Annotated in this window: 41 protein-coding genes (1 of these 41 only partly in view); 9 read left to right on the top strand and 32 right to left on the bottom strand. The window is 68.6% G+C overall.

Annotated elements, in window-relative coordinates:
* From ON41_RS05955 to ON41_RS42890, 7 genes are all read right to left on the bottom strand, one after another.
* Positions 1-989 (bottom strand): hypothetical protein (locus tag ON41_RS05955; protein WP_040745769.1); only part of this gene is annotated, 989 nt, incomplete at its 3' end.
* Entirely contained in the window at positions 986-1,303 is a 318-nt protein-coding gene (locus ON41_RS05950) for a type VII secretion target (RefSeq protein ID WP_040745767.1), read from the bottom strand. The genes ON41_RS05950 and ON41_RS05955, both read right to left, overlap by 4 nt.
* A gap of 118 nt (positions 1,304-1,421) precedes the next feature.
* On the bottom strand, positions 1,422-1,724 hold the full coding sequence (locus tag ON41_RS05945; protein WP_306307773.1) for a YbaB/EbfC family nucleoid-associated protein: 303 nt from the start codon (positions 1,722-1,724) through the stop codon (positions 1,422-1,424).
* A 23-nt stretch (positions 1,725-1,747) separates the two neighbouring features.
* Positions 1,748-2,089: a hypothetical protein gene (locus ON41_RS05940; RefSeq protein ID WP_040745763.1), complete on the bottom strand. Its 342-nt coding sequence runs from the start codon at positions 2,087-2,089 to the stop codon at positions 1,748-1,750.
* Positions 2,090-2,111: 22 nt separating this feature from the next.
* The gene (locus ON41_RS05935) at positions 2,112-2,900 is read right to left on the bottom strand and encodes an ESX secretion-associated protein EspG (protein ID WP_040745762.1); all 789 of its coding nucleotides are present in this window, start codon (positions 2,898-2,900) and stop codon (positions 2,112-2,114) included.
* Complete coding sequence (locus ON41_RS05930) at positions 2,897-4,957, bottom strand: hypothetical protein (protein ID WP_040745761.1); 2,061 nt, start codon at positions 4,955-4,957, stop codon at positions 2,897-2,899. The genes ON41_RS05935 and ON41_RS05930 overlap by 4 nt, the downstream gene beginning before the upstream one ends.
* 315 nt (positions 4,958-5,272) lie before the next feature.
* Complete coding sequence (locus ON41_RS42890; RefSeq protein ID WP_246460907.1) at positions 5,273-5,995, bottom strand: hypothetical protein; 723 nt, start codon at positions 5,993-5,995, stop codon at positions 5,273-5,275.
* A 150-nt stretch (positions 5,996-6,145) separates the two neighbouring features.
* Between ON41_RS42890 and ON41_RS05920 the strand changes: the two genes are divergently transcribed.
* A complete protein-coding gene (locus tag ON41_RS05920; protein ID WP_157185374.1) occupies positions 6,146-6,964 on the top strand; it encodes a hypothetical protein in 819 nt (272 codons plus the stop codon).
* Positions 6,965-7,029: 65 nt separating this feature from the next.
* Here the strand turns inward: ON41_RS05920 and ON41_RS05915 are convergent, their stop codons facing one another.
* From ON41_RS05915 to ON41_RS05875, 9 genes are all read right to left on the bottom strand, one after another.
* Positions 7,030-13,497, bottom strand: coding sequence for a DUF8616 domain-containing protein (locus ON41_RS05915; RefSeq protein ID WP_051161014.1), 6,468 nt, complete (start codon positions 13,495-13,497; stop codon positions 7,030-7,032).
* Positions 13,498-13,535: 38 nt separating this feature from the next.
* The gene (locus ON41_RS05910; protein ID WP_040745756.1) at positions 13,536-14,048 is read right to left on the bottom strand and encodes a YbaB/EbfC family nucleoid-associated protein; all 513 of its coding nucleotides are present in this window, start codon (positions 14,046-14,048) and stop codon (positions 13,536-13,538) included.
* Positions 14,049-14,099: 51 nt separating this feature from the next.
* Positions 14,100-14,423, bottom strand: a complete 324-nt coding sequence (locus ON41_RS05905; protein ID WP_157185373.1) for a hypothetical protein — start codon at positions 14,421-14,423, stop codon at positions 14,100-14,102.
* A gap of 111 nt (positions 14,424-14,534) precedes the next feature.
* Positions 14,535-16,088 (bottom strand): hypothetical protein, encoded by a 1,554-nt coding sequence (locus ON41_RS05900; RefSeq protein ID WP_246829455.1) that lies wholly within the window; start codon positions 16,086-16,088, stop codon positions 14,535-14,537.
* A gap of 99 nt (positions 16,089-16,187) precedes the next feature.
* Positions 16,188-35,192 (bottom strand): WXG100-like domain-containing protein, encoded by a 19,005-nt coding sequence (locus ON41_RS05895; protein ID WP_040745752.1) that lies wholly within the window; start codon positions 35,190-35,192, stop codon positions 16,188-16,190.
* 17 nt (positions 35,193-35,209) lie between these two features.
* On the bottom strand, positions 35,210-35,713 hold the full coding sequence (locus tag ON41_RS05890) for a YbaB/EbfC family nucleoid-associated protein (protein ID WP_040745751.1): 504 nt from the start codon (positions 35,711-35,713) through the stop codon (positions 35,210-35,212).
* A 19-nt stretch (positions 35,714-35,732) separates the two neighbouring features.
* Positions 35,733-36,056: a hypothetical protein gene (locus ON41_RS05885; RefSeq protein WP_040745750.1), complete on the bottom strand. Its 324-nt coding sequence runs from the start codon at positions 36,054-36,056 to the stop codon at positions 35,733-35,735.
* A 160-nt stretch (positions 36,057-36,216) separates the two neighbouring features.
* Positions 36,217-36,702 (bottom strand): hypothetical protein, encoded by a 486-nt coding sequence (locus ON41_RS05880; RefSeq protein WP_157185372.1) that lies wholly within the window; start codon positions 36,700-36,702, stop codon positions 36,217-36,219.
* 211 nt (positions 36,703-36,913) lie between these two features.
* On the bottom strand, positions 36,914-38,479 hold the full coding sequence (locus ON41_RS05875; RefSeq protein ID WP_051161013.1) for an amino acid permease: 1,566 nt from the start codon (positions 38,477-38,479) through the stop codon (positions 36,914-36,916).
* Between the two features lie 217 nt (positions 38,480-38,696).
* Here ON41_RS05875 and ON41_RS05870 point away from each other — a divergent pair, with 217 nt between their 5' ends.
* The 3 genes from ON41_RS05870 (at position 38,697) to ON41_RS05860 (ending at position 40,290) form a co-directional block, all read left to right on the top strand.
* A complete protein-coding gene (locus ON41_RS05870; RefSeq protein WP_040745748.1) occupies positions 38,697-39,458 on the top strand; it encodes a MerR family transcriptional regulator in 762 nt (253 codons plus the stop codon).
* 25 nt (positions 39,459-39,483) lie between these two features.
* On the top strand, positions 39,484-39,927 hold the full coding sequence (gene dtd / locus ON41_RS05865; RefSeq protein WP_040745747.1) for a D-aminoacyl-tRNA deacylase: 444 nt from the start codon (positions 39,484-39,486) through the stop codon (positions 39,925-39,927).
* 147 nt (positions 39,928-40,074) lie between these two features.
* Complete coding sequence (locus ON41_RS05860) at positions 40,075-40,290, top strand: hypothetical protein (RefSeq protein WP_040745746.1); 216 nt, start codon at positions 40,075-40,077, stop codon at positions 40,288-40,290.
* Positions 40,291-40,406: 116 nt separating this feature from the next.
* Here the strand turns inward: ON41_RS05860 and map are convergent, their stop codons facing one another.
* The 10 genes from map to ON41_RS05810 all read right to left on the bottom strand — a co-directional run bounded on the left by map (position 40,407) and on the right by ON41_RS05810 (position 46,542).
* Entirely contained in the window at positions 40,407-41,207 is an 801-nt protein-coding gene (map, locus tag ON41_RS05855) for a type I methionyl aminopeptidase (RefSeq protein ID WP_040745745.1), read from the bottom strand.
* A gap of 5 nt (positions 41,208-41,212) precedes the next feature.
* Entirely contained in the window at positions 41,213-41,758 is a 546-nt protein-coding gene (locus tag ON41_RS05850) for an adenylate kinase (protein ID WP_040745743.1), read from the bottom strand.
* Positions 41,755-43,074: a preprotein translocase subunit SecY gene (gene secY, locus ON41_RS05845; protein WP_040745741.1), complete on the bottom strand. Its 1,320-nt coding sequence runs from the start codon at positions 43,072-43,074 to the stop codon at positions 41,755-41,757. The genes ON41_RS05850 and secY overlap by 4 nt, the downstream gene beginning before the upstream one ends.
* A 109-nt stretch (positions 43,075-43,183) precedes the next feature.
* Positions 43,184-43,627, bottom strand: coding sequence for a 50S ribosomal protein L15 (rplO, locus tag ON41_RS05840; RefSeq protein ID WP_040745740.1), 444 nt, complete (start codon positions 43,625-43,627; stop codon positions 43,184-43,186).
* Positions 43,624-43,809 (bottom strand): 50S ribosomal protein L30, encoded by a 186-nt coding sequence (gene rpmD, locus ON41_RS05835; RefSeq protein ID WP_040745846.1) that lies wholly within the window; start codon positions 43,807-43,809, stop codon positions 43,624-43,626. Before rpmD ends, rplO begins: the two co-directional genes overlap by 4 nt.
* A gap of 1 nt (position 43,810) precedes the next feature.
* Positions 43,811-44,449 carry a 30S ribosomal protein S5 gene (rpsE, locus tag ON41_RS05830; protein WP_040745738.1) on the bottom strand — a complete coding sequence of 213 codons (639 nt, stop codon included), beginning with the start codon at positions 44,447-44,449 and terminating at the stop codon, positions 43,811-43,813.
* 49 nt (positions 44,450-44,498) lie between these two features.
* The gene (gene rplR / locus ON41_RS05825; RefSeq protein WP_040745736.1) at positions 44,499-44,906 is read right to left on the bottom strand and encodes a 50S ribosomal protein L18; all 408 of its coding nucleotides are present in this window, start codon (positions 44,904-44,906) and stop codon (positions 44,499-44,501) included.
* Positions 44,907-44,909: 3 nt separating this feature from the next.
* Positions 44,910-45,449 (bottom strand): 50S ribosomal protein L6, encoded by a 540-nt coding sequence (rplF, locus tag ON41_RS05820; protein ID WP_040745734.1) that lies wholly within the window; start codon positions 45,447-45,449, stop codon positions 44,910-44,912.
* A gap of 15 nt (positions 45,450-45,464) precedes the next feature.
* Positions 45,465-45,863: a 30S ribosomal protein S8 gene (rpsH, locus tag ON41_RS05815; protein WP_040745733.1), complete on the bottom strand. Its 399-nt coding sequence runs from the start codon at positions 45,861-45,863 to the stop codon at positions 45,465-45,467.
* 340 nt (positions 45,864-46,203) lie between these two features.
* Positions 46,204-46,542 (bottom strand): hypothetical protein, encoded by a 339-nt coding sequence (locus ON41_RS05810; protein WP_040745732.1) that lies wholly within the window; start codon positions 46,540-46,542, stop codon positions 46,204-46,206.
* A gap of 361 nt (positions 46,543-46,903) precedes the next feature.
* On the opposite strand from ON41_RS05810, the gene ON41_RS05805 reads away from it, so the two are divergent.
* Complete coding sequence (locus ON41_RS05805) at positions 46,904-47,332, top strand: hypothetical protein (protein ID WP_040745731.1); 429 nt, start codon at positions 46,904-46,906, stop codon at positions 47,330-47,332.
* Positions 47,333-47,361: 29 nt separating this feature from the next.
* Here the strand turns inward: ON41_RS05805 and ON41_RS05800 are convergent, their stop codons facing one another.
* A complete protein-coding gene (locus ON41_RS05800; RefSeq protein ID WP_040745730.1) occupies positions 47,362-47,940 on the bottom strand; it encodes a TIGR03086 family metal-binding protein in 579 nt (192 codons plus the stop codon).
* 353 nt (positions 47,941-48,293) lie between these two features.
* Positions 48,294-48,806, bottom strand: a complete 513-nt coding sequence (locus ON41_RS41385) for a hypothetical protein (RefSeq protein WP_157185371.1) — start codon at positions 48,804-48,806, stop codon at positions 48,294-48,296.
* A gap of 75 nt (positions 48,807-48,881) precedes the next feature.
* Between ON41_RS41385 and ON41_RS05795 the strand changes: the two genes are divergently transcribed.
* From ON41_RS05795 to ON41_RS05785, 3 genes are read left to right on the top strand one after another with little or no spacing between them, the layout of a single operon-like run.
* Positions 48,882-49,214, top strand: coding sequence for a hypothetical protein (locus tag ON41_RS05795; RefSeq protein WP_157185370.1), 333 nt, complete (start codon positions 48,882-48,884; stop codon positions 49,212-49,214).
* A 45-nt stretch (positions 49,215-49,259) separates the two neighbouring features.
* Complete coding sequence (locus tag ON41_RS05790) at positions 49,260-49,514, top strand: type II toxin-antitoxin system Phd/YefM family antitoxin (protein WP_040745727.1); 255 nt, start codon at positions 49,260-49,262, stop codon at positions 49,512-49,514.
* Complete coding sequence (locus ON41_RS05785; protein WP_051161012.1) at positions 49,507-49,935, top strand: type II toxin-antitoxin system VapC family toxin; 429 nt, start codon at positions 49,507-49,509, stop codon at positions 49,933-49,935. The genes ON41_RS05790 and ON41_RS05785 overlap by 8 nt, the downstream gene beginning before the upstream one ends.
* Before the next feature lie 72 nt (positions 49,936-50,007).
* Here ON41_RS05785 and ON41_RS05780 read toward each other — a convergent pair whose 3' ends face one another.
* The 4 genes from ON41_RS05780 to rplN are packed head-to-tail and all read right to left on the bottom strand — an operon-like array spanning position 50,008 to position 51,445.
* Positions 50,008-50,193: a type Z 30S ribosomal protein S14 gene (locus ON41_RS05780; protein WP_029923637.1), complete on the bottom strand. Its 186-nt coding sequence runs from the start codon at positions 50,191-50,193 to the stop codon at positions 50,008-50,010.
* A gap of 4 nt (positions 50,194-50,197) precedes the next feature.
* Positions 50,198-50,761 carry a 50S ribosomal protein L5 gene (rplE, locus tag ON41_RS05775; protein WP_040745726.1) on the bottom strand — a complete coding sequence of 188 codons (564 nt, stop codon included), beginning with the start codon at positions 50,759-50,761 and terminating at the stop codon, positions 50,198-50,200.
* Positions 50,761-51,075 (bottom strand): 50S ribosomal protein L24, encoded by a 315-nt coding sequence (gene rplX, locus ON41_RS05770; RefSeq protein WP_040745725.1) that lies wholly within the window; start codon positions 51,073-51,075, stop codon positions 50,761-50,763. Before rplX ends, rplE begins: the two co-directional genes overlap by 1 nt.
* Position 51,076: 1 nt before the next feature.
* Entirely contained in the window at positions 51,077-51,445 is a 369-nt protein-coding gene (rplN, locus tag ON41_RS05765; RefSeq protein ID WP_040745724.1) for a 50S ribosomal protein L14, read from the bottom strand.
* Between the two features lie 472 nt (positions 51,446-51,917).
* Between rplN and ON41_RS05760 the strand changes: the two genes are divergently transcribed.
* Positions 51,918-52,054 carry the start of a M13 family metallopeptidase gene (locus ON41_RS05760; protein WP_040745723.1) on the top strand. It continues 1,909 nt past the right edge of the window, so only the first 137 of its 2,046 coding nucleotides appear in the window; it begins with the start codon at positions 51,918-51,920; the stop codon falls past the right edge of the window.

Below are 52,054 nucleotides of genomic sequence, written 5' to 3'. Positions count from 1 at the left end.
GGGCCGATCGGTGCGCCACCGGCGCCGCCGCCGACACCGCCGGCCGGGCCACCCGCGTCGCCGCCGGCGCCCTCGGCCGCCGCGCGGTCCTGCTCTTCCCTGTCCTTGGCTGCGATATCGGACGCCGACTTGGCCGCCGACATCTGCGCATTCGCCTGGGTCATCTGCGTGCCGACCTGAGTGGCGGTCTGAACTCCGGTCTGCGCCATCGACATCAGCGGGGTGAGCATCTGCAACATCTGCTGCATCTGCTGCGGGTCCATACTCTTCGCGCCACCGCCCGTAGGCTTCGGCGGATTCGTGACCTTGTGCTTCTTCCCCGCCTTGGTCATCCGCACCGAGTGCCCGAACATCTCGACCTTGGTCTCGGTTACCTGGGCCAGCGCCTCGGTGAGGCTCTCGACGGTCGCGGCCACCAGGAAGACCTGGCCGCCCGGCGTCGCCAGCAGCGGCGCACCGGCGGTCATGGTGGCCGTGTACTTGGCGATGATCGCGGCCATGTTCGCCGAGCCGATCCCCATCGAGGTAGCGGCGCCGCCGAGCACGCCCTTCTGTTCGCCGCTCTGCGCCATCAGGACCGAACCGTCGGCGCTCGCCTCACCGGCCTTCGCGGCAGCCGACTGCGCACCTTGCCCCTGCCACAACGTCATCGCCAGTTGCAGGGCCGAAGTACCCAGCGACATCGCCGTTGTCAAGGCCGTGCTGACGCCCTGCATCACCTGCGTCGGATCCGGTCCCGGGCCGCTGCCGATCTGGCCGTTGCCGAAGCCGCCGGCGAGATCCGTCAGCGGCTTGGCGATGGCGTGCAGGTCGAGTACCGGCATGGGCGGCATCTCGGGCAGCGGCGGGAGCTGCGGCAGGTGGTTCGGGTCGGGCAGCTGCGGCAGGCCCATATCGCGCAGGACGTCGTTCACCGGCCGATCGATCATCGGCGCGATGGCACTGCCCCGCAACATATCCAGGATCGAGGCGTCCAGCGGCGCGTTCATACCGAGCGCTTGGCGGCGTCGAACGTGGATACCGAGTCGTGCTCGGTCGATTCGTACGCGGCGGCGGCGTCGTGGGCGGTCAGGGCGGTGGCGGCGTGGACGCCCGCCAGCTCCGCCACCGAAGCGGCGTGATTGGCCTGCGCGTACGCGAACGACATCAGGAATTCCTGACCCAGCAGGCCGAAAACCGGTACGACAGCGGCGATCGTGGCGGTCTGGTCGAAGGCGCCCGCGGTGCCGACGCCGGTGGCCATCGTGGCCGCCGCGTTCCCGTAGTCACGGATCGCATCGGGTGTTGCTACGAATTCGCCCATGGTAATCCCTCAATCCCACAAGACAATTGACCGTTGATTTCGAACGTACCCACCGATGTACAAGCGTCGGAAGGCTGTGTGTGAAAAGTTTGCACAATCTTCGTGAACAGCCGGGTGGCTATCCGGAGACCTCCTCGTTGAATGCTGTAATAAGTCCCGCGCGCTCGGCGAATGCCCGGTGCGCGGCCGCTGCGGCGGTATCCACCAGGCGGCGCTCGAACTCGGCGGGCGACAACGTCGAAATCGCCTCGGTGAACGAAAGATCAAGCAGCGCACCGTTACCGTCGACCGTCACGGTCACCGAACCGTCCGGGGACGTCTCCGTGGCCTGGACCGATCGCATACCGTCGGCCAGATCCTGCAATCGATACAACCGCTGTCGGACGCTGGATTCCAACTCGTCGAAAGTCTCGTACAACACGCTCGTGCACCCCTCCTCGATCGCTACACAGAGCGCAGCCAGGTATCCGGCTCTGTCTCGTATTCTTCCTCGTCTGCAACTTCTTGACGAGCCACAGCTTCTGGGGTCGGCAGGCCCATGAGGTCGATCATCTCGGGCGCCATCCCCGCCTCCTCGAGTTGCGCCCGCCGCTGCAACCCGGCCCGGTTCGCCGCCTGCCGGCACAGCCGAACGACCTCGGTCGCCAGCGCCCGCGGATCCTTCCGCAACTCCCCCGGCTCCACCGAAATCCCCACCGGCAAACCCTGTTCGGTGGTGCGCACGGTTATGGAGCCGGTCCGAGAGGTCGCGCTCCACTCCTCCGGAGCGAATTGTTCCCCGGTCATGGTGTCTCCTCCGCGACAGCCGTCATTGCCATATCCGTTCGTCCTTGATCGCGCGAATGACCTCGGCGACTTTGGTATTGATCGCGTTTATCAGATGAGCGCGGTCGACGGCGCGCGCCACCGGCGGGATTCGATCATCGATCACATAGCGGCCGTCGTCGACCAGATCGCGCCATTCGAGCCGATAGCGGACCCGGCCGCGCGGCCCGAACCGGGAGGCCCCCTGGTGCACATCAATGGTGCCCGAATAGGGCGTCGGCGTGTCGAGGAAGCGTTGGGCGCGGTCGCCGATCGAATCATCGAACGAATCGCGCACGGTCGACCGGCCGTAGTCGAAGTCCAAGCCCGCGGCGCTCTCGCCGGGGAGCGTGATATCCGGCAGCCGTCCGGCCTCGTTCTCCGGCATCGCCCCCACCACGGCGTCGGCGAGCGCGACGGCATGGCATTCGGCGACGGTGAAACCACCGGCGTGCCAATAGGTCCGGCCGGGCAGCTGGGTGATCAGATAGCCGCGGTCACCGCGCCGGACACCGACCAACCGGACCACATGCTCCGGATTGTCCCAGTCGCTCGGATCCCATCCGGTCACCGCGATCCAGAGATCGGGCTCGGTGATGGCACGCAGCGCGTCGTCGAACTCGCCGTTCAGCCTGCCCCGCACCTCGTCCAGGGTGCGCCGGAGCTCCCTGCGGAACTCGTCGTCGGTCGGGATATCGGTGGCGAACATGAGCGGGAACGGCAGGAAATCCTCTACCACCGAGCGCCATAGGGCGTAGTACTCGAGATCGCTCAACTTCCAGGTGCGGTTCATTGTTCGAGGACCGGCCGGACGACGACGGGGGCCTCACCGAGCGCCTCGTCGAGATTGTCGACCGACTCGAGGTTGACCGACCGCTTGTGTTCCTTCTGCTGCTGGCCACCCGCGCCGTGCCCTGGCGACCCGGCGGCGCCGGGCGAACCGGGCTGGCCTTGTCCGGTGGCGGCGAGTCCCGCCCGGCCCATCGCCGCGGCCTCCTGGTTCGCGGCCGCCCGTGGAAACAGCTTGGACGCCATGGCCGCCTCTTTGGCCATCGCATCCTTGGCCAGTTGCGATGCCGCTCCGCCCCCTGCGCCGCCCCCGGCACCGCCGCCGCCCTTGCCCGTGCTGAGCCCGGCCGCCTTGGACATCGCGGACTCCAGGCCGCCCAGACCGCCCGGCAGTCCCGCGAGCCCGGCCTGGGCCTGCTGCAAGCCCTGCTCCGCTGCCTGCTGAGCGGCCTGCATGCCCTGCTGGACGGCCTGCTGCGCGGCCGACATGCCTTGCTGCATCGCCTGCTGCGCGGCCTGCTGCTGGCCCTGCTTCTCCATGTCGGCCTTCTGCTTTGCGATGGCCGCGTTGGCTTCCCGGGTACGTCGCTCCAGTTCGGCGTTGTTCTTCTTGTTCTGCGCCTCGAGTTCCTTGCGCTGCTTCTCGATCTCCGCCTCGCGCCGCTTGGCGTCCGCGGCCAACTGCCGCTGCTGTTGTTGCTGCTGCGCGGCGCTCGGGCCGCCGCCGGTGGGGGAACCCGGGCTGTTCGGACTGCCGGGGTTACCAGGATTGCCGGGGTTACCGGGGTTGCGGGGATCGCCGGGTTTCTGGCCCGTGATGCCCTTCGACGTGGGCAGGACGGGAAGTACCGAGCACGCATTCGCGCCGGGCACGTAGTAGGCCGCGAAGGTTTGTTGCGCGAACTTCTGCCAGGCGTCGTAGTTATCCGGGCTGGGATTCGCCATGCCCTCTTTCCATGTCGGCATGCCGAGTTCGGTGGACCTGACCCAGCCCGCCCCCTCCTGCAGGAGAGACCCGACCTTCTGCATCGCCGCCACCAGTTGCATACCGGCGGCGGCGTAGTGACCGACGGCGCTGGTCGCCATATCCGCGCTGTGTCCCTCCCACCGGCCGGGACCGACGATGTCCTGCATCCCGGTCTGCAAATCGTTGAAGGCGACCTGGAATCGCGACGCCATCCGGTTCCAGTCGGCGGACAGGGTGAGCAGCTGGGAATACTTGCCCGCGAGCGAATTTCCCAGCGAACAAGCCACCGGAAAGACGATCTGCTCCGGCGCCTCCACCCCGACGTTGACCGATTTGTAGTGCGGATCGGCGGCGTTCGCGGGTGCCGAGCCCTCGTATTTGCCCTTTCCGTCGGATTTGGGTGCGAGGTTCTCCGGCTTCGGGTCGGAGCTACTGGGCGGTGGCTGGGGCGCCTTCTGGGACGGCGCGGGAGTCGGTGTGGTCTTGACGGCCGGGTATTCGGACGAGGAAGGCGTCTGGGTCGTAGTGACCTCGGGCGACTTTTGCGGCGACGGACTGGGCGTCGGTCCCGGGTCGTCCTTCTTTTCCTTTTCCTTCGCAACCCATTTGGGCAGTTCGGCCGGGGTGATAATGGTGCTGTGATCGGTGCGCTGCATTCCGATCAGGTCGATATGCTTCCGCTGAATGACGTCGCTTTTGTCCAGCTGATGCTCGAACGCGATCCGGGACGCCTCCTCGGTCCGGTCGGCCATCTTTCCGCCCATGAGAAATGCCTGACCGATGTCCTCCAGAGCGGTTTTGAACGACTTCAGCTTGTCGTCCAGCAGGTCCTTGCCGAGATCGGCGAAATGCTGGTTGATGCGGATTCCGGAGGGGAGATTGCCGAAGTAGTTGGTGCCCTTCGCGTCGAAGGCCATGTTGTACGCGCCCTCGGAGGAGGAGTTCTTCGACTGGCCCCCGGCGTAGTCGATGATGGCGTAGGCATCACGCACGAGATTCACTGCCGCGGCGGGCGCGCCGTCCTCGATGACGAAGACACCGCTCTTCGCCTGGCTCTTCAGATCCGACGGGGTGACGTAACCCTCTCCGCCCATCGCTCAACTCCTGCCCTGCCGTGCCGTGCGGTCCGCCGCCTCCGGCCACCCTCCACCCCGGTACCCCCGGGCCTATGCCATGGCACTCGATCTTCCCACAGACGGGATGAACTGTGAATGGACTTCCCGTGACCATCGTGCTACAGCGGCGGATCACCTTGCACGCCAAGCGTGCCCGGGCCGCCTTAACAGGCGGTAAAGAAAACCTTCCCGCGAACCGCCCTGCGACCAGGGTCACAGCGGCCGCAGCGCCGTTGCGCCGCAATGTACTTCGGGGCAGGGGTTCGCTGGTTCGAGGACGGAGCCGGGTGCGTATCAGAAGTACTTCAGGATCTGGGCTTCGAACTCGTCGTAGTCGACGTCGGCCGGTGGCCGGTAGTCGCGGGCGCGTACGTGCCGCAGGAAGCTGTCGGGTATGTCCAGCTCATAGTGGCTGAGGTAGTGGATCGAGTCGACCCGCCAGATCCACACTCCGTCCGATCGCAACGACGACGCGCTCATGATCCGGTCCGTGCCGTTCACCACGTCGACGAGAACGTCCAGGACGTCGAATACCGCCGGCGCCGTCCGCAGGTACTCCAGGATCCGATCACGATCCTCGATCACCCGGCTGGTGTAGGACTCGAACAGGGACGGCAGCTCGGGATGGCTCCCGTTATACATTTCGCGGTACAACCCGACGGGCCGCAGAGGCGCGGTCTCGGCAGCGCGTCCCGGAAACGAGCGCCGCTCGAGAAGAGCCATGCCCGCGTCCGCCGCTGCGGCCTCCGCGGCGGATTGCCAGCGCGCGATATCGTCGTCCGCGAGCGGCGCCGAGGGATCCGCGTCGATGCTTATCGACCAATGGTCACCGTCGTCGCGCCACAGGTTCATCTGGGCCGGTGCGCCGGCCAGGTCCGCGGAGCCGAAGTGCGCGTCCTCGAGATCGGTCAGGCGGCCGTGCGGGCGCAGGCCGAGCGCCTGTCGCAGGTGGTCGAGCCGCGTCGTGTCCGGACTCCCACGGAAGATCAGCAGCAGTCGAGGTTCGGTACCACTCATCCGCCCTCTCCCCTCGCGCGCACTGTGGAGTGTGACCGCCCACCATCCTGACACGGATCAGGTGGCATTTCTGCCCTGAAAACATCGGTGTGGCACCGACTCTCACCCCCGTGTTGGATAGCCTGAGGCCAAGGCCACACGGGAGGACTGATGTTGGAGGCACTCTACTATGAGCTTTCGACCGCGGCGGCACGGCAGCTGGGCTTGATCACCCGGGCCCAGGCGGCCCGGCTGGGCGCCGACGCGGCGACGATCGACCGCCTCAGGCAAGACAAGTTGCTGCGAGAACTCGACGACGACGTATTCCAGCTCTCCAGCAGTCTCACCGCCCTCGGATACGCCTACCCCTATGCGGCGTGGCTGGCGCTGGACCCCGAGCGATTCCGCTGGGAACGTCCCCGGGAGCCCGCGGAGGACGCGGTGCTGTCACACCATTCCGCCGCCCGCCTCCACAAGCTCGGCAACATCGCACTGCCACTGACGGCTTTCACGGCGCCGCAGGCCGGACACACCCCGCGCGCCGTCGTCGTGCACGCCGGTCGGCTTGCGCCGGAAGACATCACAGCCGTCGGGGGCGTCCCGGTGACGACCGTGCACCGGACCATTCTCGACCTCGTCCGCTATCCGTACGACCGGGACGAGATCGGCCGGGTGCTCAACGATGCTCTCCGGCTGGACGTGGTGGACCTGCGGGCGATCCACGAAGCGCTGGTTCCGCTCGCCGCGGAGCGCGGTTTTCCCGCCGACGGCGCCGCGTTCCTCCGCTACTTCCTCCCCGATCTCGTCCCGACCGCGCTGGCGCCGCGCAACCTGCGTGCGTACGCCGAACTCGCCGCCCCCGAGGAGGTTGCGAGGATCGAGCCCCGGATAGCCGAAATACTGAGCGATATCCGCCCGGCGGACGAGGCCGACCACGCGTTGAGCCGAGAGGTCGCCGCGGAGATCGTCGGGCGCCTCCGCCGGCGCTGAGACAGCCGCCCGGACCGCATCTACGACATCACCTACTACCACGCACCGCCGAGGCCGCCACCGGCTCACCCGGCGTCGCCGGGTCCGGGATCGGCGGATCCTCGGCTCGCGTCGAGCACCCCGGCCGCCGACCGCCGCAACGCCGCCAGCTCGGCCTCGTCGAGCTGAGAGAGCAGTTCGTCGCGCACCGCCCGGCTCCGCAGGCCCGGATCGCTCAGCAGGGTCCGGAGAGCGGCCGCGACCGCCGCCGGCCGCTCGGCGATCGGGGCGCCGTAGGCATGGGCCAGACGGTCGTGCTCCGCGGCCGGAACCGGATGATCCGTTTGCAGTACGTAGTAGGGATGGACCAGCGTCCTGTTCGGGATCTCCGGATCGGCCTCGAAGCCGGGGTCCACGACGCCGCGCAGCGCCAACCGGATCGCGTCCCACTTGCGGGTCGCGGTATCCGGCGTCGCCTCGGTGTGCAACCAGCTGTGCAGCTGATCCGCGTAGTACCGGCTGCGTGCCCACTGTTCGGTGGTCCACGCGACCCGCTCCCCGGCCCCGTCCGGCGCGGTGTACCCGAGCCGGTGCGCCCAGCGATCCAGCTCACCGGTCTCGACCAAGCGGTATACCCGGTCGGCGGTGAGGGCGACCCGCTGGTGCGGGAAATCGCTCGGCATCGCCTGGCGATCCTTCGGCACCGCCAGATCGGGCCCGAACTGTACCCGCGCGACCGTGCGGAGCGGGGGCGGCAGCGTTTCGCCGACCTGATGGAACTCGCGGACAGGGTGCCCGGACTCGTCCAGCTCGACCGTGCCGTCGGGATAACACACGGTCTCGAAGTGGCCGTAGCGCCATTCCTGCGAGATAAGAGTCCAGCGGTTGCCCTTGTTCAGGTGGAAGACCTGGTTCTCGAGGTAAACCGTGGGCACACCCAGGAGGAACGGTATCTCCAGAGCCCCACTCTCGGTGCCGATCTGGATGATGTCCCGATCGGCGAGCAACTGGTGGAAGACCAGCCCCTGCTCGCCCGGCCCCAGCGGTGTGCCGCCGTTTCGAGCCTTGTCCCAGAACTTCACCATCGTCGTGGTGTCGACGCCGTCGAGCACGCCGTCCGCCGCCCACGCCTCCCGCAGCCCGGTCCGGTTGTGGAAGATGTCGTCGCCGACCAGGACGACGTGCCGCTCCGGATCCGCCGCTCTGGTCTCCTCGATGAGCTGGCGGAGCACTCCGGGCTGCGTGTCGAGGCCGTTGCGATTCGCGGTCGGATTGGCGCGCTGGTCGCGGACCCACAGCAGGGCGATCTTCTCGGCCGGCACGCCGAGTTCGCGGGCAGCGGCGTCCAGCCGGTCGACCACGCCTCGCGCGCGTTCCCACCGCGCTTCGGGGTCCGCGCCGGACATTCCCCGCACCATGGCCGCCCTGGCGGCTTCGGGGTCGTCGCGGAGCGCTCCGAGAGCCCGGATGTGGGCGCGCATGTGCTGGTGCTCCGCCGTCTGCGTCAGGCGCATGTCGTCGCCGTAGGCGAGCCGAACCCGCTCCGGCGCGATGCCGTACTCGTGAATGATGTTGCGCCGCATCGCCAGTGCGTCGACGAGCGGCTGGGCGTGCATGTCCAGCAGATCGCGGACGAGTTCGGCGGGGGCGACGTCGACGACGGGCCGGCCCTTCAGCATGCGCCACAGCGCGACGGCATCGGCCTGTTTCCGCGTCATGCCGTCCGGCAGCTCGCCGGTATAGGAGACATGGGTCGCCTCGGCCTCCCGCGCATAGGCGTCGACCACCCGATCGGGGAGGTAGCCGACCTCGATCGTGATCGCCGGATCGGTCATCGCCGCGGCGCTGTGGATGAACAACTCGCCGGCCTGGAAGGAATAGAAGCGGAGGTTCTTGCTGTCCCAGTTCTGCACCGGGGAGGGTGCGCCCGCAGACTCCGGAAGCAGGCCGTCCCGGATCGCCGCGAGCTTGTCCGCGAGTTCCGGAACGGATGGATCGTTCATCACACCGTCGACGATCGACGGCACGCTACCCACGCTGTCCGCACTGCCGGACAGCCTGTCCCACTGCGGGATACGCTCCGGCTCGGCGAATGCGGTCGAGGGCGGATTGTCTCCCGGGGTGGGGATCAGCTTCACCTCCGCCGGGTGGATCGCACCGGGCTCGGCAGGTATCCCCTCGGTCAGCGGCGCGACGACGATGCCCGGGGGATCCCGCGGTTCGGGCGGCGTCCCGACCGTCGGCCCGGCCCCGTCCCGGGGCACCCAGTTCAACGTCCGGTGGTCCCAATCGGCTTGCGGGGGATCGGGTTTCAGCAACGGGTCCAGGAACTTCCCGAGCAACGGCAAGGCCTCGCCGAGCGTCGTGAAGGGAAGGCCGGGGGTGACCCGGGCGTAGTCCGCGTACTTCGGGCCCCACTCCGGGTTGGGGTTGGCGAACCTGTCCGGCGGGTACAACTGCTCGCCCTGGGACCAGCGCAGTTCGAACTCCTCGCGCAGCATCGCGTGGGCCCGCGGCCCGTCCCACGACGTTTTCAGCGCGACCAGCGTCAGATCGACCAGGTCGTTGCACCGCTGGGGAGGCTGGCCGCCATCCCTGTCGTGGGTGTACATGGCCGCGACCTTCTGCCGCACGAAACCCTCCAGGCTGAGGATCCGGATGTGGCTCGGGTCCCCGACTCCCTCGAATCGGAACAGCTGCCGCGCCGGAAAGGCGTGTGTCTCACCGACCCAGTGCGTCGTATCGCTCGGGTAACCGTCGATCTCGCGGTTGGGCACGAGATCGATACCGAGCTCCATCGGCTCCCGGCTACCGAGATACACCTGGTGGAAGACCCGGATTCCGCGTCCGCCCGCGATCGATTCGTTCCGCAGCCACTCGAACCGCAGGTGGTCGCCGTGATCGCGGGACAACGCCGCGTTGTAGTCCGCTTCCATCCGTGCCGTATCACCCTCGGTGATCCGGATCAGGTCGAGGTCGGTGGTCGCCCGCCCGTCCGGGAAACGGGCCAGGAAGGATTCGCCGCCCTTGAGGATCCAGGCATCCGGATGCTCGGCGAAGACGCGGACGACCGCGCGCTGCAGGACGAACTGCATGATCTCGGCTTCCGGAGTGGTCCCGTTCTCACGAGCCACCTCGAGGGCGCGCTCGGTCAGCGCGGTGTCGAACTCCGCGAGGGTGTATTCCTCCGCGCCCATCCAGTCGTAGAGAGTCGGGTCCGGTGCGGGCGGAGTCTCGTCGGGCTGGGGCGAGCCGTCGTGGTCGGGGCTGGGCGGCGTCGCGTCCCCCGGCGGACGATGAACAATCCAGTCGGACTCGCTGAACACCAAGGAGTCCTTGAAGACGCCGAGATGCCGCACATCCACCGGGCCGTGGGCATCGAAGATGGCGAGCGACATCTCCCGGCCCGTCCGAGCGCCCCAGTCGGCCGCCCACCGGTGCAGGTGCGGGAACTCCGAATGGGCGAGCCGCTTGTTGAGGTAACCGTGGTCCTTCGTCAATGAGCCTCCGAATTTTTCCGGATCCCATTTCCCGGCGGCCCGCTCGAACATCGGTCCGGAGGAGATATTCAGGTCGAAGTCGCTGCGTAGGTCCAGACCGAGCCGGTACATCGAGTCGAACGGCCGCCCGGTCGGCCGCTCCGGATCGTCACCGAGCCATTCGCGCATCCGCTCGAGCGCCTCGGGATGTCCCGCGAGCTCCTCCTCGGTCAGCAATTTCTTGCCTCCGCTGGAGAAGAAGTTCACCCCCGAGCCGTGTACTCGAATGTCCACCTGATCGAGGGGGACCCCGTCCTTCGCCAGGGCCTCCAGAAGCTCGAACCGCCACACCCGGTAGGTCCGCGGATCCATGCCCAGCACCGCTTCCCCGGACATCCACCACTCGACCTGTTCTCGGTTCAAGCCGAGGAAATCGAGATCACGATCCCGGATCACATAGCCGGACGCGGGGTCGACCGGCCACGGACGGGGTCGTAGCGGCGGCGGCTCCTCGTACTTGAGAGCCTGCTCGAACGGAGACCGTCGCCCCTCGCCGGACTCCGGACGCGACGGTTCGTCCATGAAGTCCCAGCCGGGCGGGTCGTCGAACGCCGAACGCCGTTGCCCCGCAGGGGAGTCCGCCCGAGGGGCGGGAGCGTTCTCGGGACGATCCGCCGGCAGCGCCTCCTCGGCGCGCCGCGGTTCGAAGGTCTCCCATCTGCCGTTGTCGCGAATGATCGCGGGCGAGTCCGTTTTCCGGGGCGTTCCCACGGAATCCGTGGGTGCCCGGACCGGCACCCCCAGCCGGTCGGCGATGTACTGGGCCCAGCCGACCTCGTTACCGCTGTGACACGCCAGCAGCCTGATCGGGGTGCCCTCGCGATAGTGCGGATTGTTGCGGATCGCCTCGACGATCTGCTCCGGATGGACCTCGTGGCCACGGCCTGGTATGGGGGCGCCGTCACGACTGCCGTGGACGACGACATCGTGCTCGCCCTCGTTGCGCACGTTGTCACGCACGCGATGGGTCTCGCCGTCCTCACCGATGGAGGTGGAATTCTCGCGATAGACGATGCCCTGGCCATTGGCCAGTTCACTGTCGTAGCGGACGGCCGCGTGATCCGGCTCGGACCGGCCGGCGCCGTCGTGGTCGCCCTTCTCCGCCATGACATCACCACGCGGCTGACCGGCATCCCCCGCGGAATCCCGCTGCGGCACACTCCTTTCCGGCCCGGCGATACCCGCCCGCTGCTCCGGCGCAACACCCGCCGCCCGCTGCTCCGGCGCAACACCGGCCGCCCGCTGCTCCGGCGCGAGGCCGCCAGGTCGCTGCTCCGGGACCACGCCCCCCGGCCGCTCCTCCGGCGCGACACCACCGCGCCGTTCGGGCACGGCATGCGTTTCCGACTCCGCGCCGGCCGGCTCGGCCACCCGGGCCACCGGCTCGTTCCGCGCCTCGGCGGCCAGATTCGACCCATGTCCGGGACGCTCCGAAACCGCTGCGCCCGCGCGTGTCTCGCCCCTGGCTGCTCCCGTGCGCGGCTCACCCGCCGGCGCGGCTCGCTGCTCACCGACGGGGGCTGCCCGCTGTTCACCCGCCGGGGCCGGGCGGGCGTTCGCAGGGTGAGCCCCCTCGCCCGTGGCCGCTCCGGGCGACGCCGTCGTGGACGCGGGCGCACCGTTCAGGCGCTGCTCCAGGCCCCGCATCTCGGCCAGGCGTTCGGTTTGGGTCATCGGGATCCGCTGACCCTCCGGCGTGCGGACGTGATTGCCCGCCCCATCCTGCCGATACGCCACCGGCGCATCCTTGAGTTCCTGCGCGCGCTGGAAGATTTCGGTGTTACGGGCCTTCGCTCCCGGATCCATCACACGGTCGGGGTGGCTGTCGATGATGAGCCGCCGACCCACCTGATCGACCTGGACCTTCGCCGCAGCCTCCTGGGCAGCGGAGGGCATGGGCCGGGGAATCGAACCGTCCCCGGCCGCCGCCCCCGGCGACAGCTGGAGGTCGGTGGAATATTTCGGCCGGTTGGCGCCGCCGAGCGCGCCCATGGCAGCACCCGCCCCGACCATGTGCCAGTCGGGACGGTAGTTCACCTTGCCCAGGTCGATCGACTGGCCGTAGCGGACATTGCGATACACCTGCGTCGCCACCTGGTCGGTGATCCCACCGGCATACATACCGGCCGCGCCGCCGATGGCGTGGACACCCATATTCGCCACCGTCGCGAAGCGGGACGGCAGGTTCCGCACCAGATTCTCACCGGCCATGCCGATCGGCGCGCCGACCAAACCCCCGACGCCCCACATGATTCCGGTGTGCGCGGTCTGCCGCCAGTCGTACTCCTCGCGGTGCCCGAGTGCCATCTGAACGCCCTGGATACCCGCGTCGAGGGCCGCGCCCTTGACCGCCATGTCCACACCCGCCACCCCGGCCCGGACGGCGGCCTGCTTGGCGGCCGATTCTCCCGCCCACCGCAGCAGCGGCGTGGCGGCATTCTCGATGGTGACCTTCTTGACGTAGTTCTCCAGGAACTTCTTCAGCGCCCCCTCGGCGGCCTCCAGCCCGGCCCTTTCCACGCCCTTCGCGAAGGCCTGCCCGATGGCCACCCGCCCGGTGGCCAGCACCAGCGGGACACTCGCTGTGCCCCAGGGCCATTCGGGCAGCAAGGCGAAAACCATGCGGGCGGTGATACCGGCGAATACGGCGTCGAGCATCTTCGTGCCCTCGATCGTGGTGCCGCCCGTACCGGCGTATTTCCCCATCCCTTTCATGTTCTCGACGAGCGCCGGGAACGACGTCTTCGAATCGGCCGCGAACAGGGCGTCGAACTGCTCCTTGATCTTGTCCGCGCCCTCGCCGTCCTCGTACCACTTGAACGTCTCGTCCGTGACGGACCTCAGGTCCTGCTCGAGCCTGTCGAGCTCATCGGCATGCCGGCGCCAGCCGTCTCTCAGATCGAAGCCGTCCATATGCCGGCCGTCCGGATACTTCGACCCGAAGTTGAGCGCGGTCAGAATCCAGTCCGGGATCCACTCCCACAAAACCGTGATATCGATATCGTCGAGGCCCATTCATCGGCCCTCCGCGACACCGGACAACGCGGCGCCACTCACCAGCTCGACTCGGAGATATTCGACCGCTCGCCGGCCGGGTCCAGCGTGACAGCGCCCGTGAATACCGCCGGCTCTTCGGCACTGTCCTCGACCTGCTCGGGCCGCTGCCCCGGCGGTGCGGTGGAAACCTCGGGCGGCTCCGGCAGCATGGCTTCGACGTCGGGCATACCCGGAAGGAAATCCGAGAAGTTGGGGAGCCGGGACTGTTCCTGCCGCAGTCCCTCGACCAGCTCCCGGGTCCGTTGGAACACCTGCCCCGCGGCGTCCTGGGCGGCGCTGGTGACCGCCGCCGCGATCTCGGCGTAGGTCAGGTCCTCGATATCCGGGCCGAACCTGGTCTGGATCACCACCCCTTTGGCGTTGACCATCACGGTGACCCGCTTACCGGCGGCCGAGGCGGTCGCGGTGAGCTGCGCCTGCTGCCGCTGGACCCGGGCGATCGCTTCGACACCTTCGCGCAGCGACTCCATCAGATCGGCGAACTGCGCCGTCGTCACGTCGTCCACCATCGCGCCCTCCTCACTGAGCCCCGACCCTGCTCATGCGATACCGGCATCCGGCTATGTCCTGACGTCGACGTCCTGCCGGTTGTCGTCTTCCATCTTTTCGAGGTGTTCGGCGCCCTGGATCAGACCGTCGCGATAGGTCTGCAGCAGCTCGATTTTCGCGGAAAGGTTCTCCCTGGTGTTCTTCGCCGAGATGTCGTACCCCTTGGCCGGATCGTTCAGGGCGTGCCCGATGCTGTCGGTCCCCATCCACCCGGCCGCGGCGGCGTCCATCTTGTCCACACCGTCGTGGATCCGCCGCAGCTTGCCGATGACGCCGTCCAAATGCCCAGCGGTGCTACGCAACCCGTGCGCCGTCACTTTCAGATTCCCGGCCATGCCAAACCTCCCCTTGCACAACGGCCTTCAAGCATTGTGACATGTGAACGGGAGGCGAAGCATCCGTTACTTTCGGGGGCTCCCCGGGCAAATATCCTGCATACGACGGGATTACGCGGTCGTGGCGTCCACCGAGCCGTGCCGATCGTGGAAGCGCCGCGCGAACTCCTCGATGTAGCGCGAGGGCGCCACCGAGGACGAGGACTGTTCCAGCACACCGTCGTCGGCGACGTAGAAGATGGCCCGGCCCAGCGAGATCTCGCCCGGAGCGGTCGGCACGTAGACCATCCATCCGACGCTGATCCGGTCGGCGCGCAATTCCTCCAGCGGGTAGCCGCTCGTCTCCATCCCGCCGTCCCGGACGAACTGCCGGACCCGGTCGATCGCGTCGTCCTGCGGCATCGGCTCGGGCAGCGTGAGCGCGACGCCGGCCATGGTCAGCTGGTAGAAAGCGCCGTCGATATCGAATTCGCCCTCGTCGCCGAAGACTTCGACGAGGGTGTCGCGGGTGGCCAGCCCGACCTCGGCCGCCGACACCAGATTCGCCACCGCGGCGCGCTGGTCGTCGGTCGGGTCCTCGGCGAGCAGGCGCGTCACCACGTCGGCGACGGTGTCGGCCGTCCAGATTCCGGGCACCGCGGCGCTGAGCTGATCGGACTCCGGCGACTCGGCGCGATGCCACCGGCCGTTCTCCCACCAGTAGCAGAACGACAGCAGGCCGTTGCCCGCGCGCGGATTCAGCACCGGGTTGGCCACCCATTCGGGGGCGCCCGCGTACAGCGCGGGCAGGGCGCGGCCGCTGTTGTAGGCGGCATCCAGCTCGGGCGCGTTCCACACACCGCCGGACAGCACCGCGCGGCCGCCGGGCAGCGAATACAGCGTGGAGCCACTGCGTTTGGCGCCCTCGAACCAGCCCAGGGCGGGCAGTACCCGTGGGCCCCACTGCGATCCGGCGGCGACGAACGCCGACGCGATCACCGCCCACCGCGACCACAGCACCGGGAACGTCGGGAAGTCGCGCTCGGAGACCACGCCGCGCACACCGGACGCACGATCCGCGCGCGCCGCCGCCGCGGCCTCCTGCGGGGTGCGCGACTGACGGTCGTCGTGTCCGAGGTAGGCCGCCAGCCAGACCGGCAGCGCGTCGCGCGGGTAGGTCTCCAGATCCGCGCGATAGACGTCGGGCGGGAACAGCTGATCGTCGGGGAACGGCTCGTCGCCGTAATCGTGGTCGACCTCGAGTTCACCCGCGGTCGTGAGCGTCAGCAGCAGCCGCCACCACGGGCCGTCGCCGAGCTGGGCCGAGATCCGCCGGTGCTCGCGCACCAGCTCGAACACGTCCTCCGGCGGTTGCATCCGCATGCCGCGGTCCTCGTCGTCGGAGAACAGGATCTGGCCCGCCTCCGCCACCGTGGTCAGGGCGAACACCGCCTCCAGGCGCCGCCAGCCCTCCGGGCTCACGGTGGCGAGCCGGCGCGCCACCTCGTGGCTGAGTTCCTTTGCGCGCGTGGCGGTATCGGGTTGCGGCGGGGGCGGTGCGCCGAGATCCGGCATACCGGGCAGGCCCCCGAGGGCGAACCCGACGTCCGGGGCCTCCTCGCCGTCGATCTCCGCCGCGGGCTCGGCGGGCCCGGGTTCGCGAGCCTGGTCATCTGGCGTGGTCACGTCGCACCAATCTCCTCATCCGAACGTTGTTCCATCCTGGCACAGCACCCTGCCAGGCGTTCTCTGCTCGCCGGTCCCGCCGTGAGCTCGTGCGTGGCCTCATCGGGCGAAGATCCGGCCGCGGCGTTCCGGGTCGGCGCAAACGTCCCGGATCAGCAGGCCCAGGTCGAGATCCGGCGGTCCAGCGGGGTAACGCAGGTCGCAGGCGGTCTGACCGGCGACGGTCACGGTGAATCGGATGAAGTCGCCGTCGATTCGCTGCCAGTAGGCGTCCGTTTGCGGATCGTCGAGGTAGATCGAGCGGCCGTCGACGCACAACACCAATCCGCCCGGATCGCGATAGAACACCACCCGCGAGCCGTCCAGATCGCCGTACACGCCACCGAGCCCACCCGCGGCGAGCGGCACCGTCCGCAGCCCCCCGCTGACCGGATCGAAGGTGGCGTATTCGCCCCAGCCGGTGTGCGAGCGGACGAAGATCTCGCCCTCCGACGGCCCCGAGACACGCGGCGGGGCCGACGTCTTCACGCTGCCACGGGAGCGTTTGTCCCGGCCACCGCCGTTCGGGGGCGGTGCGACCGGAGGGATGGGGCCGAACGGCGGGGGGTTCGATCCGTTCGGTGCGGTGGGGTCCGAAGGTGTTGTGCCCCAGGGTTGTCCGGGTGCGTCCGGTTGCACGGGTGCGCCCGGTTGCGTGGGTGCGCCCGGTTGCGTGGGTGCGCCCGGTTGCGTGGGTGCGCCCGGTTGCGTGGGTGCGCCCGGTTGCGTGGGCGCGTCCGGTGGCCACCCGCCCGGATGCTCCGGCAGGCCGGGGGGATTCGAGGCTTCCGGCGGCCAGGTTCCCGGCGGGTGGGGCGCACCGGGCGGTAGCGGTTGCCCCGGCCATCCGGTCGGTGGCGACTCCGGAAGTTGCGGTGGTGTGGGCAGTTTCGGGGGCTCTGGAAGTTGCGGAGGTTCCGGGTGGTCCGGGAACCGCGGAGGCTCCGGCAATTGCGGGGGCTCCGGGAACTGCGGAGGTGCCGGAATCGGCGGCACTGGCGGCGTGGGTGCCGGAGGTGTCGGCTGCTGCGGCGGTTGTGGCGGCATGGGAGGTACCGGAGTCTGCGTGGGCGGCTGCGGAGGCACCGGCGTCTGGGGTGGCGTCGGTTGCTGAGGCGGCGTAGGCACCGGAGGGTTCGGCGGCTGCGGCGGCACGGGAGGTACCGGAGGGTGCGGAGGCAGCGGCGGCCTGGGTGGCGTCGGTTGCTGAGGTGGTGTCGGCTGCGGGGGTTCCGGCGGGCACGGCTCCGGAGGCGGCGGGACGGGACGCGGCGGCGCGGGAGGCTGCGGAGGATGCGGGCGCGGCGGTTCCGGAGGGTGCGGCGGACGCGGAGGATGTGGAGGATGCGGGGGTTCGGGCGGACGCGGCGGCTTCACCCAGCCCGGGTCGTACGGCTTACCCGGCTGGTAGTCCGGCCACTCGACGTCGTACTGCTCATGCGGCCGCGGAAGCACCCACGACCCCGGGAAGGGATTGAACGGCTTCGCGGGCCGCCCCTGCGGCCCACGCCCCCCGTCCCGATCCCCATTCCGAGACGCCCCACCATCCTCATCCGGCCGCAACGGCCCACGCCCGTTACGCCCGCCCCCACCTTCCCGATTCTTGGGCGACGCCCCCTGCTTCTCCTCGTGAGCGGTCGGCCCATCACCATTTCCACGCCCCGACCGAGAACCGTTCCCCGAAGAATCCCCACCGTCGCCACCATCCCGGCGAGGCGCAGGCGACGCTCCACCATCACCACCATCCCGACTCCCAGTCCGCGGCAGCACACCACCCTTCTCCTCCGGAATGATTGGCCCATCACCATTTTCACGCCCGGAACGGGAGCCGTTCGGAGCAGGATCCTGGCCTTCGTCACCACCTCGGCGAGACGCGGGCGCGTCCGGGCCGCCACCGGCGTCACGATCTTCAGCACCGCCCTTATCCTCGGGAGATATTGGCCCGTCGCCGTTTTCACGTCCGGGACGAGGGCCGCCCTGGGAAGAGTCCTGGCCCTCTGCGCGCGGGGGAACACCGCCATCTGCCTCGGGAGGCTTTGGACCGCTGCCGTTTTCGTCTCCTGCGGCGGGGTCTCGTGGCGACTGTTGGTTGACCTCGCCGGGTGGGTGTGCGCCGTTTCGGGGCGGGTGGTCGGTGCCGCCTGGCTGCGCCGCGAGGGGGTAGCCGGAGCGCATGGCGGAGGTCTCTTCAGGCGCCCTGAGGACCGGAACATCATCCCGGGCACCGGCATTCGGCGCATCCGGGCCGTCGGGGCGCGGGCCATGCTCGCCGACTTCCGGGCCGGGCCGACCACCGGCGAGGTCCCACAGCCAATCCGCGTGCGCCTGGGCCTGGCGGGCCCGCCACTCGGCCTGCTTGACCTCCATCCAGTCGTGCCAGGCGTCCCCGATGCGGTTGTCACCGTGCTCCCGTTCGGCCATATCGCGCAACCAGGCGGCGCGCTCGACATCCATGCGGGCATCCCAGTCGGCCCGCTCGGCCCGCATCCGCGCGGCCCATTCGTCGGGCGTCTCGGCCCGCCGCAGAGACTTGGCGGAAGGCTGTTCCGCCCCGGACGGCCCACCGTCCCGCGCCCCACCCGTTCCCTGCGAATCCCGCGGCTGCGGCACCGAACCATCGAAGGGCCCCTCGTCCCCGGCCTTCGGCGCCTGCGCATCCGCGCCGTCCCGCGGCGCGACCTTCTTATCCCTCGGCTCAGGCACCTTTACCCCCTGAGCATCACCCGCGTCTCCTCGAGGCGGCGCACCATCCAACGGCGCGACCTTTTTGTCCCCGGGCTCGGGCACCTTGGGCGCCTGCGGATCCTCACCCTGCGGTTGCTTCGGAGGCGTGGATTCCGACTCACCCTGCACAGCAGGAGCTTTGGCCTCTTCCGCTCCATCGGGACCCTCGATCGGCCATACCTTGACGTCGCCTCGGGGTGGGCCGCCGGGGCGAGGCGAATCGGCTTCCGGTGCAACAGGATCCGGTTTAGGTCCGGTTTCGGGTAGGGCGTCGGGGCCCGGAGGCAGGGGCCGTGGACCCTCGGGTCCCGAGGGTAGTGGGCGGGGGCCGTCGGGGCGTGGGGGTAGCGGGTTCTCGGGGGCGATCAGGGCGGGGCGGTAGCGGATCTTGGCGCGCCAGCCGGTGAGCGAGGGGCGGTTGCCGTCCCAGTCGTAACCGAGCATGATCGCGTGCGCGTTGGCCTCGCGCCAGCTCACCGACTCGTTCTCGTCGATGAACCGCGATTCGCTGAGGGCATCCTGCAACATGAGGATGTCCTCCGGCACCGGATCGCCGTCGATCAGCCGGTTCCAGGCCTCGGCCACGTGCGCGACCTCGTTGAGCCGCTGCCGCACGATGTCACCGGCGACCGGCTCGCGCACCTGATGCTCGAACGTCATCAGATGATGCTTGATCCGCGCGATCTGCTCGGGCGTGCACTCCGGCACCTCGTTGACGAATCGATCGGCCAGCGTCGCCGCGAACTTGTCGAAGTTCGTGAACGGCTCCCGATTCAACTGCGCGCGAATCAGATCGACGATCTCCCCGGCCGCATCCGGATCACGCAGCCGGCCCCGCAGATCCTCCGTGATATCCGCGAAGTCGTCCGCCTTCGCGCCCGCGACATCCTCGATCAGCTGGCGCGCCCGGGCCCGCTGCTGGGCGGCGGCGTAGTCGGACAGCAGGGTGTCCCGCATACCCGCGAGATTCCGCGAGATGGTGTCGATATCACTGTCGTCGGCGCGGAACCGCTCGTATTCGCTGGTGGCCCAGTCCTGTACACGCTGCCAGTCCTCGCGCAACGCGGCCTCGCGCCGATGCCACTCCGGGGTGAGGTTGTTACTCGAGTCGGGAACGTGTTCGCGCGCATCGTATTCGCGGAACATGGGCTGCCGGTCCGGCAGCGGATCGCGGAACCACGGGTGTCCCTTGAACTTCGGCCTGATCCGCCCGGGATGGTCCGGATCGCCGAACCAGGTGAACTTGAACAGTTTGGCCGGCTCCAGCACCAGACGCATGAAGTTGTAGAGCACGCCCGCCTCGGGCGCCTCGTACACGTGCATGCCTTCGGGAATGACCGGGTCCAGTCCGGGAATCTTGGGCAGCAGTTCCTTGTCGATCTCGCCCGGCGGCAGCTGCTTGAACGGATCCTCCAGTGCGGCCTGGAAGGGGTCGACGGCCCATCCGCTGACGCCCTCGGGCAGGTCGCGCGGCTGGAATTGCTTGGGCACCGTCTGCTTGTATCGGCCCTCGACCCGGTCCGGCCGGGTCGGATCCACGTCGTGCGGCCTGCCCTCGCCGTCGATCCAGCGCACCAGGCGCATGCCCTCGCCGTGGCGGCTCCATCCGGCCTCGAGAGTCTCCCGCCGCGGCGCGCGCAGCGGGATCGTCCTCGTATCGCCGTTGCGATCGGCGACGATCTGGTGGTACTCGATCACGGTCTCCGGCCGCATCATCGCCTGTGCCACAGCGCCATTGCGGCGAATGGCCTCGGCGAGCGCGGCATCGTGGTCGGCGCACGGATGCTCGAGCGGTTCGCGCGGCGCGACGACGACGATCCGCGGCCGCTCCCCCTCGACCAGCCCGACCCGGTCGGTGATGTGCCGCGCGCCCGCCCGGTCGAGCACCTCGCGCCCGGCGCCGGCCAGCTCCGCCATCCGGTCCTGAATGCGCCCGATCTCGTTGTGCGCCTGGTTGACCTCCCGGCAGGCGTCCTCGAACCAGCCGAGTTTGCGGACGTGGTCGCCGAGTACGGCCTCCTCCCCGAGGCGCGCCAGCTCGGCATCGAGATGTTCCGGTCCGAGCCGGTCCGGATCCGCGCCCAGTTCCCGGGCCAGGTCCGCGCACATCACCTCCTTGGGCTTGATGCGCAGCACCTCGGCGGCGCGTTCGGCGCCGAGCCGGTCGAGTTCCGCGCGCACTTCCGCCGACACCGGCCGGTTGTCCGGATGGCCACCGTCGGCCTCGAGTTCGTTGAGGCGGTGATCCAGTTCCGCCAGTTCGCCTTCCAGGCGAATGCACCGCTCCGCCGCGTCCTGCAGTTTGGCGATCGGATCGCGGCGGCCCTGCTGTTCCGCGCCGCCGGGCAGCGGATCGTGGATTTGCCCCGGCGTCTCCTCGCCGATGGCGGTGACCTCGCGGGGCGCGCTCGGGCGATCGCGCAGGGCGAAGATGGTGTGGTCGAGGTGGTCGGCGTCGAGTGCCCGATCGAGTTCGGCGGCATTGCGGATGACGCGGCCGTCGCCGTCGCGCAGGTCGTCGAAGCGGGCGGCGCGGTCGTTGCGCTTGGCCCGCCAGAACTCGTGTTCCGAGGCCTTCGCCGCACGCTCGCGCATCAGGGCCTCGTGCCGGGCGTGCGACTCCTCGCCCGGATGGTCGAGCGCGTGCAGCCGCGCGTCCAGTTCGGCGATACGCTCCTGCGCCGCATCGTGTTCGCGGCACAGCCGATCCAGCCCCGCCACCTCGGCCTGGACGCGCGGCATCTCGACCCGCGCCTCCCGCGTCTGCCCGAGAATCTCCTCGAAGGTGGCCTCCCGCCGGTCAAGACGCAGCGCGGCCCAGTCGTCCGCCTCATCGATCCGCAGGCGACGCGCCAGGATGTCCCGCTGATCCCGCAACTCGGCCAGTTCGGCGACCTTCTCGGCGCGTTCGACAGCCAGACGTTCCCGCTCGGCACGCTGTCCCGGCGTCTGCTCGGGATGCGACCCATCCGAATCCAGCCCGGACCCGTTGTCGGGCGGCGTCTTCGGTCCTGCCGAGCTGCCGTTGTCGGGCGGCGTTTTCGGTCCCGCCGAGCTGCCGTTGTCCGGCGGCGCTTTCGGTCCCGCCGAATTGCCGTTGTCCGGCGGCGCTTTCGGTCCCGCCGAATTGCCGTTGTCGGGCGGCGTTTTCGGTCCCGCCGAATTGCCGTTGTCCGGCGGCGTTTTCGGTCCTTCGGAACCGCCGTCGGGAGGCGGCGTTTCGCCCGCGCCGTCTGCCGGTGGTTTGGATGGTGGTCCCTTGGGTGGAGCACCGGCACCGCCCGGCTCCGGGCCGTCGTCGGGCTCGCGCGGCGGCGTCTCGCCCGATCCACCGGATCCTGGCGGCTTCCTGCCGCCCGCCCCGCCGACGTCGGGCGCGGGCTTCGCGGCTTGCTCGGTCGCGTGGTCGGCGGCCTGCAGGTCCCGGTGGTGACGCAACGCCACGTCGGCGGCCTCGTCGGCCCGCCGGGCCTCGGCATGGGCCTCGAGGAATTCGCGCGCGGCGGCCTCCACGGCATCGACCCGGGCTCCCCGCACGGCCTGCTGTTCGAGGGTCCCGCCGACGGCGCGCAACTCGTCGAGCGCGTCCTCCAGCTGCCGGGTGCTCTCCGGAACCGGCTCGTACGGCCCGTCGGGCAGCCCGAGTTCCTCGCGCCGCACGCCGAGTTCGGCGCAGGCGTCGTCCAGCCTGCCCAGCGCGGCCCGGCGCGCCTGGAACGCATCGTTCCGGATATCGCGCAGCCGTTCGAATTCCGCCCACCGCCCGGCCTCGGCCTCGGCCACCGCCCGGCGCGCCTCGGCCTCCTGGCGCCGCAGGTCGAGATCCCGGCGGACGGCGGATTCGACGGCGTCGTCGATCCGCCCGGCCGCGGCATCGGCCTCGGAGAACCGGCGCGCCGCCGACTCCAGCACGTCGACGCGGTGCTGCCACTCCGCCTGCCGTTCGACGGGCATGCCGGTCGACCGCAGCTCCTCGACCACCTCGTCCAGCGACCGAAGCCGTTGCGGCGGAGGATCGTTCGGGGCATGCGGCAGGCCCAACTCCGCCGGGTGCACATCGAAGCGCCGGCGGGCGTCCTGCACCTCGTCGAATGCCTGCCGACGGGTGCGGAAGGCGACCTCCCGTTCGGTGCGCATCCACTCGATCTCCGCGCGCCGCCGCTCCGCGGCGAGATCCTCCACCCGGCGGTGGTGGACGACGCCCTTGCGCACCGCCTCCTGCAGCCGCTCGGCCTCCGCGTTCAGCCGGTGGAACTTGCGCGCCGCGGTCTCCAGCGCGGTCACCTGTTCCTGCCACTGCCGTTGTTCCGCAACCGGTTTCGCGCGCGAACGCAGGTCGTCGATCGTCTCGTCCAGCGTCCGGCAGTAGTTCGGGTCCGCGGGATCGTCCGGCTCGTCCGCGCCGCGCCGGGGCCGCAGTTCCTCGTTGGAGATCGGCAGTCCACCACGCGCCCGGTTCAATTCACCCTCGGCGACCGCGCGATCGTGGAAGGCCTTGTCCCGCTTGGCGGTCAGAGCATCGATCTCGGAGCGCCGAGCCGTGGCACCGGGGTCCCTGGCGGGTTCACGCTCCGGTGCCGGAGTCTCGGGAGCCTCCTCGTGCACCCGTTCCTGCGCCAGCTCCCGAGCCTGCTCCAGCGCCGGTTCCAGCCGGGCGACCTCGGCATCGGCCGCGTGGAATGCGCGAGCGGCATCCTCCAGATTCGTGACCTTCTGCTGAAACTCGGTCTGCTGGTCCGCGACCTTCGTCCGATTACGCAAGTAATCAATCGTTTCGTCCAGCGTCCGAACATGATTCGGGTCCCGCGGATCCGTCGGCTCACCCGGCTCCCGCCGCGGCCGCAACTCGGCCTCCGACACACCCACTCTCGGCCCGCGCGCATTCCGATCCGGACCCACACCCTCGGCGTTCACCTCGTCCAGCGCCCGGTTCAGCGACTCCCGCGCCTCGGCCTGCCGCCGCACGGCCTCCGCGTGATCCATCGCCAACCGGTCGACCCCCACCCGCGGGCCCTCGGCTACGTCGCGGGCGTGCGCCTGCTCGAGTTCGCGGGTCAGGCGTTCCAGGGCGTCGAGGTCGGCGGCGCGCTCGCGCACCTCCTCGCGGAGTTTCTCGTGCACCGCGGTCAGCTCGCGGGGTTTGAGCCGCTCATGTTCGTCGATCTTGCCGTCGCGGTAGTCCTCGTAGACCTTGGACAGCTTCGCGCTGTCCGCGTCGGTGATGTCGACGCCCAGAATCCGGGCCCAGTCGCGGTTGGCGTGTGGCTCGCCCTTCGGGTCGTCCGGCGTCGGGAAATGCGCCGTCGAGGTCCGCGCGGAGGGCCCCTCCAAGCGGCCGACCCGATCGCCCAGATCCCCGATCACCTCGTTGAGATGCGCCAGCGCGTCGGGGTGATGCATGGGGGCCACGCCGTCGGCCGCGCGCGGATCGGTGCGTGGATCGGTGCGCAGGCCGTCGGTGTAGGGGTCGATCTCCCCCAGCGCGCGAGCGTATTCCGTGAGCGCGTCGACCGCGCGGTCGGGATCGTGGCGCATCATCCGCTTCAACACCCGGTGCAGCTTTCGCGGACCGAGTTCCTTCTCGTTCGGCTCGACCCGGAGCATCGGCTTCCCGGTCCCGGGCTGCGTCCTGGGCTTGTTCGCCGAGATGTCCTTCGTCTCCACCCGCAACGCCTCCGCCAGCCGCGCGTGCGCGGCGTCGACGGCCCCGCCGTCGACCTTGCGGCAGTACTTCGCGTAATCGGCGAGGTAGTCGAGTTGCTGGCGCCGCAACGCATTACGGTTCGACCGGTCGGTGATCTCCTCGGCCAGCCCCCGCGGGGTCAGCTCGTGCGCCTCCATGCCCAGCACGTGCGCCAGGCCGTCGCGCGCGTGGAGCAGGTTGTGGAACTTCTCGGTGGCGTCGCTGCTGCGCGCGTAGTCCATCAGCGCTTCGATCTGGATGGCGCGCAACGCGTTCTCGCGCCGCAGCTCGTCGAGCCACTGCGGCGTCATCCGATCCGGATCCTCGACACCCATCCTGCGCGCGAGATCGGCCAGTTCGGCCTCGACTTCGTGCGTCGCCCGCGGCGGCGCGGCGGCCTTGTCGCCCAACGGATTCCGCGGCTGCTCGGGCGCGTGGTCGGGCACCAGCTGCCAGCGGCCCTCGCCGTCGCGCAGCACCGTCACGTGCACCTCGTGCCCGGCGATCTCGGTGCTGACGTGCCGTGCCCGCTGCTCGCCGAGTTCGAGGAGACGCAGGTTCCCCTCGCGGTCCACCAGCGCGTCCACGAAATCGACCCGCACGGTCCCGCGATTCACCCGCGCGGCGAGATCCGGATCGCGGGCCAGTTCACGGGCCAGCAGCCGATCGTGATCGCCCTGCCAGCCGACCACCTTCAGCCGCGGCGGCTCGCCGTCGACCAGGACGACCCGATCCCCCGGCTCGTTCCGGACGAATTCCTCGACCCGGGCGCGGAATCGGGCGATCTTCTCCCCCTGCTCGCGCACGCCCTCGCGCATCCCGTCGAGCATGCCGTCCACATGCGGTTTATCGCCCAGTTTGTCCAGGGCCGCGTCGGCCAGATGCGCCCACGTGGACCGCTCGTCCCGGATCTGATCGCGCAGCAGCGCGTGCTCGAACAGTTTCTTCCGCTCCGGATCCAGCACGGGACCCTGCTCGGCATCGGCCTCCCGGCGCGCCTTCGGATCGACATCGTGCAGGTCGAGCCAGTCGCGGCCGCTCTCGGCGCCGTTGTTGACGCCCTCCCACTCCTGCAGTCCGGCCCGGCCGTTCTCCGGATCGGCGCGCATCAGCTCCTTCAGGAACCGGCCCAGCGGATCCCGGTCCATGAAGCTGACCTCGCCGCTGTAGGGGATCGCCGCGTTCTCGGCGTTGTAGCGCCGGGCGACGTCGGCCAGGCCCTCGATCACACCGGCCCGCCGGACGTTCAGGTACTCCAGCACATCCGCCGCGCGCCGCATCTCGGCGTGGTTCAGCTCCGGCAGATCGACGCCGAGTTCGTGCGCGAGCGCCCGGATCTCCTCGGCCTGTATTCCGTTGTCCCGCATCCCGTCCGCGAGGTCGTGTGCCCATTCCGGCACCGGCGCGCCGTGTTCCGCGCCGGTGAACGGACCTTGCTCGAGAACCGGCGTGTGTTCCCTTGTCAGAGCCAGGGTTTCGTTGTGCTGGGCGGCCTCGACGAACCCGAGCAGCTCGTCCACCTCGAGCGGATGCAGGCCGCGCGGCGACTTCCCCCGTAGCCAGTTGACGAACGTCTTCAGCGGATTGCCGCCCACCTCCCGCTGCTGCGCGCGCAGCGCGTCGGCGTCGACATCGCTGTACCACGGCTCGTATTCGCCCCCGTCGCGCGTGCGCATCGGAACGTGCTCGCCCGCATGCGGTTCCATGCGCGCGGTGAGGTGCTTGAGCCCCGGGATGTGCTCGCGGTTCTTCCACATCGTCGCGCCCTCTTTGAGGACGCGGACCGGGTTGACCTTCGCCTCGGACGGCAGATGTTCGAGCGCGTCGTTGTGGAGTACGTGGCCGAGGTCCTTGGCCATCGCCTTCTGGTAGTCGCCGTCCTGGCCCGATCCGGACGGGTACTTGGGGTTGTGGCCCTCGTAACCCGTGGCCAGTCGCCGCCGGATCCAGTGCGGCTCAGCGCGGTTGACCTCCGGCGGCTTCGCCGGCTCGGCCTTGACGGGCTTGGTCTCCGGCGCCCGCTCCGGCCGGACGTCCCAGCCGCCGCGCTCGTTGCGCACCGCCTCGACATCGATCCGCTGTCCGTCGACCTCGACCGTGTAGCGGCGCACCTCGGGTTCCGGGCGCTGCCCGATCTTCGGTCTCGATGCACCGTCCTTCGGCGCGAACTCCGGCGGATCGATCGCATCCGACCCGAAGCGCTCGATGATGCGGGCCCGCATACCCTTTCGCGCCTGCCCCGGATCCAGTTCCGCCGCGCCGTTGTCGAGGATCTTGCCGATGCGCTTGACCAGCCGGTCGGCGTTGGCGTCCGCCATACCCTCGAACTGCCGCGCCAGGACGTCGGGAATGGTGCCCTCGCCGCCCGGCGCCGGCACCCGCCACCGGCCGTTCCCGTCGGCGGCCAGCCAGATCTCCAGTCGCGCACCGCCGACCTCGACGGTCCGGACGATTTTCGGGCCGTCCACCAGCGGCCCGCCGTGCGGATTCACCGGTACCGGCAGGCGGCGCTTCCGCAGCCGGTCCATCACCTCTTTCGGATGCGGCTCGACGGCCGCCGGATCCGCGGCGCGGAAGGCCTGCTCGATGAAGTCGTGCCGCAGATTGCCGGCCTCGACCTGACCGTCCAGGGCTTCGTTACCCCAGATCCGCTTACCGTCGGCCTTGCTGTAGTACACGTCGTCACCGAGTTGGCGCAGCCAGTCGCCGAAACCGAGTCGTGTCCGGCCCTCTCCGCGATACGTCAGGTAGTGCGAAAGCAGCTGCGCCAGTGCGTCGTTCCGCGACGGGCGGCGATAGGACCCCTCGGCCTCGTGTGCCGGAATCCGCGTCTCGACGGGCTCGCCGCCGGGCCCGGCCTCGACCTTCCGGTAGTCCAGTGTATGGGAGCCGTCCCAGAGCACATCCTCGTGCGCGGGGTTGTCCCGCATCAGGTCGTGCAGGGCCGTCATGTGGTCGCCCGCGGGCGCCACGACCACCAGGCGCGGACGCGAATACCGGTCCGCCGGATCGGCCGGATACCGTGCGACGTGGTCGGTCAGCCGCTCGCCGCCGGGTTCGCGTTCGAGAACGGCCTCGAGGGCGCGCCGTGTCAGCTCGGCGCCGTCGCCCTCCACCGGGTGCCGCACGCCCTCCGGCGCCCGCTCGTGCGCGGGTTCCGGATTACCCCATTCCGGCCCGCGGTTGCCGTGCGCCCGGACGACGTCGAAGGCGATCTCCGCCTCCCGCAGCCCGACCTTGTCGATATAGCGGTGCACCGCCCTGCGGCCCGCCTCGTGGGCGACCTCCTCGGGCGGCCGCACCGTGGCCGAATCCGCCGCGCGCCCAGCCGCTTTGGCCGCCTTCCGGAACGCCTTGTCGTACGCCTCGGTGTAGGCCCGTTCCGCCGGTCCGACCGGCTGGTACCGATTCGAGTCGCGCAGTTCCCGGAGCGTCCGGATCTCCTCCGCGTAGTCGTGGCTGCGCTGCTCCCGGGTCGCCGGAGTGTCGGTATCCCCGCGCGCCACCACCGGCTGTTCGGCGTCCCCGGGCCGGATGCCGTGCGCCGCATCCCAGTCCGCGCCGAAGACGTGCGCGTAGTCGTGACCGTCGACCAGCGGGCCCCGATCGGTCAGCTGCCGGTACACCGCGTCGGCGCCGGCCCGGTGCGCCGCGGCCGTGGGCGTATTCGGCTCCAGCTCCGGACCCTTGCGATAGACCCGGTATGCGATCTCCCGCGCCTCCGCGCGAGCCTCCGAATAGGTCTGGGCGAGCGGGCCTTTCATCGATTCGACGGCGTCCTGGGTGCTCCGGTGCCGGAGCCGCTCATCGAAGGAGAAGGCCAGCGCCTCCGCGTCGGCCTGCCGCTTCAGCATCAGCTCGACGTACTCGTCACGGGGCAGCGAGGACCGTTCCCGCGCCACATCGTGGTTCAGCTCGGACAGCCTGGCCGCGCGGACGAGCCCCGCCGCCTGGGCCCGCGGATGCGCCGCGGGATCCAGCACGATCGTCTTGGTGGCCGGATCGAAATCGCCCGCGACGTGGTCGATCGGCCGCTGCCGCGACGCCTCCGGCTCGGTGCTGTACCGGATCTCGATACCGTTGCGCTCCAGCACATCCAGCGCCCACTGCCCGATATCGTCCCGCCGCATCTGCTCCCGCGCGCGCTCGAACGGTCCCGCGGCGACCTCGTCGGCGGCCGCCCGCAGCCAGGAACCCTCCGGATCCCGGGGTCCCGGATCGGGCGACTCCTTCCAGACCGGACCCGACTCGTCGTGGGCGTAGTAGACGACGCCCGATTCGTCGCCGTGGACGGAGACCCGCCGCTCACCCCTGCCGTGCGGCTCGCCACCGGCGAGGTCGCGCGCAACGGCCTTCTCGATCTCCCCGACGATCCGCCGGTTCTCGACCTCCAGCCGCGCGTGCCGCTCGGCCAGATCGGCCAGTACGCGCAGATCGTGGCCGTTCCGCCCGGTCCGGTCCGAAATCCGTTGGCGCAGTTCGGCGGCGATATCGTGCCGGGTGGGTTCGGGCCGCTCGGTCAGGCCGAGCTGCTTCCGCGCCGCCTCCCGGACGGGATCGACGTCGGCGTCTCCCAGCCGGTCGAGAGCCGCCCGCTGCTCGTTCAGGCCGCCCCGCTCCCGCAGTCGCTCGGCGACCCGATCGAAGTCGGACTCCAGCCGCCGCAGCTCCCGGCCGACCGCCGCCTGCTCGCGCACCAGATGTTGCACCCGCCGCGCCGCGTCCTCCGAGGTCGGGATGTATTCGCGCAGCCCGTCGGGCGCCGCGGTCCGCTGGTGCGCGTCCCAGATCCCGCCCGCGACCCGACGATGGACCGAGGCCCCGTCCCCCGAGTCGAACAGATGGTTCGACAGCAGCGCGTCGACTCCGGCGGCCCGGCCGATCTCCCGCAGTCGCCCCGGATCGATACTCGAATCCCGTTGGCGCGCAGCAGTAGTCGCGTTGTCGTACGCCTCGAGGTAGGCCGATTCGAGGGTCTTGCGCACCTCCCGGTCCGTGATGTCGTGCAGCGCTCCGCCATCGGTGTCGACGCCCTGCCGCTCCAGTTCCCGGTGGAACTCGGCCTGCCGCCCCAGCCCTTCGGCCGTGGCACGCAGGTGCGAGTCGACGTAGGCCGCCCGTCCAATCTCCCGGATCCGTCCGGGCACGACCTCCAGTCGCCCGCCGCGCACGGCGTCGGCCAGGGCCGCCGCCCGCACCACGGCCGCCCCCTGTTCGGTCCTGGACCGGCCCGGCGTATCGACGAAGACGTCCATCGTCCGGCCGTTGAAGGTGTCCGGTGCGAGCGGCCGCTCACCGGCCGCGCCGAATCGCACCTCGGCGCCGGCATCGCGCAGGGCGGCCACCGCCTCGCGGCCGGTCTCGGTCGTCCGCATGAGATCCCGCACCTGGCCGCCGGTCCGGTCGAGTCCCCGCGTCTCCCACCCCGGCCGCAGCCCGGCGCCGTACTCCGGCGCGCGGTTGGCGCCCCGCCCCAGTCGCCACGGCGTCGCGGTTTCCTGGGTATTCCCGCGAGCGCGGGCGGCCGCCCTCTCGTAGATCTCGCCGTAGGTCTCCCCGGATTCCGTGATGTGCCTGGCGACCTCGGGCTCCAGCGCCGCGACGATCTTGTCGTCGATCCTGCGCCGCACCTCGGCCGGCGACATATCGGAATCCGACCAGCGGCTGCTCCAGCGGTCGAACGCCTTGTCGTACGCCCGTTGTATCGGGGTGTCCGGAACGACGAAGCCCTGGTCCCGTAGCTGCCGCATCGCCTTGGATTCCATGGCGTGCGCGACGGTCTCCTGCTCGATCATCCGCAGCGCGTATGCCTTCGGCTCGAGCTGCTGCCGTTCGCGGGCCCCCGAACTCTCGCCCTGATGCGGCATTTCGGTGTGCACCGCCGCGTGCACCAGCTCCCGCATGTGTTCGACATCGGATCTGCCCGGATCGAGGACGAGCTTGTTCTCCTCGGGCCGGAACCCCGGTCGCTCGTCGACGCTGTGCACGATCTCGACCCCGCGCTCGGCGAGCGCGCGATTGGCCCAGTCACCGATCTCGTTGCGCCCCAAATGTTCCTGGACGCGCGCGAGCCGGGCCTCGGTGGCCCGGGCGGCCAGCTCGCGGGGCTGCACGTGCTCGGCGCGTTCGGCCGGGGCGTGATCGGGTTCCGGGATCGCCTCCACGCGCACGCGACCGTCGCGACCGGTGGCGACATCGAGGTATTCGCGCGTCACGCCCGGCCGGTCCAGCTGCCGGGCGACCTCGGGATCGGTGCGGGCCAGGTCGAGCACCCGCTGGTGATCGCCGGGCGCGGCGGCGACCACGACGCGGTCCGGCTCGCCGGGCAGCAGCGCCACGTGATCGTCGAGCATGCGCGCCTCCGGATGGTCCCGAACCCGCACGTCCAGTACGTCGCGTGCGGCGGTACGGGCCGTCGCCGCGTCGTGGCGGTCGAACTCCACCTCGGCGAGTTGCCGCTGGTCGGCCAGATCGGAGACGGTGCGCAGCGCGTGCCGTTCCCGGAGCAGCTGTGCCTCCCGCTCGCCGCCCGGCGACCAGGCCAGTTCGGAGTTGATCTCCACGATTCGCTCGTCGACCCGGCGTTGCAGCACCTCCCGCTGCGCCGTCGGGTCGAGCCCGAGCGTGCGGGCGAGCCGCTGCAACCGCGCGTCGGTTTCGCCCAGATGCCGTTCGGCGGCTTGGCGGTCCAGCGCCTGGACGCGCAGCCGCTCGCCGACCTCGGGGCCGGTCGGGTCGTGCCGGACGCCCGGACCGTCGCCGCCACCGATACGCGCCTCGTCCCAGACCCGGCCGTAGAACTCGGCGTAGGTGTCGCCGTTGGCCCATTCGTGGGTGGCGAGGTGCTCGTGCAGCGCTTCGACCGCCGCGTCGTGCGCCATCTCCCAGGCCCGCTCGGTCGGGAGATGCGGGGGCGCCTCGCCCAGGGCGTGGTCGAACGCCTCGCGGTAGAGCACGTCGAACGGATGGCCCTCGACCTCGAGACCCAGGCCCTCGAACTCCATGGCCAGGCGTAGTCGCCGGCCGGTGCCCACCGCCTCCTCGTGAGTCATCATGCGCACGAACTCGTCGCGCGGCATGGTCCGGGCGTGTCCGTTGGCGGTCCGGCCGTCGATGAGGTGTTCGGCGTGCACCGACTCGTGCGCCAGGCTCAGCGCCTGGCCGATATGGCCGCGACCCTCGGTGAAGGCGACGGCGGTGAGGTCCTCCCGCCGGAGCGTGCCGTGCCGATCGCCCGCCTCGCTGCGGGGTTCATAGCCCTCGCGCACCGGGCCGCCGTCGAATACGGACAGGATGCGGCGTCCGGTTCTGGTCTGCCCCAGCAGCTCTCGCACCTGCCCGGGGTGCTCGTCGAGGGACAGGCCGACGCGCGTGTGCGGACCGCGGCCGTTGGGATGCGTCGCGGTATGCGACTCCGCCCCGAGTGGGTGCACCGGCTTGCCGTGCTCGTCGAACAGGATGGCGTGGGCCGCCGCCAGCTCCCGCGGCACGGACGGCGGATATCCGTGGTCGAGCCCGGCGCCGGGATCGCGGACCCGCAGCACTCCGTGCTCGTTGACCAGGACGTAGGCGTGGGCGCCGACCCCGTGCTCATCGGTGAAGGCGCGGTACTGGTCGACGATCAGCGCCGACGCCCCGTGCTTCATCTTCAGCACCTGCCGCGCGATCTCGTCGTGCCCGCGAGGGTATTCGCGCATCTCGCCGCCGGCGGCGGTCTCCACCTCGTGGACGGTCATGCCGTCCAGGCCGACCTCGCGTTCGATCGGGTGGATCCACTCGCTGCCGGTGATCCGTTTGATCAGGCGCAGCGCGAGATCCGCACAGCGGCCGCGGTTCTCGGGCGGCATCTCCGTGCGTCCGTCCGGGCCGGACCGGTGGGTATCGGGCAGGGCGTCGTCGACGGTGTAGACCCGGCCCTCACTGTCGCGGATGGTGATGTCGAGCCGGTCCGCCAGTTCCAGGATCTCGCGGGGCGGCGGATTCTTCTGCGGCGGTACCTCCAGGACCTTGTCGCCGCGCAGCGGATCGGCGAAGTCCACGCCCGGCAGTTCGGCCCGGTTGTGCGGGGTGTCCTTGATCTGCGTGCCGGGCGCGTACTTGTTGTCGATCTCGTGCAGGTAGCCGCGCGCGGTCTCGGGCCGGACCTCGAGCAGCTGGGTGTGTTTCCGGGAGACGATCTCCGTATCCGGCACATAGGAATCGAGACGCTTGCCGTTGGTCAGCGTGATCTCGTTGCCGCCGCCGCGGTCGGTGTAGTGCGGTTCGCGGGTCTCGTTGAACGCGACGCCGTCGGCGATCCGGTTCCACATCGACTCCGGGATGTGGTCGGGCCGGTTGGCGCGCATCTCGTCCGCGCGCGGGGTGGGCACCGGTTCAGCGTCGAGCGGAGGGTTCTCCCGGCCGTTCTCGCCGTCCGGTCGGCTGCCGATGCGTTCCGGCGACCGCGCTTCGCCCCCGGGATGAACCTCGGGCGGAAGCGGCGGTACGGCAAGGTCTTCCGGGCGCACGTGCTCGCCCTGCTCCCCGGTCCGGTCCGAGCCGCCTGACCGCGCCCGCACCCCCGCTTCGCCCCCGGTCCGGTCGGCGGGCCCGGCGGCCGCGGCCCGTGGCCTGTTCTCCGCTGTGCCCGTGCGGTTCTCGGGGGTGGCACCGGAGGCGCGTCGAGACTCGCCGGTGGTACGCGAGTCGGCGGGCCGCTCGGCGTCACGTGCTCCCCCAGCCTCTGGGCTGCGCGTCTCGGAACTGCGTGCCTCAGGGGTCCTGACGTCGGAGGACGCCCGGGTTTCGCTGCGCGGCGCTTCCGTCAGCGGGGTCGACCGACCTCGCGTGTCGGCAGGCGGGCGCGTCGTTTCCGGTGCGCCACCACGGGTTTCGGCTCCGGTATGCGGCGTCCGCCCCTCAGCCGGGACATGGGGCGAGGTGGTGGCCGCGGGTTCGGCCGGACGTTGGCCCGCGTCTCGCTGGTGCGAAACATCTTCGGGTCTCGTCGTTTCCGTCTCGGCGGGCCGCACGGCGGTCTCGTCGGTCCGCACCGGCGACTCCGACTCGTGTCGGCTCGCGGGCTCCGTGGTCAGTTCTCCGGTACGGTCGCCCGTCGTGCCGTGCTCGGTCGAATCCGGATGTACCGCAGTCGTTTCGGTCCGCGTATCGGTGACGGGGTGCTCGGGTTCCGTGGCACGCGCGGGCGTCTCCCCGTGCGTGCCCTGCCCCTCCGACGCATGGCCGTCGGCCGCGGGGGCCTCCTCCGTCGACCGCGCCTGCGGCGCCGGATGGTCGGTCCCGCCGGGGGCGACCTGCGCCCGCGGCTCCTCCGTCCCGCCGGGCGTCCGGTCGCCGGACGTTCCTTCCGTTCCGGTGTCGTGCTGACCCGGGTGCGCCGCGGCGGGATCGGTGTGCAGACCTCCCTCACCGGGCTGCCCGGTGTCGTGGTGCGCGCCGGTATCGCGATCGGTCCCGGCCGGATGCTCGTTCCCGCTCCGCTCGGTGGTCCCCTCGTGCCCGTTGGTCGCGCCGTCGGCGGGATGCGAACCCGTCTCCTCCGGCCGCGAACCGACCGGCATAGCCGGATCCGTCCGGTGCCCGCTCGTCCCGGCATCCGTGCCGGCGTGCGGGGTCGTGCCGTCACCCGCGCGTCCCGCCCCGGTAGTCGGCGCGGCCTGAGGTTCCTTGACCTTGAAGACCTCCCGGCCGAGCACGTCGTTCATCCGGCCGCCCAGCGGATCGCGGTTGAAGTACGACGATTTCCGGTTGTTGTAGAACGAATGCGCCGTCTCGCGGTTCTTGCCGGACACCAGCGGCGCGGCCGCGGCGCCGGTGAACATCCGCCAGTCCAGGTGGCTGGGAATACCGCCGTTGGCGGCGACGATGCCGGTGAAGGCGTTCACCTCGCCGGCCGCCGCGTGGGTCAGGTAGCGCGCCCAGGCCCGCTCCTGAGCGTTCAGCGCCTTGCCCAGAACGTGGCTGGCCGCCCCGCCCGCGACACCTCCGACGGACGCGGCGATGGCCGTCGTCCGGATCCGGTCCCAGTCCATCCCCTTCCGATGGCCCTGGTCGATCTGGTACTGCTGGATCGCGTAGTCCTGACCGGTCATCAGCACCGTGTTCAGCACGACGTGGCGCAGCAGGAACTGCATCACCTTCGACCCGACGAGCCGGGCCATGCGCTGGAGGATCGCGGACGTGAGCCGCTCGCCGATGAGACGGACGGCCACCCGCGTCAGGGCGACCGCGGCCGCCTCCGCGGCCGGGGCCGTCGGCGGGAAGATCCACGCCGCCGCGATCTCCGCCGCGAGGAGGATGAGCGACGACTTGTACATCAGCTTGCCGTACTCGATCTCGGTGCCGACCCCGTTCGCGGACTCGCCGACATCCTCGAACAGCTTCGCCAGATGACCGAGCGACTGATCGCTCTCGCCGCCGTCGCCCTTCAGCAGGCTGTCGAACGCCCGCATCTGCTCGTCGGAGCCGTCACCGGTCGGATACGCCTTGTGCGTGGCGCTTTTCGCGTCCTCGATATCCGGGATGATGTCCTTCAGGCCCTCGGCGGCGTCCTTCCAGTCCTGGCCGAGCAGCCACATCTGGTCTTCGTTGCCGTTGGGCCACTCCATCCCGACGAGCCAGCCCAGATGCTGGAGAGGGCCGGGTAATTCGACTGCCATGTCGGGCTACCCGGTACTTACCAGCTGGAGTCGGTGACCCCACGACCACGGGAGTGTTGGTGATCGAAGGTCTCGACGTCGGCGAATACCGCGCTGCCGTCCGAATCCTGCTGACGTTCCGGAGAACCCGGGGCCGCCGTGGAGACCGGCGGCGCCTCGGGGACATGCAGGTCCGGCATGCCCTCGACGAGATCGGTGAGCTTCGGCATCCGCTCCCGCTGGGCCTGGAGGGGCGCGAACAGTTCCTTGGTCCTGCGGGCCATCTCGGCCGCGGCGCGCTGGGCCGCGTCGGTGACGGCCTTGGCGATCTCGCCGTGGCTCAGGTCCTCGATGCCCGGGCCGAACCTGGTCTCCACCACGGTGTTGTCCGCGTTCACCGTCACGGTGACGCGCTTACCGGAAACCGTTGCGCTGGCGGTCAACCGGGTGCGTTCGGTCTGCAGTCGCGCGATGGTGCGCAGCTGCTCCTCGACCCCGTCCATCACGGTGGCCAGATCGTTCTTGGCGCGCTCGTTCGTCATCTGATCGACAGGTCCCGGGTCACTGGAAGCCGTCGCGGTTCTGCTGTTCCATCTTCTCCAGATACGCAGCGCTCTTGACCTGTCCCTGGTGGAAGCTGTCCATCGTGCCGGCGACGTTCTGCGCGCCCTCGACCATGTTCTTGCGGGAGTCCAGGTAGCCGCCCTCGCCGCCCTCACCGTGCGCGAACTGGCTGCCGATCGAGTCCGTCCCCCACGGGGTTCCGCGCGAGTCGAGGTTGGCCTTCAGCGTGTCGAGGACGCCGTTGATCTTGTCCCGGACATCGCCGGTCTTCTCGGCGGCCTTGCGGAACAGTGCTGCCTCCGCCTCCAACTTGTCGGCCATCGCGCGCGCTCCCTCCAGTGCTCACGCGGGCAGAGCCCGCCGCTACGGGGTCGACAATGACAGCCGATAACCAACCGGCAGTGACAGCAACGTGAACGGCGGCTACCGACCCGGTTGCGGGCAAATATTCGCTGGGCGACCGGGTTTCGCGGTTCCGTTGTCAGCGTTCGCGGCGCGCGATCGACTCCCAGCCGCCGAAAACCGGGACGGGTTCCCAGTTGATCGAGACGTCGACATCGGAGAAATCGGTGGTCCGGCGCTCCTGCGCGCGGGCGTCGCGCAGATCCCGGTGCACGTGGCCGTCCTCGCTGTAGGAGAACTTGTCGACGACGTCGGCCTGCGAGATGGTGCGGGCCTGCTCGTCGCCGTACTCCCACCGGGTCATCGTGGTGAGGAACATGGTGTCGTCGCCGACCTGCCGGAAGTCGTAGGTCAGCACCTGGCGGCCGTGCTCGTCCGGGAACGTCACATCGATGTGCCGATTGCCGCGCACCACATCGAGAATCGCCGTGGGCGCGGTGACGACGCCGAGGACGACCGTGTACCACTCGCCGGCCGCGTCCAGCTTCGCGGCCTGCTCCGCCGTGAGCGGATCGGTCGGCCGCTGTTTGCGGAAACTCCACCGCCGGCAATAGGTCACCTGCAACGCGCACCTCCTCGCTCGCCGTTTCCGCGATCCTACGCGGACCGGCATGACGCTCACCCTGACGGCAGACAGCGAAAGGGCGGTAGCCGGCAGGTGAATCCGCGGTGACGCCCAGCCCCGGAACGACGGATCGCCCCGCAGGACGTTTCCGTCCTGCGGGGCGACCGGTAGCCGGTCCCGAATGGCGTTACGGGGATGGGACCGGCGGGTCCTACTTCTTCGGCTCCTCCTCACCGGGAGAGTCGTCCGCGCTCGCCGTCTCCGGCTCGGCGGTCTTCTGCTCCCGATGTTCGAGCGGGCGCTCGGCCAGCACCGGGAACTGCCCGGTGTAGCCCGCACGCGCCGCCGCCACCTGAGTCACCCGGCGCCGGGCCAGGAACCAGCCGCCGACGAGCAGCGGGATCATGATCACGCCCATCGCGATGACGGCGCCACGCTGGGTGTCGTCCTTGCCGAACAGCATGAGCCCGACCACGATCGCCATGAAGATCAGCGCCGCGTAGTTCGTGTAGGGGGCGCCCATCAGGCGGAACGACGGACGCTCGACCCGACCTTCCTTGGACCACTGCACGAGCTTCATCTGGCAGATCAGGATCGCGCTCCACGCGCAGATGGTGCCCAGCGCGGACATGTTCAGCACGATCTCGAAGGCCTTCTCCGGCACCAGCGCGTTGAGCCCGACACCGGCCAGGGCGATGGTGCCCGTGGCGAGGATGCCCACGTAGGGCACGCCCTGCTTGGACATCCGCGAGGCCAGGCTCGGCGCGCTGCCGTTCATCGACATCGACCGCAGGATCCGGCCGGTCGAGTACAGCCCGGCGTTCAGGCTGGAGAACGCCGCGGTCAGCACCACCAGGTTCATGACCGTGCCCGCGCCGTTCACGCCCAGCCGCTCGAAGAAGCTCACGAACGGGCTCTCGCCCGACTTGAACGCGGTGTAGGGCAGCAGCAGAGCGAGCAGGACCAGCGAACCGACGTAGAACAGCGCGATCCGGGCGATGACCGAGTTGATCGCGCGGGGCATGATCTTCTCGGGGTTCTCCGCCTCACCCGCGGCCGTGCCGATCAGCTCCACCGCGGCGTAGGCGAACACGACGCCCGTGGTGGCGAGGATCAGCGGCAGCATCCCGTTCGGGAACAGGCCGCCGTGGTCGGTGATGACGCTGATACCGGTGCGCTCACCGTCGAGCGGGAACCGGCCCGCGAGGAAGACGGTGCCGACGATCAGGAAGGCGACCAGCGCGACCACCTTGATCAGCGCCGCCCAGAACTCCATCTCGCCGAACCACTTCACCGAGACCAGGTTGATCGACACCACGATCGCCAGCGCGATCAGCGCGATCGTCCACTGCGGTATCGCGTGGAACGCATTCCAGTAGTGCACGTAGGTCGCGATCGCCGTGATGTCGACGATGCCGGTCATGCACCAGTGGAAGAAGTACATCCAGCCGACGCCGAATGCCAGCTTCTCCCCGTAGAACTCACGCGCGTAGGAGACGAACGAGCCCGAGGAGGGGCGATGCAGCACCAGCTCGCCGAGGGCCCGGAGGATGAAGAAGACGAAGATCCCGCAGACCGCGTAGGCGATGAACAGCCCCGCGCCCGCGTCCTTCAGCCGGCCACCGGCGCCGAGGAACAACCCCGTGCCGATAGCCCCACCGATGGCGATCATCTGCAGCTGGCGGGGCCGCAGAGCCTTGTGGTATCCCTCATCCTCGGCGCCCAAGGCGTGCGCAGCTTGTGCCTGCGTCTCCGCTCCGTGTTGCACGGTGGTCATAACGAGACCCTTTCCTGTGATGCCGATCATACCTTCAGTCAATGGAACATACCTCTATTTGATGGCACATACAACACTGGAACAAAACTTGTAACGTACCGGAAACCCCTACGGACCCCTGAACAGGGCGACCAGCCTCACGATCGGGTTTCCGCCGGGCTTCGCCGGGGGCACTCACCCGGGACCGGACGGTGATCCGATGTGGTTTCCTTGAGTTATGACATCGGGTTCGGAGTTCACTATCGACGAGCTGGCGCGCGAATCCGGTATGACCGTGCGCAGTCTGCGGGCCTACCAGGAGCGCGGACTGCTGCCGCCGCCGCGGCTGCAGGGACGCACCGGTTTCTACGGCGCCCAGCATTTGGACCGCGTTCGCATCATCAGCCGCCTGATGGACCGCGGCATCAAGCTCAGCGGCATCCGCGAACTACTCGACGCGTGGGATCGCGGCGAGGATCTCGGCGACGTACTGGGCGTCAGCGTCGAGCCGAACGCCGCCGCTCCGGCGGCGCCCCAGCCGCCGACACCCACGACCGAAAAGACAATCCCCGCAATAGAACTCGTGGAACGCTACCGCGACGTTCCCAACGGCCTGGCGCGCGTGGTGGCGGTCGGGCTGTACGAGCCGTTCGACGCCACCACCTACCGCGAGACCGATCCGCAACTGGTCCGGCTGGCCGACCGGCTGGCCGACGCGGGCACCCCGCTGGGCCAGGTGCTGGACGAACTCGAGCGGCTGCGCGCCGACTGCGACCACATCGCCCGGCGCTTCGCCGACCTCTTCGAGAACAGCGCGGTGAAGGCGTTCCAGCAATCCGGCCGCAGCGCGCACGACATCGCCGAGTTCACCGATCACGTGGCGGCGGTCCGGACGCTGCCCGGGCGGGTGTCCTCCGAGCTCATCGAGCGTTTCCTCGCCCGGTACCTGGAACACGCCACCCGCGACCTCGAGGACACCTCGACCGGCCGGACGGGCTGAGCGGCCCGCCTGCGATCATCGCTGCATGCGAGTACTGGTGCAGCGGGCGAGTTCGGCACAGGTCCGCGTCGGCGACGAGGTGGTGGGGCGGATCGATCCCGCCGCCGGCGGCGCTCCGCACGGCCTGGTGGCGCTCGTCGGGGTCACCCACGACGATACGGCCGCCACCGCGAAAGCGTTGGCGGACAAGCTGTTCCGCTTGCGCATCCTGGAGGGTGAGCGGTCGGCCGCGGATCTGGGCGCCCCCATCCTGGTGGTCAGCCAGTTCACGCTCTACGCCGATACCGTGAAGGGCCGGCGCCCGTCGTGGTCCGCCGCCGCGCCCGGTCCGGTCGCCGAACCGCTCGTCGACGCGTTCACCGACACCCTGCGCGACCTCGGCGCCACCGTGGCAACCGGCCGGTTCGGCGCCCACATGCACGTCTCACTGGTCAACGACGGGCCGGTGACCCTGCTCCTGGAGGGCTGAGCCGCGCGGTCACAACGGGGCGCAGCAAACATTTGTGAATCACACAGCGGGACGAGAATTCGGCGTCCGGCGGTGCCGCCGCGGATAACGTCGGTGAGGAATTCGAGCCTATGCAGCGGCCCGATCGGGCCAGGAGAACAGCCAGTTATGCGCAAACATCGCCCACCCACCGCGTCCGCAAACCTGCGGGAGATCCTCGACTACTTCGGCAAGTGCCCCGAATGCGGTTATCCCGCAACAGCTTTCACGACCCCGAGGGACGCCGGTGCCGTCTACGCCTCCTGCGACCGCCCCTGCGGCTGGACCGGCGTCGTCCCCCTCACCACCATGACCAAACACCGCCGCCCCGCCGAGATCGACTGAACGCCAACGCTTCCAACACGCTCACCGAACTTTCAGAGTTTCCGGCATGCTTTTGGCCGGAAACATCGCCGGCCGCAAGAGATTCCGGCCAAAAGCGTGCCGGAAACAAGGGGTGCCTATTCGGGCCGCACGGTCAGAATCCGCGGCCCGTCTTCGGTGACGGCGACGGTGTGCTCCCAGTGCGCCGCACGGGTCCCGTCCTCGGTCACCACGGTCCAGTCGTCGTCCAGTACGCGCGTCTGGGTGGTCCCCAGGGTGAGCATGGGCTCGATGGCCAGTACCGACCCCACGACGAGACGCGGGCCCCGGCCGGGCTCGCCCTCGTTGGCCAGGAAGGGATCCATGTGCATCTGGCGGCCGATGGCGTGCCCGCCGTAGCCGTCGACGATGCCGTAGGAGCGGCCGTGCTCCTTCTCCGCGGCGCGGGTGCCGAGTTCGATGGCGTGCGAGACGTCGGTGAGCCGGTTCTCGGGCAGCATGGCCGCGATCCCCGCCTCCATCGACAGCTTGGTCGCCTCGCTCAGCAGCCGGTCGGCCTCGATGAGATCCCCGACGCCGAACGTCCACGCCGAATCGCCGTGCCAGCCGTCGAGGATCGCGCCGCAGTCGATCGAGACCAGATCACCCTCGGCCAGAACCTCGTCCTTCGACGGAATCCCGTGCACCACACGGTCGTTCACCGACGCGCAGATCGACGCCGGAAAACCGTGGTACCCCTTGAACGACGGCACCGCCGACGCGTCGCGGATCGTCTGCTCGGCGACCTCGTCCAGTTCCTGCGTCGAGACGCCGGGCTTGGCGGCCGCGCGCACGGCGACCAGCGCCCGCCCCACGACCGCGCCGGCGGCCGCCATCGCGTCCAGTTCCCCGGCGGTGCGGAACGGCACCACCTTCTTGTGCTTGCGGCCGAAGACCATTCGCGTCAGCGACCCAGCGCCCGGAGCACCCGGGCATTGACCTCTTCGACCTCGCCGATGCCGTCGACGGCGACGACCAGCCCGTCGTAGTGTTCCAGCAGCGGCTCGGTCTCCTCGCGGTAGACCCGCATCCGGTTGCGGATGACGTCCTCGGTGTCGTCGGCGCGCCCGCGGCCCAGCATGCGCTCGACCACGACGTCCTCAGACACCTCGAAGCTGATGACCGCGTCCAGCACGTGACCGGACTCCTTGATCATCTTCTCCAGCGCCTCGGCCTGGTCCACGGTGCGCGGGTAGCCGTCGAGAACGAACCCGTTCGCGGCGTCCGGCTCGGCGATGCGCGACTCCACCATGCGGTTGGTCACGTCGCTGGGCACCAGATTGCCCGCGTCCAGGTACTTCTGCGCCTCCCGGCCCAGCGGAGTCTCCTGCGAGATGTTCGCGCGGAACAGATTCCCCGTCGAGATGTGCGGCACACCCAGCTTGTCCGACAGTAGTTCGGCCTGCGTGCCCTTGCCGGCACCCGGCGGTCCGAGCAATACGAGTCTCACTTGAGGAACCCTTCGTAATTTCTGTTCATCAGCTGGCTCTCGATCTGTTTCACGGTATCGAGGCCGACACTCACGACGATCAGGACGGCGGTGCCACCGAACGGCAGGTTCTGCAAACCACTGGAGTTACCCAAGTTCAGGAACAGGTTCGGCAGGACGGCCACGGCACCCAGATAGAGCGAGCCGGGGAGGGTGATCCGGCTCAGGACGTAGTTGAGGTAGTCGGCGGTCGGCTTACCGGGGCGGTACCCCGGAATGAAGCCGCCGAACTTCTTCATCTCGTCCGCGCGTTCCTCCGGGTTGAAGGTGATCGCGACGTAGAAGTAGGTGAAGAACACGATCAGCGCGAAGTAGATCGCGATGTACGCCGGGTGCGTGGGATTCACCAGGTACTGCTGAATGATCTTCTGCCACCAGCTGGGGTTCGCCGAGTTGGACTGGGTGAGCTGCGATACCAGGTTCGGCAGGTACAGCAGCGAGGACGCGAAGATCACCGGGATCACACCGGCCTGATTGACCTTCAGCGGAAGATAGGTCGAGGAGCCGCCGTACATCTTGCGGCCCACCACGCGTTTGGCGTACTGGACCGGGATCCGGCGCTGGCCCTGCTCGACGAAGATGACGGCCACGATCACCAGGAATGCCCCGAGGCAGACCAGGCCGAAGATCAGCCCGCCCTTGCTGTCGAGGATGGCCTTGCCCTCACCGGGGATGCGGGCGGCGATACCGGCGAAGATCAACAGCGACATGCCGTTACCGACACCGCGCTCGGTGATCTGCTCGCCGAACCACATCACCAGCGCCGCGCCGGCGGTCATCACCAGCACGATGATGATCATGCCGAAGATGCTCGAGTCGGCGAGGATGTCCTGGGAACAGCCGCGCAGCAGCTGACCGCGCGCGGCGAGTGCGACCAGACCGGTGGCCTGCAGGATCGCCAGCGCGATCGACAGGTACCGGGTGTACTGCGTCATCTTGGTCTGGCCGGCTTGGCCTTCCTTGCGCAACTCCTCGAAGCGCGGGATGACGACGGTGAGCAACTGGATGATGATGCTCGCGGTGATGTACGGCATGATGCCGATCGCGAACACCGACAGCTGCAGCAGCGCACCACCGGAGAACAGGTTGATCAGCTGGTAGATGCCACCGGAATCACCACCGGACACCTGGTCGATACATTGGCGGATCGCCTTGTAGTCGACACCGGGCGACGGCAGCGACGCACCGATGCGGTACAGCGCGATCAGGCCCAGCGTGAAGAGAATCTTCCGCCGTAGGTCCGGGGTCCGGAAAGCCGACACGAAGGCGGAAAGCACAGATCCTCCTGGCTAACGACATGGGGCGAGGCAGACAACAACTTGACTCTAACAGCGGCGCCGGACGGGCTCTCACCCGTCCGGCGTCCCCTACTACAGAGAGTAACTGTCAGTCCAGCTCAGTGGCGGTTCCACCGGCGGCGGTGATCTTCTCCTTGGCGGAGCCCGAGAACTTGTCGGCGGAAACCTGAACGGCCACACCGATTTCGCCCTCGCCGAGCACCTTCACCAGTTCGTTCTTGCGGACGAGGCCCGCGGCGACCAGCTGGTCCTTGCTGATCGCGCCGCCCTCCGGGAACTTCAGGGCGATGTCACCGACGTTCACGACCTGGTACTCGGTCCGGAACGGGTTGGTGAAGCCCTTCAGCTTCGGCAGCCGCATGTGCAGCGGCATCTGGCCACCCTCGAAGCGGGCGGGCACGTTCTTGCGAGCCTTCGTACCCTTGGTACCGCGGCCCGCGGTCTTGCCCTTCGACGCCTCACCGCGGCCCACACGGAGCTTCTCGGTCTTGGCGCCGGGGGCCGGACGCAGGTGATGGAGCTTGATGGTCATGCGTTTACCTCCTCAACGGTAACGAGGTGGCGCACGACGTTGATCAGCCCGCGGTTCTGGGCGGTGTCCTCGCGCAGCACGGACTTGCGGATGCCCTTGAGTCCGAGGGTGCGAAGGGATTCGCGCTGATTCTTCTTGGCGCCGATCGTGGACTTGATCTGGGTCACCTTCAGCTGGCTCATATCAGGCTCCCACTCCCGCGCGCGCACGCAGCATGCCCGCCGGTGCGACGTCCTCGAGCGGCAGACCACGGCGGGCCGCCACCTCTTCGGGACGCTGCAGCATCTTCAGGGCCGCTACGGTCGCGTGCACGACGTTGATGGCGTTGTCGCTACCGAGCGACTTGGCCAGGATGTCGTGGATGCCGGCGCACTCCAGCACGGCGCGCGCGGCGCCACCGGCGATCACACCGGTACCCGGCGAGGCCGGGCGCAGCATGACGACACCGGCCGCCGCCTCACCCTGGACCGGGTGGGTGACGGTGGAGCCGATCATCGGGACGCGGAAGAAGTTCTTGCGCGCCTCCTCGACACCCTTCTGGATGGCCGCCGGAACTTCCTTGGCCTTGCCGTAACCGACACCGACCAGGCCGTTGCCGTCGCCCACGATCACCAGGGCGGTGAAGCTGAAGCGCCGACCACCCTTGACGACCTTGGAGACGCGGTTGATCGCGACGACGCGCTCGAGCTGGTTCTTCTCGGCGGTGTCGCGACGGTCGTCGCGACGGTTGCGACCGCCGCCACGCTCCTGGCGGCCGCCCTCGTTGTTGCTGTTCTGTCCGGCGGGTCCGTTTCCGCCGTCACGCCGTTGACGTCCCGGCATCAGACGTTCCTTCCGTTGCGCTTGCTGTTCTCGATCCTGGGGAAAGCCATCAGAACTTCAACCCGCCTTCCCGAGCGGCGTCCGCCAGGGCGGCGATCCGGCCGTGGTAGTCGTGGCCACCGCGGTCGAACACCGCGGCGTCGACACCGGCAGCCTTGGCGCGGGCGGCGATCAGCTCGCCGACCTTCTTGCCCTTGGCGGTCTTGTCACCGTCGAGCGAACGCACGTCGGCCTCGACCGACGAGGCGGACGCGACGGTCTTGCCGACAGAATCGTCGACCAGCTGGGCGTGCAGGTGCCGCGACGAGCGGAACACGACCAGACGAGGCCGCTCGGCGGTGCCGACGACCTTCTTACGCAGGCGGAAGTGACGGCGCGCCTTGGAGACCCGGCGACGGGTCGACACATCCTTGCCGAGCGGCTTACGCGCGGCCTTCTGAGCTTCGGTTTGTGCCATGGCTTACTTACCCGTCTTCCCTTCCTTGCGCCGCACGACCTCGCCCTCGTAGCGGATGCCCTTGCCCTTGTACGGATCGGGCTTGCGCAGACCGTGGATGACGGCGGCGATCTGGCCGACCTTCTGCTTGTCGATGCCGGACACCGAGAACTTGGTGGGGGCCTCCACCTTGAAGGTGATGCCCTCGGGCGCCTCGATCGGCACCGGGTGGCTGTAGCCCAGGGCGAACTCCAGGTTCGAGCCCTTGGCCTGCACGCGGTAACCGACGCCGAAGATTTCCATCTTCTTCTCGTAGCCCTGCGTCACACCCACGATCATGTTGTTGATCAGGGTGCGGGTCAGACCGTGCAGGGAACGGCTGCGGCGCTCGTCGTCCGGGCGGATGATTTCCAGTTCGCCGTTCTCGGCGCGGTTGATGGTGATCGGCTCGGCGATCACGTGCGACAGGGTGCCCTTGGGCCCCTTGACCGACACGCTCTGGCCGTCGATGTTCACCTCGACACCCGCAGGAACGAGAACCGGCCTCTTACCGATACGCGACATTGGTTCCTACCTCCCTTACCAGACGTAGGCGAGGACTTCGCCGCCCACGCCGTGCTGCTTGGCCTGACGGTCGGTGAGCAGCCCCTGCGACGTGGAGATGATCGCCACGCCGAGGCCGCCCAGCACCTTGGGCAGGTTGGTGGATTTCGCGTACACCCGCAGACCCGGCTTCGAGACGCGGCGCACACCCTGCAGGCTGCGCTCCCGGCTCTGGCCGTACTTCAGATCGACGATCAGCGTCTTGCCGACGGTCGCGTCTTCGGTGCGGAAGTCGGCGATGTAGCCCTCACGCTTCAAGATCTCGGCGATATTCGCCTTGAGCTTCGAATGCGGAGCCTTCACCTGATCGTGGTACGCCGAGTTGGCGTTGCGCAGACGGGTCAGGAAGTCTGCGATCGGATCGGTCATGGTCATAAGTCGACCGTCACCTTTCTCGCCGCGGTTCCCATACAACACCCGCACGTCTCACGACGCCCGGATCGTGGGCCTACAGCAATTCGGCTGGTCCGGACGGCGTACTACCGCCCGGTCGAGTACATATCGCCCGGACCGCGTGCACACGAAGATGGACACAGAGGTGCCCAGGCAACTCAGCCAGTGTAGAGGGGGGCCTCACCAGGGCCAAATCGGGGTGACGGGGGTCACGGCGGTGGCGCACCAGCCGCAGCAGGCTCCGGCCGACCGGAGCCGGTAAGACGATACCCGGCCGGTCACCTCGATGGACAGGACAGCGTCCCACCCTCCACTGTGTCAGTCACGGTCGGTCAAGACCCTCGCAGGCAGCGCGGCTGTCTACCAAGGCGAGGTAGACACCGCTCGCATCCGGCTCGAACATGCTCGCAGCGCTTGTATCAATACCCTCCGGCGCATCGTCGATGATCTCGCCCGTCGGCCACTTCAGTAGAACCAGCGTCGATCCCTTTTCCGAAAGCAACCAATCGACCGTCCGCCGCACCATCGCCTTCGCCGTTTCATCATCCAGACCGAACTCCGCACCTCGGACGAGCCAGAGAAGTTCATAAACACCCACTGGACCCATCTCCAGATGCTCGACAGCCTCCCTCGACAGCCATTCACCAGCAGCGTTGGTCATCGACGCTCACCCGTCTCGGCGATCAAACATTGAAGATTGTGAACAAGGACTATTCGGTACCCCGGAACTCGAGCTAACAGGTCGAACATCTCACGTGCAAAGGCTCGACACGAACAGGGTTGATAGCGAACAGACACGATCCCCCTATCCTTCGTCCTCCATGACAGGGATGCACGGAGAGAGAAATCGTCGCTACCGTAAGATATCGCACCCCGCCGCATAACTGAGACCCGAAATGATGGTAGACCGTCCAGATGACGGAAGTACTTTTCGGCCATGGCTAGTAGGCCTCTCATCGGCCTCCCGGCTTAAGGTATGACACGAGCGCGAAGGCCGTGCGGCCTCGCGGAGAGGAGACCTCGTGCGCACCGCAATCCCGGCATTCTGTGTACTCGCGGCGATAGCCCTGGCCGGCTGTTCCAGCAGCGACTCATCCGACAGCGGGGCCGCATCCGCGACCGGTGCTACGAAGGCATCGGCGGCCTCCGCCGCAGCGACCTCGTCGTCCGGCGCTCCGGCGAACCTGACGGCACACACCTGGACCGGCACCGAACGATTCCCGGTGCCCGGCGTGGGTGTGCGGTTCACCTCGTGCACAGACGATTCGGAACTGGGAACCGCGACCACCGGCCGCGACGGCAACGCCGGCCAGAACGTCCCCGCCGGGTGCTACCGCGCGACAGTCACATCCGTCCCGTCCGGCTGCCAAGCCGACACGGCCGCCACTCAAACCACGGATGTGAAACTCGACGAACCCGCGACGCTGGAGTTCCTGATCCACTGCGCGTAAGACGGCGAGTTTGCCACGGCGCCCGGAGGTCAGTTGCCCACGTCACGACCGAGGTAGGCCATCAGGCGGTGCTGCTGGTCCGACTCGGTGGGCGGGCTGAGTTCAGGGCCGAAGAATCCGGGAGCGCGAACCACATTGGCGCGGGACCAGTCGAAGGCGCGGGTGACGAGATCTGGTGGCAACTGGATCTCGATCCCGAGCGGATGCGCGATATCCCAGGCGTGGGTGATCGAATCGGTGAGCAGTAACGGCAGGATCGCCGCGACGGGGATCTCGCCCAGGCCCGGCAGAGCCACGATCCGAGCCAGGCCGGAGTCGGTCAATGTCGAGTCGCAGGCGGCGCGGGCGTCCCGAAAGGCCCGCACGGGGTCGCCGCCGGTCAGCGCCGCAGGATGCGACGCCCCAGGCGCCCCGGTCCGATCCGTGAAATCCTCGCCGCTAGCCCAAGCACGCATCTGACATTGCCCCCACGTCACATGCCCGGCAACATCACGCACCGTCCACTCCGCACACGCCGAAGCCGAATCCCACTGACCCGCATCAACTTTCGCCAACACCAACTCCAGCTCGTCCAGCGCCCGCCCATAGGCTTCGAGAGTGTCGTCCATCACCGTCTCCTTCGATCGAGGATCGTTGTCACACCGAGGACGACCGACCACCCCACAACTCGACACCGAAGGCCCGAAATCTGACGATTGAAAGCCAACGAACTACGACACCAGCACCGAAGTAGCGCCGCACATCCGGCTCGACGGCTCTAGGCCACGAGGCCGAGCAGCCGCAGCACACAGCAGCACCCGGCAAGCCTCCGCATCCGCAGGCGCGCGACCGAAATCGCCGATGTGAAGTCCAGCCACTGCGGGAGAGACCCGGAACCTTTCACGCAACTCGCCGAGAACTTTCGGCTCAGCGTCGAAGCGCGGTGGGAATGATGCGGACCAGCACAGAACCACAGCGGCATCTATTGGTTTATATCATCCGAATCATAATTGATGTCGAGGTCATCCGGCTTGGGTGGCCACGGTGGTCCGGATATTTGGTTTCCCGTCCAAGGGTCGATCATAATTACTGGATATTCAGGCTGTTCGATCAGTCCGGATCGCGTCCACAACAACCCACGGTCCGAATACATCGAGACATCTACATCCGGAGCCCCATCCGCAACCAGTAAAATCCAGCCATTCCGAAATGCCACCCGCATACTACCGGTCTTGAAGAACACAGGGGACAGCACTTCGCTCGATAGAATTTCTTCGACCTCGGACTGAGGCCAGTATGTTACGGGGTGACGCTCTGGTGCATCCGATGATATATTCCGCAGCGACAGTTCGGCACCACATCCGACGACAAGACGAAATCCGGAGCTGAAATACATCTCAACAGCGTCGACCTGCCACATGAAATGTTCAGCGACTTGCCCTCTCAAAGGTTTGACAACCCATCGATCATCGTATTCTACGATTTCTCTAGACATGGCCTCTCAATCCTCGAGTTCGTCAAGTATGTTACCAAGGCTGTCCTCCGAAGCGCTGCCGTCCGGGAGCTGGACATGGACCTCCCCGGTTTCCAAATCTACTACCACGTCAGGATTTCGGTTGCCGCCATTTCCACGCCACGCTCCCTGCGCTTTGATCTTGTGGATGGCATCTTTGACAGCTTTCGGGGTCGTCCCGTATTCCTGAGCAATTCTTCTGACATTCGAAGTCTCGGAGTTGGTCTTGAACAACCCGCCGGTTTGGTGGTTGTTGATGTCGTCCGAATCGGGGTCGTCGAGTACCACCTTCATCGCGATGATGGCGGCCAGGTTGGTGATGGCTTTGTCGAGATCGATGGAGGGGAAGGCGTCGATGACGCCGATGCTCCCCTGCCTGTGAAGCAGTGACGCTAGCGCATAGCATCAGATAGCATCGGTCGCTATCATGAGCGTATGACGAAGACGATCACGCAGGCAGAGCTACGCAACGGCAGTGCCGGGGTGATGGATGCGCTGGAGGCCGGCGAGGACTTCGTCATTACTCGCAACGGGCGTCCGGTCGGGGAACTGCGGCCCGTCGGCCCGAGGCGGGACGTGACGGTCGCGGAGATCAAGAATCGGCTTGCGCGGTTCGCGGGGGATACCAATAGCGCCGACGAACGCGCTGAGATCGACGTCGCGTTCGGCGAGGACCGCCTGGATGACTGAGCCCAGCTACTCGGAGTCCAACGAACGGCATCCGGTGGGGCTGCTGGACACTTGTGTCCTCATCGACATCACCACCATCGCCGACGCCCAACTGCCCGTCCAGGCCAGGATCAGCACGATCACGCTGGCCGAGCTGGGCTTGGGCATCGCCCTCGCCGACAACCCCCAGACCCTCGCGTTACGCACCGAGCGCCTGCTGGAAATAGAGCACAGCTTCGATGCCCTGCCGTTCTCCGCAACGGCGGCAAGAAGATTCACGTCCATGGCGAAACTGGTGGTGGCGTCCGGGCGCAGCCCCAAGCCTCGCAAGATGGATTTGATGATCGCCGCCATCGCTTCGGCGAACGACCTGCCGCTGTTCACCCGCAACGCGGACGACTTCAAAGGGCTCGACCGGCTGTTGACCCTGGTCGCGGTCTAGCGTCCGCCCGACCCGAGATATGCGAATGCGGTGGTCCGTCGTCGACGGACCACCGCATCGGCGTTCAACTACTTACCAGCTGGACTTGTGGACGCCCGGGAGTTCACCGCGGTGGGCCATCTCGCGCAGGCAGACGCGGCAGAGGCCGAACTTGCGGTAGACCGCGTGGGGGCGGCCGCAGCGCTGGCAGCGGGTGTAGGCGCGAACTGCGAACTTCGGCTTCGCGTTGGCCTTGTTGATCAGAGCTTTCTTAGCCATGTGCTCAGTTCTCCTTGAACGGGAAGCCGAGGTGCTTGAGCAGGGCGCGACCCTCCTCGTCGTTGACGGCCGTGGTGACGACCGTGATGTCCATACCGCGCGGGCGGTCGATCTTGTCCACATCGATCTCGTGGAACATCGACTGCTCGCTCAGGCCGAACGTGTAGTTGCCGTTGCCGTCGAACTGCTTCGGCGACAGGCCGCGGAAGTCGCGGATACGGGGCAGTGCGATGGAGACCAGGCGGTCCAGGAACTCCCACATCCGGTCGCCGCGCAGCGTGACGCGCGCGCCGATCGGCATGCCCTCACGCAGCTTGAACTGCGCGATCGACTTGCGGGCCTTGCGGATCTCCGGCTTCTGGCCGGTGATCAGGGCCAGGTCGGCGACCGCGCCGTTGATCAGCTTGGCGTCGCGGGCGGCGTCACCGACACCCATGTTCACGACGACCTTCACCACGCCCGGGATCTGCATCACGTTGGCGTAGTTGAACTCGCTGTTCAGCGCGTCCTTGATTTCCGCGCGGTAGCGCAGCTTCAGCCGAGGCTGGATCTTCTCGGTGGTGGTCATCAGATGTCCTTCCCGTTGCGACGGGAGATACGCACCCGCTTGCCGTTCTCGTCGGTGCGGTAACCAACGCGGGTCGGCTTGCCGTCGGAGTCGACAACCATCACGTTCGAGACGTGGATGGGCGCCTCCTGGGTCACGATGCCGCCCGAGCTGGCGCCGCGCTGGTTCGCGGAGTTCGCGACATGCTTCTTGATCCGGTTCACGCCTTCGACCAGGACCTTGTCCGTCTGCGGGTAGGCCTGGATGACCTTGCCCTTGGCGCCCTTGTCCTTACCCGAGACGACGAGCACGGTGTCGCCCTTGTGCACCTTCATGTCAGAGCACCTCCGGGGCCAGCGAAACGATCTTCATGAACCGCTTGTCGCGCAGCTCGCGGCCCACGGGGCCGAAGATGCGGGTGCCGCGCGGATCGTTGTCCGCCTTGATCAGCACAGCGGCGTTCTCGTCGAAACGGATGTACGAACCATCCGGACGACGGCGCTCCTTGGTGGTGCGCACGACGACAGCCTTGACGACATCGCCCTTCTTGACGTTGCCGCCGGGGATGGCATCCTTCACGGTGGCGACGATCACGTCGCCGATACCGGCATAGCGACGCGACGACCCGCCGAGCACGCGGATGCACAGGATTTCCTTCGCACCCGTGTTGTCGGCGACGCGCAGTCGCGACTCCTGCTGAATCACTTCAGCTCCTCCTAGACCTGGACGATATGCGCGCCGGATACCGACCCGACGAGCATGGCCAGTTGCCCTCCGCACGCGCGCCTGCCAGCGGTTTTCCTGATCTGACGATCGACCACTGTGGGTTCACGGCCGGAGTGCGGGCACACTTGTCCCGCGGGCAACCCGACCAGTGTAACGAAGCCCCAGGTCGTGCCCAAATCCCGGCCAAGAGCATGCCGGGAAAGTGAGGGTGGGCATGCCGGGAAAGTGAGGGTGGGCATGCCGGGAAAGTGAGGGTGGGCATGCCGGGGAAGCGGGGGTGGGCATGCCGGGGAAGCGGGGGTGGGCATGCCGGGGAAGCGGGGGTGGGCATGCCGGAGAAGCCGGGGGTGGGCATACAACATGGCGTGGATTCAGGTGATCCTCAGTCGCCTGCACTAGCGTCGGCGCGAGCTATGCCGTCCGAGCACCTGCACGTGACAGAGGAGACCGAGTGACCGCGCCCGAGCGTCCGACCGCCCTCGCCCGCCGTACCTTCCTGGCCGCCCTCGGGCTCGTTCCCGCGGCCGCGGCGCTCGCCGCCTGCAATTCCCATTCGGCGGCGGCCAAGCCGCTGACCGGACCGGATCT

It is taken from the genome of Nocardia transvalensis NBRC 15921, from assembly GCF_000308875.1.
In the GTDB taxonomy this organism is placed as follows: domain Bacteria; phylum Actinomycetota; class Actinomycetes; order Mycobacteriales; family Mycobacteriaceae; genus Nocardia; species Nocardia transvalensis.
The sequence above is the reverse complement of the archived record's forward strand: the minus strand, read 5'-3'. Positions and strand labels throughout refer to the sequence as shown.

What these genes read in the sequence shown, in the direction of transcription:
- ON41_RS05950 (WP_040745767.1), bottom strand. Translation starts at nt 1,303, where the DNA reads ATGGGCGAATTCGTAGCAACACCCGATGCGATCCGTGACTACGGGAAC.
- ON41_RS05940 (WP_040745763.1), bottom strand. Translation starts at nt 2,089, where the DNA reads ATGACCGGGGAACAATTCGCTCCGGAGGAGTGGAGCGCGACCTCTCGG.
- ON41_RS05935 (WP_040745762.1), bottom strand. Translation starts at nt 2,900, where the DNA reads ATGAACCGCACCTGGAAGTTGAGCGATCTCGAGTACTACGCCCTATGG.
- ON41_RS05930 (WP_040745761.1), bottom strand. Translation starts at nt 4,957, where the DNA reads ATGGGCGGAGAGGGTTACGTCACCCCGTCGGATCTGAAGAGCCAGGCG.
- ON41_RS42890 (WP_246460907.1), bottom strand. Translation starts at nt 5,995, where the DNA reads ATGAGTGGTACCGAACCTCGACTGCTGCTGATCTTCCGTGGGAGTCCG.
- ON41_RS05920 (WP_157185374.1), top strand. Translation starts at nt 6,146, where the DNA reads ATGTTGGAGGCACTCTACTATGAGCTTTCGACCGCGGCGGCACGGCAG.
- ON41_RS05915 (WP_051161014.1), bottom strand. Translation starts at nt 13,497, where the DNA reads ATGGGCCTCGACGATATCGATATCACGGTTTTGTGGGAGTGGATCCCG.
- ON41_RS05910 (WP_040745756.1), bottom strand. Translation starts at nt 14,048, where the DNA reads ATGGTGGACGACGTGACGACGGCGCAGTTCGCCGATCTGATGGAGTCG.
- ON41_RS05905 (WP_157185373.1), bottom strand. Translation starts at nt 14,423, where the DNA reads ATGGCCGGGAATCTGAAAGTGACGGCGCACGGGTTGCGTAGCACCGCT.
- ON41_RS05895 (WP_040745752.1), bottom strand. Translation starts at nt 35,192, where the DNA reads ATGGCAGTCGAATTACCCGGCCCTCTCCAGCATCTGGGCTGGCTCGTC.
- ON41_RS05890 (WP_040745751.1), bottom strand. Translation starts at nt 35,713, where the DNA reads ATGACGAACGAGCGCGCCAAGAACGATCTGGCCACCGTGATGGACGGG.
- ON41_RS05885 (WP_040745750.1), bottom strand. Translation starts at nt 36,056, where the DNA reads ATGGCCGACAAGTTGGAGGCGGAGGCAGCACTGTTCCGCAAGGCCGCC.
- ON41_RS05875 (WP_051161013.1), bottom strand. Translation starts at nt 38,479, where the DNA reads ATGACCACCGTGCAACACGGAGCGGAGACGCAGGCACAAGCTGCGCAC.
- ON41_RS05870 (WP_040745748.1), top strand. Translation starts at nt 38,697, where the DNA reads ATGACATCGGGTTCGGAGTTCACTATCGACGAGCTGGCGCGCGAATCC.
- dtd (WP_040745747.1), top strand. Translation starts at nt 39,484, where the DNA reads ATGCGAGTACTGGTGCAGCGGGCGAGTTCGGCACAGGTCCGCGTCGGC.
- ON41_RS05860 (WP_040745746.1), top strand. Translation starts at nt 40,075, where the DNA reads ATGCGCAAACATCGCCCACCCACCGCGTCCGCAAACCTGCGGGAGATC.
- map (WP_040745745.1), bottom strand. Translation starts at nt 41,207, where the DNA reads ATGGTCTTCGGCCGCAAGCACAAGAAGGTGGTGCCGTTCCGCACCGCC.
- rplO (WP_040745740.1), bottom strand. Translation starts at nt 43,627, where the DNA reads ATGACCATCAAGCTCCATCACCTGCGTCCGGCCCCCGGCGCCAAGACC.
- rpmD (WP_040745846.1), bottom strand. Translation starts at nt 43,809, where the DNA reads ATGAGCCAGCTGAAGGTGACCCAGATCAAGTCCACGATCGGCGCCAAG.
- rpsE (WP_040745738.1), bottom strand. Translation starts at nt 44,449, where the DNA reads ATGCCGGGACGTCAACGGCGTGACGGCGGAAACGGACCCGCCGGACAG.
- rplR (WP_040745736.1), bottom strand. Translation starts at nt 44,906, where the DNA reads ATGGCACAAACCGAAGCTCAGAAGGCCGCGCGTAAGCCGCTCGGCAAG.
- rplF (WP_040745734.1), bottom strand. Translation starts at nt 45,449, where the DNA reads ATGTCGCGTATCGGTAAGAGGCCGGTTCTCGTTCCTGCGGGTGTCGAG.
- rpsH (WP_040745733.1), bottom strand. Translation starts at nt 45,863, where the DNA reads ATGACCATGACCGATCCGATCGCAGACTTCCTGACCCGTCTGCGCAAC.
- ON41_RS05810 (WP_040745732.1), bottom strand. Translation starts at nt 46,542, where the DNA reads ATGACCAACGCTGCTGGTGAATGGCTGTCGAGGGAGGCTGTCGAGCAT.
- ON41_RS05800 (WP_040745730.1), bottom strand. Translation starts at nt 47,940, where the DNA reads ATGGACGACACTCTCGAAGCCTATGGGCGGGCGCTGGACGAGCTGGAG.
- ON41_RS41385 (WP_157185371.1), bottom strand. Translation starts at nt 48,806, where the DNA reads ATGTCTAGAGAAATCGTAGAATACGATGATCGATGGGTTGTCAAACCT.
- ON41_RS05795 (WP_157185370.1), top strand. Translation starts at nt 48,882, where the DNA reads ATGGACCTCCCCGGTTTCCAAATCTACTACCACGTCAGGATTTCGGTT.
- ON41_RS05790 (WP_040745727.1), top strand. Translation starts at nt 49,260, where the DNA reads ATGACGAAGACGATCACGCAGGCAGAGCTACGCAACGGCAGTGCCGGG.
- ON41_RS05785 (WP_051161012.1), top strand. Translation starts at nt 49,507, where the DNA reads ATGACTGAGCCCAGCTACTCGGAGTCCAACGAACGGCATCCGGTGGGG.
- ON41_RS05780 (WP_029923637.1), bottom strand. Translation starts at nt 50,193, where the DNA reads ATGGCTAAGAAAGCTCTGATCAACAAGGCCAACGCGAAGCCGAAGTTC.
- rplE (WP_040745726.1), bottom strand. Translation starts at nt 50,761, where the DNA reads ATGACCACCACCGAGAAGATCCAGCCTCGGCTGAAGCTGCGCTACCGC.
- rplX (WP_040745725.1), bottom strand. Translation starts at nt 51,075, where the DNA reads ATGAAGGTGCACAAGGGCGACACCGTGCTCGTCGTCTCGGGTAAGGAC.